Raw genomic sequence first — 57,671 nt, 5'->3', positions numbered from 1 at the left:
GCCGAGTGCAACGCATGGAGCGCGCGCTGGGGGCAAGTCTTTTCAACCGCGTGGGGCGCAGGCTGGTGCTCAATACCCGCGGTGAGGCATTCGTAGTGCACGCACGGAAGATGCTCGCCGCCGAGCGCGCCGGGCGGGATATGGTGGCCCGGCTCATGGACCCGGAACGCGGCACGGTTCGCTTAGATTTCATGCATTCGCTGGGCACCTGGATGGTCCCTGACCTGGTCAAGGCTTATCGCGCACAGCATCCGAACGTGGATATTCGTCTGCATCAAGGCGCCGCGCAAGAGCTGGTTGGCCGCGTGCTCGCGGGCGAGTCTGACCTAGCGCTGGTGGGCCCGCGGCCTACTTTGCCCGAAGCGGCGGAGCCGGCAACTAGCGCACAGGTAGGTTGGCATCAGATCGAGAGGCAGCGGCTGGGGCTCGCCGTGCCCGAGGGGCACTGGGCCGCAGGCCGCGCGGAGGTAGGAATCGCCGAGTTCCGCGAGGAACCCTTCATCGGCATGCTTCCCGGGTATGGCACGCGCATGCTTCTCGACGCCCTGGCAGACAGTGCAGGCTTTAGCCCACGGTTGGTCTTTGAGTCGATGGAGCTAACCACTGTAGCAGGACTCGTTGCCGCCGGCCTGGGTAGCGCGCTTCTGCCCCTCGACGACCCCTACCTGCAGGTGGGGAACCTCGTTCCGCTGCAGCCGCCCGCCTACCGCGAGCTTGGCCTCGTCTGGCGGCAAGGAGATGAGGCTCCGCCGGTCGCGCAGTTCCGCGACTTCATCGTGGAAGGGGCCTGGGCTAAAGGCAGGGGCTAACAAGGGCTCGAGAAGTAGGTGAAAACAAAAAGAAAGCCGGCCTTCCTGCCAATCAAAGGCGGGTAAAGGCCGGCTCTAAGAGCGTGAATTAACGCTTACTTGGAAGCTGCAGCGAAGCGCTCAGCAACGTCATCCCAGTTGAATACGTTCCAGACTGCCTTGACGTAGTCAGCCTTCACGTTCTTGTACTGGAGGTAGAAAGCGTGCTCCCACATATCCAGCATGAGCAGCGGGGTGAAGTTGATGGAGGTGTTGCCCTGCTGATCGGTCAGCTGCTGAACGAGCAGGCGGCCAGCGATGTGGTCGTAACCAAGCACTGCCCAGCCGGAGCCCTGCAGGCCAAGAGCCGCAGCGTTGAAGGCCTTCTGGAAAGCCTCGAAGGAACCGAAGTCACGGTTGATAGCCTCTGCCAGCTCGCCGGTTGGCTCGCCGCCACCGTTAGGGCCAAGGTTCTTCCAGAAGATGGAGTGGTTGGTGTGGCCACCCAGGTTGAAAGCAAGGTTCTTGTACAGAGCGCGCAGGCGGTCAGCGTTGCCCTCACCCTTGATCTCAGCGTCGATAGCCTCGAGAGCAGCGTTTGCGCCAGCAACGTAGTTAGCGTGGTGCTTGGTGTGGTGCAGCTCCATGATCTCTGCGGAGATGTGTGGCTCGAGTGCGTCGTATGCGTAGTCGAGTTCTGGAAGTTCGTAGACAGCCATTGTTAATTCCTTTCTTTGGGTACGGTGCCCAATGATAGGAGCGCTGAAAGTATTCCGCCACAATTTTTCCACCCCGCGCTACACTCGTCCGCATCGAAGAGCAGGCCTTGGCCCTAAACGGTGGCCAAACGGCCCGAAGAAAATTCGTGAAAACCATCAAATAACCATCAAATTCAAAGTGAAACGAGGAAGAAAACATGTCGTGGTTGTTTAAACCAGAACCGAAAATCGTTAGCCGGGAAGATGCTCTGCCGGGGCGCGCGGAACCGATCTTGGAGCCGCAGCCGCACGCTGTGTTGGGCACGCCGATTACCGGCCCCTGGAAGGAGGGGCAGAAGTCTCTCGTGATCGGCATCGGCTGTTTCTGGGGTGCGGAGAAAATGTTCTGGGAAACCCCCGGTGTGGAGTCCACGTCCGTTGGCTATGCCGGCGGCACCACCCCAAACCCCACCTATTACGAGGTCTGCCGCGGGCTGACCAATCACGCGGAGGTCGTGCAGATTACCTATGACCCGCAGCAGGTAACCCTGAAAGAGCTCGTGGTCAAGGCCTTGGAGGCACACGATCCAACGCAGGGCTTCCGCCAGGGCAATGATGTGGGAACGCAGTACCGCTCGGCCTTTTATCCAGAGACCGAGGCCGAGCGCGTGGATATTCAGGGCATCGTTGGCTCTTACGCGGGCAAGCTTGCCGACGCCGGCTTTGGTGACACCACCACCGAAGTAGTCGTGCTATCTGAGACCGACGCAGGCGAGTATTACCTCGCCGAAGACGAGCACCAGCAGTACCTGCACAAAAACCCGCACGGCTACTGCCCGCATCATTCCACTGGCGTGAAGTGTGGCTAAGACCCAGCCATGCCGGGATAGAGCGAGAAGCGTTTCTTAGCTAAAAACGCTTTTTTACCTGGTGCCGGAAATCGGAAGGCTTGTTGAGCTGGTCGCGCTCGACGAAGGCGCGCATGCGCTCTGCCAGTTCTGGCGTTAGCTGCGTACGCGCCTGTGAGCCGAGCACGCTATCCCAGTACCAGAAGGTTTCCTCGAAGTAGTTATGCCCGTGCCCGCCGGGAACGTTGAGGGAGTTGAGCTGGTCCAAAGCAACCTGCCAGAAGGTGATAAACGGCACCCATGGCAGGCGCCTGAAGGTATCTGCGTACAGCGTCCTTGGGGTGGGTTCCTGGATCCAGTCAGGGCGCATGAAGATAAGGCGGCGATCCCACCATACGATGGCGTCCGAGGCGTGTTGGCCAAAGACCACGCGGGGGCGCTGCCAGCGTTGATAGTCGTTGCCGAAGGCATCGTGCTCCATATGAGCAGGTACGGAGGCAAACCTGACGTGCCGCCCGGCGTCGATAAGCGGTAGCCGCTCCAATGAACCGCGGTCGCGGGCGCGGGCCAAACGGCGGGTAAAAGCCGTCATCCGCGGCGGGCCGGTAAAGACCGCGCCGTCGCAAGCCGCCAGCAATTCCTCCAAGTCCCGATAGTTTTCAACGATGCCGTAGCAGCCCAAAGACTCCCCGGCGAAGTAAAGCTTCGGCCGGTTATCCTCCGGCATATCGTTGATGCGTGATTGCACCGCGGCGATGAGTTCGCGTGCAGCATTGATTGGTGCTTTGCGGTCCACGACGTAGCAAAAGACCGAAGGAAGATAGGAAAACTGCAGCGTCACGGTGGCGCAGTCGCCATGGGTTAAAAACTCATAGGCGGATACCGAATAGTTGTTGATCCAACCGGAACCTGCTGGCATCTCAATCACAATGGTGTCGCGGCGGAAGGCACCGGTGCGTTCCAGCTCGGCGAGCGCCTGTTGAGCGGCAGCGATGGGGCCGCGGCCTTGGACCAATCCAATGAAAATGCGGATCGGTTCGTGCGCATCAGAGCAGAGCATGACGTCCTTGATGTCGTGCGCGCGGGGGCCGCGATCCAAAAAGGCGCGGCCTTGTGAGCCCACGGCAGTCCATGGCTCCAGGGACCACGGGCTGCCGGAGCGCTCAGGCTCCCACGGCATCACAGAGCCGGGATAGACCAGCTTATTAAGCTGCAGCGCCTGCATCGAGGCGTCGTGGATGAAGCGCCGCCACAGCATGCGGTCACTAAACAAAGTCATGAGATAACCCACGGTTGATCCGGCCAACGGCCACGCCAGCCAGCGTGGCAGCCAGCGTTGGGCCTGGCGGGAGAGCTGGGTGACAGTGAGCTGAGCGGCCTCGCCGATGACGAGCAGGCTGCCATAACCTAGGATTCCGATGGCGATGCCGAGTGCTGCCGACTGGGGGCCGCGTTCGTTGTACTTGTTGACCAGCTTGGCCTGCTCGCTCTGATTACGCAGAGAGCGCACGCCCATCAAAAGAGTGACTGCGCCCAGTGCGAGGTGGGTGCGGCTGCGGGTGGTGGGGCCAACCCTGTCTTGCGGGCGCTTACCGATGTAGCGCAGCCCGCGTTTAGTGATAAACGCAGCGGTGGTTGCCGTGAAATGTCCGGCTGCCTGCCCGATGGCGACGTTGGCGGCCGTGACCCACCACGGGCGAGGAAGGAGCGAGGGTGAGACCGCCGCCCAGGTGGCAATCTCGGCGGCGAAGATGCCGGGCGCCATATTTTGTGGCAAACGTCTCCTGCCCGTCATGCGTACTCCAGGGGTAAGATCGCTTAGCACTTCCAGGCCGAAAACCGCAGCTGAAAGGGTATGTATGGCTGCGGTGCGGGCGAATTTGCGGGCGATATCACGCATGCGAACCATTCAACCAGCATCCTCACCCTCGTGCAGGGGATGTTTGATCGGGCATAAATGATGTGAAATCGGACAGTCCCTTGTGTGAGATCGGGCGTACAACAGGCGAAGTTGGGGGACTCGGGGCACAATAGGGCTCATGGGAAATCATGTAGGAAACAAAGTCGTACTCATCGGCGCAGGTGATGTTGGAGTTGCCTACGCATTCGCACTCGTTAACCAAGGAACCGTCGACCACCTGGCCATCATCGACATCGACGAGAAGAAGCTCGCCGGCAACGTGATGGACTTGAACCACGGCGTGGTCTGGGCGCCTTCGCGCACCCGCGTCACCAAGGGCACCTACGCGGATTGCGCTGATGCCGCAATGGTGGTCATTTGCGCCGGCGCCGCGCAGAAGCCGGGCGAAACCCGCCTGCAGCTGGTGGATAAGAACGTCAACATCATGAACTCGATCGTCTCCGACGTCATGGCCAACGGCTTCGATGGCATCTTCCTGGTTGCTTCCAATCCAGTGGACCTTTTGACCTACGCAGTGTGGAAGGCTTCCGGCCTGCCGCATGAGCGCGTCATCGGCTCCGGCACCATCCTGGACTCCGCGCGTTATCGCTACATGCTCTCGGAGATGGATGACATCGCTCCGACCTCCGTCCACGCCTACATCATCGGCGAGCACGGCGACTCTGAGCTCCCGGTTGTCTCTTCGGCCAATATCGGCGGTGTGTCCTTGTCCCACCGCTCCGAGGAGGACCCGGGCTACAACGAGCGCATCGAGAAGATCTTCGAAGATACTCGCGACGCTGCCTACACCATCATCGACGCCAAGGGTTCCACCTCTTACGGCATCGGCATGGGCCTGGCACGCATCACTCGTGCAGTCATCCAGAACCAGGCAGTTGTGCTTCCGGTTTCTGCGTACCTGCAGGGCCAGTACGGCGTTGAGGATGCCTACATCGGCACCCCAGCGGTGATCGACCGTTCCGGTATCAACAAGGTTGTTGAGCTGGCGCTCGACGAGCACGAGAAGGAGCGCTTCCGCGCTTCCTATGAAACGCTCAACAAGATCAAGACTGAGATCTTCGGATAGTGAAAATCGTCGCGCACAGGGGATACTCCGGTAAATATCCGGAATTGTCCCCTCTTGCATTTGCTAAGGCGCTGGAGCTGCCGATTCACGGCCTCGAGTGCGATATCCGCCTGTCCCGGGACGGCAAGGTGGTGGTCAACCATGACGCCACCCTTGACCGCACCGCGGGCCGCCCAGGCCGCATCGCGCAGATGGATTGGCAGGAGTTGCGCCAAGTCGGAATCGGCGGCGGCCAGCGCATGATGCTGCTCGATGAACTGCTGGAGATGCTGGGCGATAACCCGCATCACCTTTACATCGAAACCAAGCATCCCTCCGGCCAGGGCGATGTCCTTGAAGAACAGCTGGTGCTGCGCTTGCGCTACGCCGGGCTTCTCGACGATCCCCGCATCCACATGATTTCCTTTTCCCACAAAGCAGTCCGGCGCATGCAGTCTCTTGCCCCGCAGGTCGATCGCTTCTATCTACGTCGCGACTGGGAGCGGCACTTCCCTGATGTTTTGCTTTCCCGCCCAACGGGCCTGGGCATGTCGTTGTTGCGTGCCAAATTGCGCCCCGATGACATCGGGGCCTTTGGGCTTCCCACCTATCTGTGGACGGTGGATAAACCGGATGACATGAAATGGGCGTGGTCCAACGGAATAGACATTTTGGCCACGAATCAACCAGAAGTGGCCCTACACGCCATAGAGCTCTAGCCAGCAGGTAGATTGGTGAACATGGCCAAGAAGAAAAAGAACAAGGAACAGCTGCCTGAGGGAATGTCTCGCCGTCAGGCCAAGCTAGCTGCTCGCGCCGCAGAGCGCGCGGCCCTAGAAAAGGATGCCCGTCCATTCGGCGGCTTGAGCGCTGAGGCTTCCCTCGTTGCGATGCAGGAATTCGTTCCTTCCGCGACTGCAAAGCTCTCCCTCAAGGGCTTTGACAAGGACGTTTATGTCGCCACCGTTCTGCCGGGCGCTTCTGCCGCACTCATCCGTGACGATGAGTTCGGCGGCGACGCATTCGTGGGCTTGCAAGTACAGTCCCACACCCACAATCCGGGCCGCGACCTCGCATTCGCCCTGAACTGGGTAAAGAATAATGAGCCGGGCTCTACCCTTGAGTCCACCGCGGCAGACGGCTCTGAGCCGGCTCTTAGCGAGCTGCTTGAGGAATCTGCAGACTTGGACATTAACGTCTACCAGGATTTCTCCTGGTGGATGCCAGAGGGCGCTCAGATCACCCCGCAGGTGGCGCAGTCTATGCAGATGGCAAACGACTCCGTCATCGAGTCCCACCAGGTAGGCAACGACATCGAGGGCATCGCCTTCTGGGCAAACGCCGGCGGCGGCAAGGCGCACATCCGTTGGGTACGCCCGAACGATGATGAGAACGCCTTCTTAAACGCCCTGGCCCGCGTTGCAGCACGCGGCGAGCTGAACCTTGGTGAAAACACCAAGTTCGCCGGCGTCTTCCGCACCCACGGCCTCATCGCGCCGGTCTTTGACCTGCAGCCAGAGGTAGCATTCGACTCCTACGAGGCAGAGCTTGCTCGTGTCGACAAGGCGCTCGCCGCAGAGATCGACAACGACGAGAACCTGAACTCCGACGAGCGCAAGCAGCTCGAGAACATCAAGTCCCGCCAGGTCACCCTGCGCTAGAAAGTAGCTGTTTAGTACTTTCCGCGCGTACGATGCGCCTACAAAAGACACAAAGAAGGGGAGGCACCTCCGATGAGGTGCCTCCCCTTTTATGATCGCTGCTTTACCGGGAGCGGTCTTACTTCAGCGAATCCCACAGCTGCTGGGTTGCTTCTTCATCCCAGAGCACCACGTTGCCCACCGTGGTGTCCTCGAAGCCGCCGATTGGCACGGTCTCGGTCTCCACGCCGCTGGCCATGGCCAGCGCCACGCGGGCCAGGTGCCAGACGTGGTCTTTTTCGCCCACGATGAAGGAGCTGGCGGTGTGGTTGACCAGGGAGATGGTCCTAAACGGATTGATCAGCGTGCCCGGCGAGGTGATCTTATCCAGCAGCGCTGCGAAGAACTCGCGCTGGCGCTGGACACGGTCAAGGTCGCCCATCGCGGTAGCGCGCGTACGCACATAGCCCAGCGCCTCCGGTCCGCGCAGCTCCTGGCAGCCCGGCTGCAGGTTGATGCCGGCGAGCGGATCATCAATCGCTTCCTTGACGCAGATATCTACGCCGCCAACAGAATCGACCACGTTGGCCAGGCCGCCCATGCCGATTTCGGCATAGTGGTCGATGTGCAGGCCAGTGGATTGCTCCACGGTTTCCGTCAGCAGCTGCGGGCCACCATAGGTAAAGGCAGCATTGATCTTGTCCATGCCGAAGCCGGGTACCTCGACGTAGCTATCGCGGGGAATGGAGACCAGCTTGGCCTTGCCGGAGGTCGGAATATGAAGGACCATGATGGTATCGGTACGGCCAACGCCCACGTCACCGCCGGTGCCGAGCTCTGCCTGCTGTTCCTCCGTCAGCCCCTGGCGGGAATCGGAGCCCACCAACAGCCAGTTGGTGCCCGCCGTATTGGAGACCTGCTGTTCCGGCATCGCCTCGATGCGGGTCAGGCGCGAATCCGTCCACAAGGTAAAGACCAAAGTCAGCACGAGCATGATCGCCACGAACCAGCCCAGGCAGCCCAAAGACTTCTTAATCGGGTTTACCTTCTTGCGGCGGCGATGCGGACGCTGCGGCTTTACGCCCCTTGTGCCTTCAGGTGAGCGATAGCTGCGCGGTACATCCGGCGTTGCGCGCCGAGGCGCGCGCTGTGGCATAGGCTGTTGCTCGAGCCGGGGCGGCGTGCGCCGTGGCGCGCCCTGATTGCGCTCCATGTATGCGCCCACATCAAAACGGGTTTCTTCCGGGCGGGGAGAGGCTGGGCGGGAGCTAGGGTTACTCGCTGCAGATCCTGCCCGCGGTGGGCGCGGCGCTGCTTGGCGACGCCGCACTGGGCGCCCAAATCGGTCCCTTATAGGTTTGCCGTCAGCACCGAGCACGTAGTCTGCGGCCGAGCCTGCGCCGGAATCTGCTCCGGAGGCGGGCACAGGGCTATCACCTGCGCGGCGTGCCTCGCGATGCGGGTCTCGTCCAGATTCAGTCATGCGCTCAACTCTACATCGAATTCACTCCTGTCCCATATGTGTACATGCGTTTGTCCACATGCGTGTGTCCCGAACTGGGCCGTGAATAAACAGAATACGCAATCTAGAAAAGCAGGGCATATCCCACGAAAGCCACGGCGTCGATGAGAAAGTGCGCGATGATAAGCGGCCAGACCTTGCCGGTCTTGGCATAGAAGTATCCGTAGACCAGCCCCATCACGATGTTGCCGAAACCTGCCGATACACCCTGGTAGAGATGATAAGAACCGCGCAGGATTGATGACGCCGCGAGGGTGGCCGGCAGCGCCCAGCCTGATTGGCGCAGGCGGGTCATAAACCAGTAGACCACCACGACTTCCTCGGCAAAGGCGTTCGCGGCTGACTTCAAAAGCAGCACTGGCATTTCCACCCAGGCATTATCGAAGGAGGTTGGGACGACTTCCTTGGTCCAACCAAAGTGCAGCGCAGAGTAGTACAGTGCGAGCCCCGGCAACCCGATGAGCGCGGCCAGGCCTGCGCCCTGCAGCCAATCCCTTACACGCGGGAAACGCTCAAGCATCGCCGCGGGTTTGTTTCGGACCGAAAGCAAATAGAGCGCCAGCGCGCCCCAGGAAAACAGCACGGCGGCGGAGCAGAGCTGCAGGCCCAGGTCCAGCCACGGGGAGACAGATTGGCTCGAGTTGATGGTCACCGATTGCGCGTTTAGTGGTGCTGGATTGAGCAGGTCATCGATGAGCCGCAGCACCGAGCGCACGCCCGAAATGCCAAAACTCAAGGCCAAGACGATGAGGATTTCCGTCAGCCTCGTCCGGTTCTTTTGGTTTCCGGCCTCTTTAAGATGCCCGCGCGTCATGGGTGCAGCACCTTCGCTAAGCCGAGCAGCTCGGCGTCGTCAAGCGTTATGCCTCCCAAATGCACGCCCACCGGCGGGTGGTCTGGCACCTTCCAGGGAATCGAAACCGCGGGCAGCATCGCGACGTTGAACAGCGAGCCCCACGGCGACCACCGCGTTTGTTCGTCGAAATTCTCCTGGTGCGGGAGGGAGGTAAACGCGCCGCGCCTGGGCGGATCATAGGCCAGCATTGGCGTGAGAATGGCGTCTACCTGCCAGTACTCCGCCAACAACGCCGGCAGCTGCGCCGCGTGCTCGCGCGCCGCCGCGTGCTCGGCGTTGCTTACCTGCATCCCCAGTTGGCGGATCCACTCGGCGTAGCCGGTGGTCTCCGGGAGCTTGGCCAGCTTGCGCATGAATAGGCGCTGGAAAGCTTGGAATGTCTCGCCTGCCTGCGGATAGGGCGAAATCGCCACCGTTTCGAAGCCCTGCCCCTCTAGTACCTGCGCTGCTTCTTTGACCGCCTGCAGCATGTGCGGGGCAACGGCCGTGGAAGCAAAGAGCGGATCGACCAGCACGCCTACCCGTGCGCGTGGCGTCCGTGGGCACAGTTCGTGGAGAAAAGCGGCGTCGTCAAGAGTGCGCGCAATAAAGCCCTGCACCGCCAGCTCCTCGCCGGAGGGCTTGAAGCCCACCACGCCACAAGCTGCAGCGGGCACCCGGATGGAGCCGCCGCCGTCCGAAGCATGGGCCGCACGCAGCAACCCTCGGGCCACCTGCACGGCCGCACCGCCCGAGGAACCACCCGGCGTCTTTCCTGGATAGAGCGGGTTATCCGGATGCGGCAGGTCCACCGGCTCCGTATCTACCCGCAGGCCCAGCTCCGGTGCCGCGGACTTACCCACGATGCGCGCTCCCTGCTGCTCCAAGCGCTCGATGAAAGGATCGCTGAACTCTGGGAGATAGGTGCGCTGCACATGCCCCATGGTGGTAGGCATGCCCGCTACATCGTTGAGATCCTTGGCGGAGAGTATCCACCCGCTTAACCGGCCTTCCGCCTGCGGTGCGCGCTCCAAGTCGAGGTGGGTAAATCCATGCTCTTCGGCGCTTAAATGCGCAAGCGATTCGCGGAGAGCCGCCAAGCTGAAATCCGGGGAAAACTCCATGGCGCCACAGTCTAGTGGGCTAGGGTTGCCAGCATGAGCACCGCAACAAAAATTGCTTTCCTTGGCCCCGCCGGTACCTTCACCGAGGCTGCCCTGCAGCAGATGGCCAGTGAATTCGCCGCCGTGGAGCCGCTGCCAGTGGACTCGCCTGCGGCGGCTCTTAACGCAGTGCGCGCAGGTAAAGCGGATTATGCCTGCGTTGCTCTGGAAAATTCGGTCGACGGTGCGGTGACCGCCACCTCCGACGCCCTGGTCGATGGCGACGCAGTGCAGATCTATCGCGAAGTCGACCTGCCCGTTGCGTTTAGCATCATGGTCCGGCCCGGCACTAAGCCCACTGACGTGCGTACCTTCTCCACCCATCCGGTGGCCTTGCAGCAGGTCCGTGGCTGGTTGGCAGAGAATCTTCCCGCTGCCACGTTTGTTGCTGCCAGCTCCAATGGTGCCGCAGCTCAGGCGGTAGCTGCGGGGGAAGTCGATGCGGCAGCAGCGCCGACCCGCGCCGCGGAACTCTTTGAGCTGGACACGCTTGCCGATGCCGTGGCCGACGTCCAGGGCGCCACCACCCGCTTCGTCCTCGCGGGGCTGCCCGGAAAACCAACGACCCGCACCGGTCGTGACAAGACCGCAGTGGTCTTTACCCTGCCCAACGAACCAGGTTCGTTGGTCGGCGCACTGGAGGAATTCGCCCACCGCGGTGTGGATCTTTCCCGTATCGAATCGCGGCCTACCCGCACCGGACTCGGCACGTATAGGTTCCACGTGGAACTAGTAGGCCACATCGATGACGAACCCGTGGCCGCAGCGCTGCGCGCATTGTGGTTGCGCGCGGAAGAACTCGTCTTCTTGGGTTCGTGGCCCTCCTATTCGGATAAGGGCACGCAGCCGCGTGATCTATCGCGCTTGAAAGCGGCAGATGAATGGGTAGCGCGGGCACGGAAGGGCCAATAGTGTAGGAAACTATGAGCGGAAGAATCTTTCTCGTGCGCCATGGCCAGACCTACTCCAACGTCGAGCACCTGCTTGATACACGCCCGCCGGGAGCCGAGCTTACCGAGCGTGGCCGTGGTCAGGCCACGGACGTGGGCCAAGAGCTTGCGGAGCTAACCGCAGGCCGCAAGGTGCGCTTTTATTGCTCTATTGCGTTGCGCGCCCAGCAAACCGCGATGCTGGCGGCGGAGTCTTTTGCCAAGGCCACCGGCCAAATCCGTGTGCCTGTGGAGGTGAAGACGGGCATCCACGAAGTTTTCGCCGGCGACTTCGAGATGGACGGCAGCGAGGACGCCCACCGCTCCTACATGGTGGCGCTGCGCGGCTGGCTCGACGGCGACGAGAACGCCTGCATGGAAGGCGGCGAGACCTACCGCAACGTTTTGGAGCGCTATCAGCCGGTGATTGAAGAAGTTGCCGCTAACTTAGGCGAGGACGAGGACGCGGTCGTTGTCAGCCATGGCGCTGCCATTCGTGTGGTCAGCCGTCACGCCACCGGAGTCGACGCGGACTTCGCCTACACCGGGTACATGGCAAACGGACGTTTTACGGTGATGGAACCCAACGGCCAGCCCTTTGGCAAGTGGACACTGAAGCGCTGGGCAGATACCGATATGGAAGAATCCAGCAGCATCTAGCCGAGGGCGCTAACCCCAGCCCAGATGGTGTAGCTCGTGTTCTTCTAGCCCGAAGTAGTGGCCTAGCTCGTGGAAGACAGTCACCTCGACTTGGTGCGCCAGCTCTTCTTCCGTGTTGCACCATTCCTGCAGCGCACCGCGGTAGATGAAGATGGTGTCGGGGAGAAAGCCCGTGTGGTCGAAAGTGCGATCTGGAAGGGCCACGCCCACGTAGAGGCCCAACAGGTGGGGATTTTCTGCGTTGAAATCCTCCACCAAGATGGCCAGGTTGCGCATCCGCTGGACGAACTCGTCCGGGAGTTTATCGAGCGCATCGTTGACCATCTCATCGAAGCGCTCTTCGCTTACTAAATACACCTGCTGCTCGTTATCGCCTTTTGTATTACCGATTTGCTCGGCTTATTACTGCGCGGCAGGTGCCGGAGCGTTAGCCGCCGAGCTATTGTCTGCTGGGGCGCCTTGTGCGTTAGGCGCTGTGGTGGGCGCTGCGGAAGGGTTGCGCACCGGATTGCGCTCTGGCTGGACTGCTGGTGGCGCGCCGTCGATAGTCAGAGCGTTACGGCCGCCGGTGGCAGAGCCGGTGATGGTGGAGAAGTGGCCATCGTTCGGGTGCATCAAAGAGCAGTTCACGGAGCGGCTGCCACCGTTCCATGCGGCCTCGCTGACCGAGCCCCAGAAGGGCTGCAAGGTGGACTGATAAAGGTTTTCTTCCTCGCCCAGGTACTCGATGGCGGCGGCCGTACAAGTTTCGTTGAGGTAGGAGTTTAGTTCCTCACCGTTGGGGTAGCCACCGGTGAAGTGTTCGCCTAGGTTCACGATGGATACGGTCTCCAGCTGGTGCGGCTGCGCACAGTCCACGGTGCGCACGATCTGCTTGTCATCAATGCTGCGGCATTCGCCAGGCTTGGCGACGACCGACTGATCTACCGCTTCCACGTTGCCGGTATTTAGCTGTGGAACGCCTGCCTCATCGGTGGTCTGTAGGCCACAGAGTAGGGTGCGATCTCCTTGCTGCCATGCTGCCTGTGGCGGCAGGACGGATGCAATGTCGAACTTGCCGTTTGGATCCCATTTGCCGTGCAGGTAGCCCAGGGTGCTGGACTCGCACAGCTCATCGCGCAGCGCGTTCTGGCGGGTGACGTCGGGCCGCTCAGCGTCGGGGCCGAACTCACTGGTGGGGTAGGTGCTGAGATCCTCGCGAGCAGCAACCTCAAAGCGGTGCGGCTTATCGCAGGAAATCTCGGCGAAGTTGGAGATTTCTCCCTTGCCGTCGATGTCCCAGGATAAGCAGGTGCCGGACTCGGCCGAGGTAAATGCAACTACCTCCGGCTCGGCGGAGGGCTGCTCTGCTTTATTGGGAGCGGACTGGTTGCCAGTATTCGGGCTAAGCAGCCCGTATGCACCGAGAAACGCGGCGGCTGCGAGGGTGGCCACCAAGAATAAGCGGACGGCAAACGATGAGCGCCAAGGAGAATTCTTACTCATAAGGCCTCCCATAGTACCCGCCTGCCTGGGATTCTTCTTATCTCTTAGGTGTCGAGAGCGCGGCTTACCCGCGTGGTAAGCCGGTAGCGGTCGGTGCGATAGACCGAAGAACACCACTCAACTGGGCGATCGCCCGAGCGGGACTTGCGGATGATGTGCAGCAGTGGGGTGCCGGGCTCGACGTCGAGAAGCTGCGCTATCTCCGCATCCGCCGCAATCGCCGTGACCGTCTGATCTGCCTCCGTGATTGGCAGATCGAAGTTGGAGTCCAGGATGGCGTAGACCGAGTTGTAGATGTCATTTTCCAGAAGGTTGGGAACAAAGGCAGAGTTATACCAACCGTCATCGATGGAATAGGGCTCCCCATCGCCCAAGCGAAGGCGGCGCAGGTGGGTATGCGTCACGGAAGGATCGGCGCCGAAGAACTCGGACACCTCATCCGGGGCTGACGCGCGGCCGCCCAAGAGGATTTTGCTGGAGGCCTGGACACGTTGGGCACCCATTTCATCGGAGAATGAGGCCAAATGCAGACGAGATACTAGGGGATTAGGGGCGACGAAGGTGCCTTTGCCGCGCACGCGCCGCAGGCGTCCGGCGGCAACCAAATCACCGATGGCGCGGCGCACCGTGATGCGAGAGACGCCATAAGTCTCTTCCAGAATACGCTCACCTGGGAGGATGTCCCCTGGTTTCAAAGTGGTGTTGCACAGCTCGGTGAGGATGTCACGCAGCTGGGCATGCTTTGGGACGGGTCCATCGGTGATTATTTGTGCGGTCATAAACACATAATAATTCGCTGGTTATTACCACTGCAAGGGCAGCTTAGTGCGCTAAACTTTTAAGCGTGATTGATCTAAAGTTCCTCCGCGAAAACCCAGACGTTGTCCGTGCCTCCCAGGTAACCCGTGGTGAGGATCCAGCTCTTGTTGACGAGCTTCTGGCCGCCGACGAAGCTCGCCGTTCTGCCATCCTGGCAGCCGACGAGCTACGTTCCGAGCAGAAGGCCTTTGGCAAGAAGATTGGCCAGGCCTCCCCAGAAGAGCGCCCAGCCTTGCTGGAGGGTTCTAATGAGCTGAAGGAAAAGGTCAAGAAGGCCGAGGCGGAACTGGCTGCTGCTGAAGAAAAGGTAAACGAGCTGCAGTTCCAGCTCTCCAACGTCGTGGAGGGCGCGCCGGCTGGCGGCGAGGATGACTTCATCGTCCTCGAAGAGGTTGGCACGATCCCAGAGTTCGACTTCGAGCCGAAGGATCACTTGGAACTCGGCGAGTCCCTTGGGCTTATCGACGTAAAGCGTGGCGCCAAGGTGGGCGGCGCCCGCTTCTACTACCTGACCGGTGACGGTGCCTTCCTGCAGCTGGGCATGCTCATGCTCGCGGCACAGAAGGCGCGCGAGGCTGGCTTCCAACTGATGATCCCGCCAGTTCTGGTTCGCCCAGACATCATGGCTGGCACCGGCTTCTTGGGCCAGCACTCCGATGAGATCTACTACCTGCCGGCAGATGATCTCTACCTCGTCGGTACCTCCGAGGTTGCGCTCGCGGGCTACCACAAGGATGAAATCCTGGATCTCAGCGACGGCCCAATCAAGTACACCGGTTGGTCCTCCTGCTTCCGCCGCGAGGCTGGCTCCCACGGCAAGGACACCCGCGGTATCCTGCGTGTTCACCAGTTCGACAAGCTGGAAATGTTTGTCTTCTGCAAGCCGGAAGAAGCAGAGCAGATGCACCAGATGCTACTGCAGATGGAAAAGGACATGCTCGCTGCGATGGAGCTGCCTTATCGCACCATCGACATCGCTGGTGGCGACCTTGGCTCGTCTGCGGCCCGCAAGTTCGACAACGAGGCATGGGTTCCAACCCAGGGCTGCTACCGCGAGCTGACCTCCACCTCGAACTGCACCACCTTCCAAGCGCGTCGTCTGCAGACCCGTTACCGCGACGAAAACGGCAAGACCCAGTACGCCGCAACCCTCAACGGCACCCTGGCCACTACCCGCTGGCTCGTTGCCATCTTGGAAAACCACCAGCAGGCCGACGGCTCCGTGGTTGTCCCAGAAGCGCTGCGCCCATTCGTGGGCAAGGATGTTCTGCGTCCGCGCTAAAGCAGATTAGTTAACAGTTATATATACGTCCCCCGGGTTTTCCTGACCCGGGGGACTTGTCGTGCTTAACTAGTAGTTGTTTTGTCCGAGCTACCTTTAGCCTTCACAAAGTCCCGCATATTTTAACCAGGGGGAAGAACTATGAACGCCGTTAAAGACTTCTTTTATCAACGCATTGTCACCCTGGCACGGGGCGTTACTATTGCGCAGGGGCTTAAGTTTCGCACCTGGGGCGAGGAGAATATCCCGGACAAGGGCGGCGCGGTGCTCGTGGTCAATCACACCGGTTACATGGACTTTGTCTTCGGAGGTTTTCTACCGCATAAGAAGAAGCGCCTGGTGCGCTTTCTGACCAAGGCCGGCGTCTTCAAGACCCCAGTCGTGGGCCCACTGCTGAAGATGATGGGCCACATCCCGGTAGACCGTATCGATGGTGGAGCTTCCATCCGCCAAGGCATCGAGCTGGCCAAGGCCGGCGAGCTGGTCGGCGTCTTCGCCGAGGGTACGATTTCCCGCAGCTTCGAAATCCGCAGCATGCGTGGCGGCGCAGCCCGCATCGCTTATGAAGCCGGCGTGCCGATTATCCCGACGGTCACCTTCGGCTCCCAACGGTTGTGGACCAAGGGACAGAAGAAGAACCTGGGCCGCAGCAATACCCCGCTGCTTATCCGTGCCCTCGAGCCTTTTAAACCGACTGGCGACGTCGAGGCAGACACCGCCGAGATTCGTCGCCGCATGCAGGAAGGCCTCGAGATGCTCTGGAAGGACTACGAGGCGGAGTTTGGTCCAATGCCGAAGGGCGCTTTCTGGGTTCCAGCCCGCATGGGCGGCGGAGCGCCGAGCCTGGAGGAAGCAGAGCGCGAGGATAAGGCGGTCGAGTCGGAGCGCTACCGCGTGCGCCGCCTGCGCGATGACCTGATGGGGCTCAAGACTCGCATCTCCGAAGCCACCTCTGAGCTGGTCAAGGACCGTCTGGCCATTACCGCAAAGCCGGCCAGCGGCGAGGTGGAGGAGCTCAAGCGCACCACCCCGGAGACACTCGAGTGGATCAAGGAAAACCTCAACATCGTCATCGAGGAGGCCACTCGTGGCTTGGGTGAGGGCCGCGACAAAGTCACCGAAATCATGGGACAGCTCAAGGTTGATGTGGCTGAGACGCAGGCCAACATCGCCACCAGTAGCAAGGAAGTCTTCGCGGGCTCCAAGGTGGAGCAGGGCTTGTTGAGCGCTGCAACTCAGTCGCGCCTTATCGTCTCCCGCCTGCCGCACCGCATGAAGGCGCACTTCACGCAGATCCCGCGCATCGTTGTGGCAGATGAATCCACCTTGAATTATGAGGATGGTTCCGTGACCAAGCGCCTGCACGATGCATTCGCCGGCGTTTATCCGGAGTCGCAGATGCTGGTGCTGATGTCCCCGCAGGCGGCAGCTCACCCAGACTCCACCTTTGCCAATATCCAGCAGGAACTGTGGAGGATTGAGCATCAGGGCGGCGTCGTCAAGCATGGCTCCGAGGTTATTGCCATGCACCCGCTTTCCGACGCCGCCGTTGCTGCCATCGAAGCACACAGCGACATTGTCGTCGAATGGGCCTACGAAGGTGGGGAAGTGGTCTCTGGTCATATCAAGCGCGAGCTGCGTGAGGTGAAGGACGTCCTGGGTGAAGTACCCGGTGCCCGTTTCGTGGACACCCCAACGGGGCTAATCGTGGTTGCAGATGAGGCATGTCGTTGGGTTGCTACTGAGCAGATTCTTGAGCTAGTGGGGGCGGCCCCGCGTGAGGTGACCGTCTTTGCTGGTGAGGCAGGAGACGAGGTTTTCTTGGACCACACGCAGGTGGTCGCGCTGGAGACTGCGCCCATTGAGCTGGTCAAAGAAGCAGGTTCCGTGACCTACTCGGCAGAGCGCGCTGGCGTCTCCGAGGTGCTGGAGGCGATGACGAAGTTGAATAAGAAGAAGTAGACCTTAAAAAGGTTAGGGAAACCGCAAGGAGCGTCTGGATATGACCAGACGTTCCTTTTTATTTGTCTGTCTACACCCCCCTATAGGGGTGTAATAAGTTTCTTTCCTTTATAAAAACTCATGGAAAATGCTGGTTACGGTGGCGAAACTTACGAGTGAGTAGTGCAACAGCGCGCTTTCTGTCGTGACCCCTAACATAAGATTTAGGAGAAAAGATCTTCAAGGCCCGAGGCGGGGAATGGACCACTTTGGGCGACCATGAGGCTCCACCTGTCACCGTAGCGCGCGCCGTGCGAGAGCACGGCGACTGTATTGCGATGGCATAAGGGGCAAGTTAAGGAGATGAGTTTAGTAATGACAAAGCTAAGCAATCAGAGTTTCAACCCGGAATACTTTGAAAAGGCATGGGAGAACTACTCCGATGAGGAATATGACGTCGTCATCATCGGCGGTGGCTCCGTTGGCGCAGGCGCAGCAGTCGACGCCGCTACCCGTGGCCTGAAGACCGCAGTTGTCGAGTCCCGCGACTTCGCGGCAGGTACCTCTTCCCGCTCCTCCAAGATGTTCCACGGTGGCCTGCGCTACCTGGCGATGTTCGACTTCCGCCTGGTCGCCGAGTCTCTCCATGAGCGCGAGCTCAACATGTCCACCCTGGCTCCGCACCTGGTCAAGCCGCTGAAATTCATCTTCCCGCTGACCCACCCAGTCTGGGAGCGCGTGATGATGTTCGGCGGCTTTACTTTGTATGACCTCATGGGCGGCGCAAAGAGCGTTCCGATGCAAAAGCACCTGACCCGCAAGGGCGTGCTGAATGTTGCCCCGGGCCTGAAGGATCACGCAGTGGTTGGTGGCGTGCGCTACTACGACACGCTTGTCGACGACGCTCGCCACACCATGACCGTCCTGCGTACCGCCGCCGAGTTCGGCGCCAGCGTCCGTACCGGCACCGAGGTCGTGGGCTTTGAAAAGGACCGCGGCGGCCGCATTACCGGCGCGCATGTCCGTGACGTTGCAACCGGCCGCGAGACCACCATCAAGGGCCGCGTCTTCATCAACGCCACCGGCGTGTGGAATGACAAGATCCAGGAGATGGCCGGCGTGGAGGGCAAGTTCACCGTCCACGCTTCCAAGGGCGTGCACATCGTCGTGCCGAAGGACGCCCTCGACGCCGATGCTGCACTGTGCTTCGTCACCGAGAAGTCCGTACTCTTCGTTATTCCATGGGGCGAATACTGGATCATCGGTACCACCGACACGGACTGGGAAAAGGGTCTATCTCTGCCGGATCCGGCACCAACCAAGGCCGACATCGACTACATCCTGGATCAGGTTAACCAGCGCGTTTCCCGCACCATTACCCGCTCCGACATCGTCGGCGTTTACTCCGGCTTGCGCCCGCTTTTGACCGGTAAGTCCGACACCACCACCAAGCTGTCCCGCAACCACGCCGTGGCCAAGGTTGCTCCGGGCCTCGTCTCCGTTGCCGGTGGCAAGTACACCACCTACCGCGTCATTGGTAAGGATGCCGTTGACCTGGCCGTCAAGGAGCTGACTTTCGACGCTCCAGAGTCCGTCACCGAACGCACCCCAATCCTGGGTGCCGAGGGCTACCACGCTCTGGCTAACCAGGTACCGACCTTGGCTAAGCGCTACGGAGTGCACCAGGACGTCATCGAGCACCTGCTTGGCCGCTACGGCTCCCTGCTGGGCGAGGTCCTCGCTCCGGCAGAAGAAGACGCTGAGCTGCTGAAGCCGGTTCCAGGCGCAGAGCAGTACCTGTGGGCTGAGGTGCGCTACGCCGTCACCCACGAGGGTGCACTGCACCTGGATGACATCCTTTCGCGCCGCCTGCGCATCGCCATTGAGTACGCACACCGCGGCGTCGATTGCGCCGATGCGGTGGCCAACTTCGTCGCTCCGCTGTTGGGCTGGGACGATGCTACCAAGCAGGCAGAAATCGCCGCATTCAAGCAGCACACCGAAGCCGAGCTGCAGGCAGAAGCAGCACTGACCGACCAAGAAGCAAACGACATCCTCGTGCGCGCGGCAGGCAAGCCGCAGGTATAAGGACCATTCAAGAGAAAGACTAAAAGCATGACCGCAATGGATGCTTTCCTCTGGGAGTTCATCGGAACTGCCCTGCTCCTCCTGCTGGGTAACGGCGTGTGCGCCTTGGTTACCCTGCGCACCTCCGGTGCCAAAGGATCTGACTGGATTGTCATTGCCCTGGGCTGGGGCATGGCAGTTTTCGTGGGCGCCAGCGTGGCGGACCCTTCCGGCGGCCACCTCAACCCGGCCGTGACCTTGATGGTTGCCATCAACGGCGGCCTTGAGTGGAACCTCGTTCCTGCTTACATCGCAGGCCAGCTTTTGGGCGCAATGCTCGGCGCATTGCTTGCTTGGGCGGCCTTCAAGCAGCTTTTCGACGCCAATAACCTCGACGAAGCTGGCAATGAAACCGGTGCGAACGCCTCCACCGGTGGCATCTTCTTCACTGGCCCTGCTCACCCGAATAACTTCTGGAATGCGGTCACTGAGTTCATCGGTACCTGCGTACTGTTGATGTTCATTGCCTTTGGTCCTTCCGGCGGTGAGATTGGTGCACTGAAGTATTTCGCAGTCGCATTCGTCGTCGTTTCGGTCGGCCTTTCCCTGGGTACCCCAACCGGCTACGCCATCAACCCGGTCCGTGACCTGGGCCCGCGCTTGATGTACGCATTCGTCCTTCCCATCAAGGACAAGGGAAGCGCCAACTGGGGCTATGCCTGGGTGCCAATCGTCGCCCCGCTGCTTGCTGCAGTAGCCATCGGTTTCCTTTCCATGGCTTTGGCTTAAATACGCATCTCACCGCATTTTTGAAAATACGCAAGGAGTAAATCCATGAGCGAAAACAAGTTCGTAGCAGCAATCGACCAGGGCACTACGTCCACCCGCTGCATCATCTTCAACCACGACGGCGAGCAGGTCTCCGTCGGCCAGTTCGAGCACGAGCAGATCTTCCCGGAAAAGGGTTGGGTTGAACACGACCCGAAGGAAATCTGGGACAACCCCCGCCGCGCCGTCGGCGAGGCTTTGGCCAACGGCGACGTCTCCGTCGAGTCAATCGTTGCGCTGGGCATCACCAACCAGCGCGAGACCACCGTCGTGTGGGATAAAAACACTGGTGAACCGGTCTACAACGCAATTGTTTGGCAGGACACCCGTACCACCCAGATCTGCAAGGAGCTGGCGGGGGAGGAAGGCCCGGACAAGTGGCGTCGCCGCACCGGCTTGGTCATCAACTCCTACCCGGCAGGCCCGAAGGTCAAGTGGATCCTCGATAACGTCGAGGGCGCTCGCGAGCGTGCCGAGGCTGGTGACCTGCTCTTCGGCACCATCGATACTTGGCTGCTGTGGAACCTGACCGGTGGCGCCGAGGGCGACGGCGACCAGCCGCCAGTTCACGCAACCGACGTCACCAACGCATCCCGCACCTTGCTCATGGACATCGAAAAGCTCGAGTGGGATGAGGAACTGTGCAAGGAGATGGGCATTCCTACCTCCATGCTGCCGGAGATTCGTCCTTCCCTCAGCGACTTCCGCACTGTGCGTGCCCGCGGCTCCCTGGCTGGTGTGCCGATTCGCGCCATCCTTGGCGACCAGCAGGCAGCAATGTTCGGCCAGGGCTGCTTCCGCCCGGGTTCTGCAAAGAACACCTACGGCACCGGCCTATTCTTGCTGCTGAACACCGGTACCACCCCGAAGTTCTCCGAGAACGGTCTGCTGACCACGGTGTGCTTCCAGCGCGAGGGTGAACGCCCTGTCTACGCGCTCGAGGGCTCGGTCTCCATGGGCGGTTCCCTGGTGCAGTGGCTGCGCGATAACCTGCAGATGATTCCGAACGCGGCCTCCATCGAGAACATGGCCCGCTCCGTCAAAGACAACGGCGGTGTTTACTTCGTGCCGGCCTTCTCCGGACTCTTTGCGCCGTACTGGCGCCCGGATGCCCGCGGCGTCATCGTTGGTCTTACCCGCTTTGCTAACCGTAATCACATCGCCCGTGCGGTTCTGGAGGCAACTGCCTACCAGACTCGCGACGTCGCCGATGCCATGGTTGCCGATTCCGGTGTGGAGATCACCGAGCTGCGCGTCGACGGCGGCATGACCCACAACGAGCTGCTCATGCAGTTCCAGGCGGACATCCTGAACGTCGAGGTGCACCGCCCGAAGAACGTGGAGACCACCGCAACCGGTGCTGCCTTCGCCGCTGGCCTGCAGGTCGGCTACTTCGAGGATCTGAAGAGTCTGGACACCGGCAGCGGTGAGTTCAAGGTCTGGAGCCCGAAGATGGATGAGGAGGAGCGTTCCAACCTCTACAGCGAGTGGAAGCGCGCCATCAAGCGTTCCCTGGCTTGGGAAGACTCTGAAGATGACGACGTCGCTCAGTAGGCAACCCTCCCGCTAGCTCCCGATTAGCTAGCGCGTTCTAGGTCCCGCATCTTTTTGGTGCGGGACTTTATTTCTTACAGGAGGTGCAAATTGCCTGCGGGCGCGAAGTAGACTGTGGGACATGGTTGATTCCTTATGGGCGCCGCGCCTTATTGCCAGTGACATCGACGGCACTTTGTTAGATAAGAACCATCGCGTCACCAAGCGTAACCGTGAAGTAATAGCCCGAGCCGTGGCTTCGGGTGCGTACTTTGCGCTTTCCACCGGGCGCCCGTTCCGCTGGATTGCGCCCGTGCTCGAGCAGCTGCCCGTCCGCCCGGTATGCGTGACGTCGAATGGCGCCGTCATCTACGATTCCGCGGAAGATAAGCTCCTCAATGTTCACGCGCTCTCGCCCGCCGCCATCACAGAAGTTATCGCCGTGGCGCAGGAGGTGCTCGACCCGCTTGGGGGAGCAGGCTTCGGCGCGGAACGCGGCGGGACCTCGCTTGCCGACCCCGTCGAAGAGCTTTTTGTGGTGGAGCCCCGCTATTCCGAGAACGCGCTTTTCGACGGCTTTGGGGTCGTTTCCATCGATGAATTAGCGGCTGAGCCCGCGGTGAAATTGCTTATCCGTAACACGCAATTTAGCGCCCCTGAACTCTACGATCTGATTGCTCCGCGGGTGGACCCAACGGTTGCTCACGTTACCTATTCGATGACGGAGGGCATCCTCGAAGTCGCTGCCCCCAACGTGACCAAGCGCAAGGGCGTGTCCTGGCTGGCGGAGAACTTCGGCATCGAACGTAGCGACATAATCGCTTTTGGGGACATGCCCAATGACATCGAAATGCTGTCGTGGGTGGGGCGCGGCGTCGCCATGGGCAATGCGCATCCTGCCGTGAAGGAGGCCGCTGACGAAGTCACCATGGCCAACCATCAATCGGGCGTGGCAAAGGTGCTAGAACAATGGTTCTAGCATCTTAATCCTGCAGGGGCTGACACCCCCTGCCAACTAGTCGGTGAAGACGTTAATCTTCTCGGTTGCTGGGTCGTACTGGATGTAGCCACCCTGGAAGTCCACGCGGATTTCGCGGCCGTTGCCGGTGGAGACCTCGTCGGAGGTCGGCAGGCCGAGTTTGGTGGAGTTGTCGCCCTCGGACCAAGCCTCAGCGACCTTGCCCGTCAGGGCGTGGGTGCCCGTTTCCTTGGAAGAGAGAACAACGCCGTTTTCAAAGAGCTGGGAGACAATGCCCGCCTTGAAGTCCGGGCCGCCTACTGCGAGGCCGAGAACCGGGCCGAAGGCGTTCAGGATTGCCGTCCAGGACTGCTGCAGGCTCGGGTTGCCGGAGATCTGGACGACCTTGGAGACAATGTTTGGAATCTCCGAGGTGGTCAGGCCACCGACGACGGTCTTATTGCCGTCGACCTTCTGGCCCGAGCGAGACAGGAAGATGCCGACCAAAGTCGCGGCGATACCGGCAACCGCCTGGACTACTGCAACCGGCACCTGGACGCCGCCCAGGGAGGAGGTAGCGCCGTTCGTACCGGTGTTTCCGCCTGGGTTTCCGCCGGTGTTTCCACCCGGATTATTGGTACCCGGCGTCGTGGTGCCGGTATTCGTCCCAGTGTTCGTGTTGGTGCCATCGTTGGATGGCAGCTGCGCACCGGAGCCGGCAGTGCCGTTCTTGATGGACTGGTATTTGCGGTAGGTCGCATTGCGGATATCGCCCCAACGTGCCACGGTGTACTTGCCTGGGCAGGCGGTGTAGTGCAGGTCATTGTGGCCGTGGAAGGTCGGAACGTGAGCAACCGTTCCTGCTGGGAAACGGGAGCCGTTGAAGCCGCCGGAGACCAGGTCGGTGGAGCCCTTCGGGTTGATGTTGGAGATCGCGGCCTTCCAGCCAGCGATTTCCGCCACGGAATTCAGCATGGCTTCCGTCGGTGCTGTGGTTTCGTAGTTACCAATCATGGAGATACCCCACGTGTTGGTGTTAAAGCCGCCAACGTGTGCGCCCTGCACGGCCTTATCGAGGCCGCCGTAACGGCCCTCATAGATGGTGCCGTACTTATCCACCAGTGCGTTGTATCCGATATCGCACCAGCCCAGGTTCTGCGCGTGGTAGTGGTAGATTCCGCGCACCTGCGCTGCAGCATCAGCCTTGGTGTAGTTGTTGCTGCCCGCGGTGTGGTGCAGGGTCAGTGCCTTAACGCCGTCGTCGTAGTCTGGCCCCATGCAGCGCTTAGACTCGTCCGCACCCCAGCCCGCGCGGGAGACGACCCTTGGCATGCCGTCGGTGACGGCGGTCTGCTCGATAGCCTCGCCAGCCTGCGCATTGCCGTCAATGAAGACAGCCTCCATGCCCTCGGTGCTGGTGTTGTTTGCCGACGCGCCAGATTCCTGTGCGCCAGATTCCTGTGCGCCGGAATCCTTAGTGTCCATCTCCTGCACGTCAGCCACCGGCGCAATGTCACCGACGTTGTACGGCAGCGGCGCCGGGTGCGGGTTGGCTGCTGCTTCCGCGGCCTGTTCAATCACGGACTGATTGGAGTCCTCCGCCGGTGCGGAAGCAGGCGACTGGCTTGCCGACGCCGCCGGTGTCGAGGTTTCCTGTGCCGCGGACCCCGGGGCCTGTGCACCATCTTCTTCCACGGGGGTTTCCTCGAAGCTCTTGTCCAGGTTGGTGCCCGAGACAAGATCTACGTTGTTGATGGAAACCTGCACGTCGTTGGTGGTGCCGGTGTAAATCAGCTCGGTGCCGTTAGTGGCGTTCGGATCGTCGTTGGTATAACCCGAGTTGTCCATGCCGTACCACTGCGACCACGAACCGTCAGCCTGCTTCGCGCGCACGAAAGCGGCGACGTCACGAGCGCCCTTCCAGGTCACAGCGAACATGGAGAAAGGCTCGTCGCGGTGGAATTGCTTGACGGCGCGGGGGCCGTCGCCTTCGCCCTGGGCAGAGATAGCAGCGTCATCGACAACGACGGTTTCGCCGTCGCCAAAGCTCGTCGAGGCGGAAGCTACTTCGATGGGGCCGGAGCCGTTTTCTTGGGTGCGCAGCACTTGGTGGCCACCGAAGGCGGCAGCCGCAACCATCGAGACAGAGGTGACAGCAGCGATGATCGGAGTGGACCACTTCGACTTGGTAGGAACGAGACGGCGTCGTAGTTGCACGTTATCTCCCTTGAGGTTTTGCGTAACGCGTGCGGGTGGTTTAGACAGCTCAAACCGAATTACGAAAGTTAACAGTTGCGCAAAATGTTACTTATGTTGTTTCTGTTAATTCTGTTCCGACACGCGTCAAAAGTGCATTCTTGATGAAGTTCTTTGTGGGTGTCATCCCCGGCGACAAGGGCGATCTCCAATAAGGTGGGGTACATGACTTCTTATGACCTCATCGTTGTTGGATCCGGATTCTTCGGCCTGACCGTTGCAGAACGTGCGGCCTCTCAAATGGGCAAGAAGGTGCTCATTGTCGAGCGCCGTAACCACCTGGGCGGCAACGCCTACTCCGAGGCGGAGCCGGAGACCGGCATCGAGGTGCACAAGTACGGAGCGCACCTGTTCCACACCTCTAACGAGCGCGTGTGGAACTACGTCAATCAGTTCACTGATTTCACCGACTATCAGCACCGCGTCTTTGCCATGCACAACGGCACCGCGTATCAGTTCCCAATGGGTCTGGGCCTTATCAATCAGTTCTTCGGCAAGTACTACTCGCCGGATGAGGCACGCCAGCTCATCAAGGATCAGGCCGGCGAGTTCGACGTTGATGAGGCGCAGAACCTGGAAGAGAAGGCCATCGCTCTTATTGGTCGTCCGCTCTACGAAGCATTCATCCGCGATTACACCGCAAAGCAGTGGCAGACCGACCCGAAGGAGCTGCCGGCGGGCAACATCACCCGTCTGCCGGTTCGCTACACCTTCAACAACCGCTACTTCAACGACACTTACGAGGGCCTGCCGGTAGACGGTTACGCGGCATGGCTGGAGAACATGGCGAAGCACGAGCTTATCGACGTCCAGCTGGACACCGATTGGTTCGAGGTTCGCGAACAAGTTCGCGAAGAGAATCCGGATGCGCCGGTTGTTTACACCGGCCCGTTGGATCGCTACTTCGACTTCTCTGAGGGTGAGTTGGGCTGGCGCACCCTGGACTTTGAACTTGAGGTCTTGCCGACCGGCGACTTCCAGGGCGCCCCGGTGATGAACTATAACGATGCTGACGTTGACTACACCCGCATCCACGAGTTCCGCCACTTCCACCCAGAACGGCAGGATAAGTACCCGAAAGATAAGACTGTCATCATGAAGGAATACTCGCGCTTCGCCGAGTCTGGCGACGAGCCGTACTACCCAATCAACACTCCAGAGGACCGCACCAAGCTCGAGGCTTATCGATGCCGCGCTGCCGCCGAGGCACGCGAGAACAACGTTCTTTTCGGCGGCCGCCTGGGTACCTACCAGTACCTCGACATGCACATGGCCATTGCCTCCGCGCTGAGCATGTTCGACAACAAGCTGGCCCCGTTCTGGAACGAGGGCAAGGCCCTCGAACAGGAGCGCGGCCACTAAGCCGAACTCCGTCAACATAACACTTAACACTCAACACTCCACCCAACACTCCACACTGTGGAGTGTTGGGTGGAGTGTTGTATGTAGTGTTGCGCAGGCCGGGAAAGCTATGATTGACCTGCGAAATCAACCCTTACTTTGAGGATTTTGGACGAGGAACACGTGCGAACACTACACAACACACCACAGTGTGTGTAGTGTTGTGTGTAGTGTTTGAGGGTGTTCAGGAGCGTTGAGCGCTGATAGGGGTGAGTGATTGTGGTCTGGGACGATGACCAGGCGGAGATCGCCGAGATCATTGGGAGCCTGCGATCTCAGGGCACCGATACGCGCGCCGTAGAGGTCAAGGCAGCTGCGGGAGGTTTTCCCAAGAAGCTTGTTCGCTCTATCTCTGCCTTTGCTAACGGAACCGGTGGAATCATCATCTTGGGGCTGGATGAAGACAACGGGTTCGTTCCGGTACCAGGCTTTGATGCTACCGCCATGGCGGATGCCCTGGCTGGCGCATGTGCAGACCTCGTGACCCCGTCGGTTCGCGCCCAGATCGACATTGTTGAGTGGGAGGGCGCGAGCATTGTCGTTGGCACCATTCCCGAATGTGCTCCTTTTGAGAAGCCTTGCTGGGTCGTTTCTCAGTCGAAGTATCACGGCAGCTATATCCGGGTCCATGATGGGGACCGCGTACTAAAGCCATACGAGATCGACAGGCTGGAGGAAAACAAGACCCAGCCGGAATGGGATCTGGAGCCGGTTCCGGCTGCTGACATCGACGATCTGGATCCTGACATTGTGGCCGAGATCTTGGCCCGCGAGTGCTCCATCCATGAACGCATTTTTGGACGGTTGAGCGATGAAGAGGCGATGTTAGCGCTCCACCTGATTACCCGGAATGACAACGGAAAACTAGTGCCAACTCTGGGCGGACTTATGGCAGCGGGCACTTACCCGCAACAGTTTTTCCCGCGGCTCAACGTGACCTTTGCAGCATATCCCGGCACCGATAAATCGGCCGGAATAGGCAAGCAGCGCTTCCTCGACAACGAAAGTCTGGTGGGGCCCATTCCGGTGCTGGTCGCGGATGCCGTGCGGGCAGTCCGACGCAATATGCGCGTCGGAGGCGTAATCGAGGGAGTCTTCCGTAAGGACTTGCCGGACTACCCTCCGGAGGCTGTGCGTGAGGCAGTCGCTAATGCGCTTATGCACCGTGATTATTCGCCGCAGGCGCGGGGCACGCAGGTACAAGTGAACCTGTATGTCGACCGGCTGGAGATCCTTAACCCCGGTGGTCTTTATGGAACGGTCACCGTTGATCGATTGGGCACTGCGGGTATGTCTAGCGCGCGCAATCAGCATTTGTCTGCGTTGCTGGAGGTGACTCCTGCCGGTGACGGAGACGGGTACATTGCGGAAAATCGTGGTACCGGATATATCGAGATTCTCGACCAACTGGAGCGGCAGCTGCTGCCGCCGCCGGTACCACGGGATTCATTAACCGAATTTGAGCTCACCTTTGCGCGGCGAAATCCGACTACCCCGGAGCGCACCGCGGCGTTGGGTGGCGGAACCCGCGGGCGCGTGCTCGACTATCTGCGCGAACACAGGACAGCGTCCAGCCGCGAATTGGCAGCGGCTGCAGGGCTGTCCCTCAACGGCGTGCGCAGGACCATTAACGAACTTGTTGAGGAAGGCGTCATCGTGCGCACTGAGCCGCTGAAGAGCCCGAAGCAGCGCTATCGGCTGCAGGGCTAACCACGGCGTTCAACGTCACCTTGTTCGTGCGCCGCCGCTGAATACCTCGGCGCGAATTTCTCCATCTGTTCAAGCACGAGCTTGATGGCCTCCGGTGCCTTGTCCGGTGGATACTTGTAGTCGCGAAGCAACCTGCGGACCGAGCGGCGTAGTTTCGCACGTACGTCATCGCGTACTGTTCAGTCGGTCTTTGCATCGCGACGCAGCATGGAAACGAGCTGGCGTGCGATTTCAGCAAGAACTTCGTCCATGAGCTCGGTTGCGGATTCGTTTGTCGACACCGCGTCGAAGAAGGTGAGCTCGTCATTGCCTAGTGGCGGGGTGAATTGTTCACCGCGATTGCTTGTCCTTGACAATCGCTTTGGACGGGCGGATGAGTTCGGCGATGGCATGCACATGGCGATCGCTTCTGCGCTGAGCATGTTCGACAACAAGCTGGCCCCGTTCTGGAATGAAGGCAAGGCGCTTGAACAGGAGCGCGGCCACTAAAACAGCTTGCCTGCTTAAATCCCCGCCGACGAGGAGCTTTGAATCTTCTTCGGCGGGCTTTTTGTATCTGTACGCCGGCGCTTTGCCGGTTTACGTGTGCCGCGGGTCGGTGTTGAATGCGGGGGTGAAACTCCGTAAAGTTAACACTAGGTTAACAAACAGAGAACAGAAAGTAATTGGGTGAGTACCATGACGCATCTCAATGATCACCGCCTCGCGACCCTGCGCCAGGACCTCCACGACCTGTACGGCAACACTCACGCTGCCGCTGAAATCGACGCCGAGGTAGACGCGGCAATCGCGCGCCATACTGCCGGTGCAACGGTCGAAGAATTCATCCCTGTTCTGGTTGAACGTGAGGTAAAAGAATACTTCGGCGGGCACCGCATCCATGTTCGTTTCTCTGCTGGCACCAACCACGCCCTTGCGGAGAAGGTTGTTGAATTGACCAAGGAACAGGCCGGTGACGCCTTGTTTGTCGACGCCGCCCATTTTCACACCGAGGTTGACCCCAACAACCGCATGGTCAGCATGCCTGACTTCATCGTATACCTAGGCCGCGACATCCCGCGCGACGAAGCTGGCAAGGACATCAAGATTTGGGATATCGCTGCGGCCAATACGCCAGAGGAAGAGCGCGAACTTATCGACGACCTCGGCGCACGCGTGCTTTATATGTTGGGCAAGCTGGGCATCGAGCCAGCGGGCGATAAGGCCCCTGTCAAAGCCTAATCTCACAACTAGAAGCGATAGGCTGGCGGCAGTTTTTCATCAATAGCGCTGTTGGCTACCCAGAACTCGGCGTAGTTATAGGGCATGTAGTGCGTGCCCATGCCTGGATGCCAATCCTGCTCGCCTAGTTGCGGCGGAACTGAGCGCTGTTGATTGAGTTCGCCGTGGGCATAAAGCCGCTCGGGCAGCGCGCCGATGATGGGCCGGTAGTCGGCGAGAAGGCGCGCGAACTGCGCCGAGAAATCCGCGCGAGAAAGATCCTTTTCCAAGATCTCAATGCGCTCGAGAAGGGCGCTGATCGCGCTCGTCGCCGGAAGGTCTCCGCTTTTTGCCACTGCAGAAGCTTTCTGCATATCTGCTTTCAACCATGCCAACTCAGTTGACCGCGTGAGTTTTTCGCCCTTAGCCATGCGCTGGAGATCATCCAGCTGCGCCTTCGCAGTGCTGAGTCGGCGCAACTGGCGGTAACCCTGCGTAATCGACCTGCTGTGTTGGAAAAGTAGGGAAGTGCTAGCCGAAGGATCCATCGAATCCAGTGCCACAATATTCGGCTTTACCCGGCGATAGTCAGCCTTGATCTGTTCCCATTGAGCCTTGAAGGCTTCGTTAATCAGCGGGGTATTAAGTCCCGCGACGATTTTGTCGCCCTCGATGATGAACTTTGTGGCAGCCGGGAGGGTACCACGGTTGAAATCCAGCTGTTCGAGGAGTCGACGGGCGGTTACCCTGCGCGAATACAGAAATGAAGCCACGAGCATCGTGACCGCCAGCACTGATATCGCGATGAAGATGCTCCAGCCCGGAAGCCCCGTGGTCGATTCGCGGGAGATAGAGGGATCGCCCGCAGCCTTGGCCGCTAAAAGCAGGCCGACGGTGTAGTTGCCGCCGCGCACCGGCGCTTCCATCTGGTCCAGAATACCGTCCAGGCGCCCCGGCTTCTCGATGGAAATCGCCTCGCACACATCATTACTGCAACGGGCAGTCGATGACATTGGATCCAAACCAACGCCGATGAGCAGCGTTCCTTCCCTAAGGCTGCGTCCATCCGTGTTCAGCAGGCCGCGGGCGTTGTCTCGCAGGTATTCCAATGCATCAGTCGATACATCCTTGTGGTTGTGCTCATAGGTGAAGTACAGAATCCGGCTTACCTCAGGAGGTAGGTCGAGTGCCTCCGATTCCTGGCGCAGAGCTGATTCATCCGAGGGCGAAAGCAGATTACCTTCATCAAAAATCTCCACCGTGGGCGTAGCGGCGTGTGCCGTTGCTGGCAGCGTCACCAGCAAGAAAGCTACGGCAAGTAGCTGGAAAAGATATTTCATTAGATAAATAGAGTCCGCTCTTAAAGAGATAGAGAATGCGAGCGCATTTATGGCTCTTTAGGCTCGGATTAATCGTAGTGCTCACGGCCGGGTTGTGTTAAATATGCGTCACTGCAGCCCTGAATCCGTGTGGGAGCGAGGTTATCGGCCACAAACCACTAGGCTGTTTGACTGAATATTGTCATAAAACCGTTTGGAGAATCGAAGTAATCGTGACTGCCAACAATCCCTCCGCCAGCGCCGCTGGCAGCGAAACCCGCGTTTTCGAACCTGTTCAGCGAATCTTGCTGCCCAAGCGCGGCGAGCCTTTTGACGTCCGGATGCTCTATCTCATCGAGTCCGAGCAAAACCGCGAGCGCCTGAGCTGGACCAACCGCACTGCGGTGACGATTCCAGCGGGTGAAGAGGCTTCTTTCGAGACCTACTTCAACGCTTTCCCTGCTTCCTACTGGCGCCGCTGGTCCCAGCTGAAGTCCATCGTGCTCTCCCTCGAGCTCGAAGGCCAAGCCAACGTGTCCATTTACCGCTCCAAGCAGGACGGTCAGCGCATCTCCGTGGCCAACCACCTGGTCGGCAGCGGTCACCATGACTTCGAACTGCCGCTGAAGAACTTCGAAGACGGCGGCTGGCTGTGGTTCGACATCACCGCAGAGAAGGAAACCGTCCTTTCTAATGCGGCATGGTGCGCACCGCATGCCCCACAGGCACAGATCCTGCCCGATGGCACCGAACTGCCGGCTTCGGAAAAGCGCGTTGCCGTGGGCATTCCTACCTTCAACCGCCCAACCGACGCCGTCGCAGCGCTGCAGGCTCTCGCCGAGGACCCAGTGGTTGACGGCATCATCGACTACGTCCTTATGCCGGACCAGGGCAACCAGCACCCAGCAGACGAGCCAGGCTACGAGCAGGCCGTCGAGCACTTCGGCCCGCGTTTCCGCGAGTTCCGTCAGGGCAACCTGGGCGGATCCGGCGGCTACTCCCGCATCATGTACGAGGCGTTGGAGAACACCGATTCCCCGTTCATCCTCTACATGGATGATGACATCGCCATCGAGCCTGACTCCATCCTGCGCGCAGTTCAGGCCGCGCGATACGCCGCAAAGCCGATCATCGTTGGCGGACAGATGCTGAACCTGCAGGAGCGCTCCCAGCTGCGCACCACCGGCGAGCAGGTCAACAAGCACGACTTCATGTGGGGCGGGGCGCCGCACGCGGTCTACGACCACGACTTCGCCAAGTACCCATTGCGCGCTATTGGCGACGCCCAGTCGCACCTCGACCCACGCAAGTACGACTCCCGCGCTTTGCACCGCCGCGTCGATGTCGAATACAATGGCTGGTGGATGTGCCTCTTCCCGCGCGTCGTAGCTGAGACCAACGGCCAGCCGCTGCCGCTGTTTATTAAGTGGGATGACACCGAGTACTCCCTGCGCGCAGCCGCTAACGGCTTCCCAACCGTGACTTGGCCAGGCGCTGCCATCTGGCACATGGCGTGGGCGGACAAGGACGACGCCATCGATTGGCAGGCGTACTTCCACCTGCGCAACCGTCTCATCGTCGCTGCGATGTACCACGACGGCGACGTCAAGGGCATTACGAAGTCCATCTTCAAGTCCACCCTCAAGCACACGATGTGCATGGAATACTCCACCATGGCTATCCAGCTGGAAGCTATGAAGGACTTCTTGGCCGGCCCAGATCACCTCTTCGACATCCTGGAATCCTCCCTGCCGCGCATCGCGGAAATCCGCAAGAACTACTCCGATGCCGTCATCATCGAGTCTGCCGACCAACTGCCAGCTCCGACCGGCGCGCCGGGCGTACCGACCCGCAACATCGGCGGCCGCCTCGGCAAGGTCAAGAAGCTGCCATGGCTGCTGAAGTCCGCAAAGCACCTGGTCACCAAGGAAGACCGCGCGCACCACGAGGCGCCGCAGCTCAACCTCACCCCAGACGAAGCGCGCTGGTTCACCCTGTCCCGCGTGGACTCCGCAACAGTTTCCACCGCAGGTGGCACCGGCGTGGCCTTCCGCAAACGCGACCGCGATCTGGCCACCGACCTCGTCAAGCAGACCCGCGGCCTGCTCAAGGAGATCGAGGAGAACTTCGACGATCTGAAGGCGCAGTATCGCGCCGCGATGCCGGAGCTGACCTCCCGCGAATCCTGGAAGAAGGTATTCGATGCCCAGTAAGCTTTCTGTAGCGGAATCACACGTTCTGGAAAGCATCCAGAACGCAGCTTTCGACGTCCCTGGAGTTGTACCTGCCGCCCGCGGCCTTAGCCACTTGGGTGAGCATGCCCTGGGCTGGATGGGAACTTCCGCTCTCATGTACGTGGTCAATCGCGCGGACAAAGCGAAGGCTCGCCAGTGGGCATACGTCGGCGCGAGTGCTTTTACCGCCCATGCGGCCAGCGTTGTGTTAAAGCGCATCGTTCGCCGCAAGCGTCCCGATTACCCGTACGTGCGTGTGGGCGTGGCAACGCCGTCTAAGCTGTCGTTTCCTTCTTCCCACTCGACGTCGACAACCGCGTTCCTCGTCGCCGTCGCGCATCTTTTGTCCACCCCAGCGCCGCTTGTCGGCGTGCCCGTGATGATGGCTTCGCGTATGGTGCTCGGAGTGCATTATCCAACGGATACCGCGGTTGGAGCTGCGATCGGCGCAGTCACCGCAGAGGCATTAACCCGCTACGAAAGGAAGACCGCGTGAGCGATTCCCACCACGACGACGGTACGCAGCGCGTGTTCCACTCTGAACCGCATACTTCAGGCATCGACACTGGCCGCAAGCGTAAGCCGCCGAAGAACCTCGCCGACGGAATGGTAAAGGCCCTCCGCCCAAAGCAGTGGGTCAAAAATGTCCTCGTCCTCGCTGCTCCAGCAGCAGCGGGTGCGGACGCACTGTTCCATTCGCGCGTGCTTCTCGACGTCCTCCTTGCCTTCATCGTCTTCTGCATGGGCGCGTCCTCGATTTACCTCATCAATGACGCACGCGACGTCGAAGCTGACCGCGCGCACCCGACCAAGCGTTTCCGCCCGATTGCCGCCGGCGTCCTACCGGTTGGCCTGGCCTACGCCATGGCGGCAGTGCTCATCGTTGGCTCCATTGCTTTGTCCTTCCTGGCCACCGCTGGCCCACAGCTGGCAATCGTGATGGCTGTGTACATCGCTTTGCAGCTGGGCTACTGCTTTGGCTGGAAGCACATGCCGGTTATCGACATCGCGCTGGTTTCCTCTGGCTTCATGCTGCGCACAATGGCCGGTGGCGTTGCCGCGGGCATCGTCTTGTCGCAGTGGTTCCTGTTGGTTGCGGCATTCGGCTCGCTGTTTATGGCTTCCGGTAAGCGCTATTCCGAGATTCTTCTTGCGGAGCGCACCGGCGCCAAGATTCGCAAGTCCCTCGAGGGCTACACGCCGACCTACCTCCGCTTCGTCTGGACCCTTGCGGCTACCGCTTTGGTCATGTCCTACTCGCTGTGGGGCTTCCAGCTTTCCAACGCCGCCGATGGCCCAGCTGGCGTCTGGTACCAGGTTTCGATGGTCCCGTTTACCATCGCTGTGCTGCGCTATGCCGCTGACGTCGACCGCGGCAATGGCGGCGCTCCCGACGAAATCGCCCTGGAAGACCGAGCACTGCAAGTCCTTGCGCTCGCGTGGCTGGCCTGCATCGCTATGGCGGTCTACATCATGCCGATGCTGTAGAGAACAGGGTTCTCTACAGGGGCAGAGCGCTCTACAGGAACGGAATATGACACCATAAGGAATGTATTCTGGCAGCACAAAGCCAGGAATATAACCAAATAAGATGGGTAATGTTAAACTTTTACCCCGTGAATAACACTAATAACAAGAATCTGGTCCGGCTCAGTGCCGTGGCATCGGTGATTGTTATTAGTGTTTTTTCTTTTTGGGGAGGCTTTGTCCGCCGCTGGATTTCCGACGACGGCCTCATCGTCCTGCGCACCGTACGCAACCTCGAAGCCGGAAATGGCCCCGTGTTCAACATGGGCGAGCGCGTCGAGGCTAACACCTCCACGCTCTGGCAGTACCTGATCCTGCTGCTGCGCTGGATCACTAGCGCCGACCTCGCAGGCATTGCCATCTACTTAGGGCTTTTCCTTTCTGTCTGTGCGATGGCGCTCGGCACATTTGCCACCGCTGGTCTTGTTTCGCGGGGCAAGAGCGCAACCCTCGTCGCTCCTGCCGGCGCACTGGTCTACCTCGCGTTGCCACCAGCTCGCGACTTTTTCACCTCCGGCCTCGAATGGGGCCTAGCCATCTTCTATCTGGCTGTGCTGTGGTGGATGCTGCTGAAGTGGGCTCGGGGCGTCGATAAGCATGCGGCGAATGCCAGCGACTCCATGCCATATTGGCTGGCTGTCTGGGCTGGTCTGTCCTGGCTCGTGCGCCCGGAGCTCGCTCTCTATGGCGGGCTGGTTGGTGTGCTGCTGCTGGCTGCCCACCGTAATTGGAAAGCATGGCTCGGCATTCTCGCTGCGGCGCTGCCATTGCCACTGGGCTACCAGATTTTCCGCATGGGCTACTACGGCCTACTTACCCCGCACACTGCGGTGGCGAAGTCCGCATCCGGCGCAGCGTGGAGCCACGGTTTTAACTATTTGGGCGACTTCGCTCTGCCGTATGCGCTCTACTTACCGCTCATTGTCCTCGCCGCGTGGGCGCTGTGGAGCCTGCGTCGTGAACTGCGTCCCAGTGGGTTTCGTACTCCGGCCACCGCAGCCTACCTTTTGCTCGCGGCCGGTCTTTTGCATCTGATTTATGTCCTGCGCGTCGGCGGTGACTTCATGCACGGCCGAATGCTTTTGCTGCCGCTCTTCGCGCTGCTGCTGCCCGTCTTCGTCCTTCCACTGCGCTCCATCCTTGGCGCTGTCACCACCTCCATCTGTGCAATCTGGGCATGCGTGATTGTTCTGCGTGGGCATTCCGTTGACTGGGATGATTTTTCTCGCCCGCTCAACATCGTCGACGAGCGTGAGTTCTGGACGCATGCCACCAAGCACCAAACCGGCCACCCGCCGCGCTCGGTGGAAGACTTCGACCACATGCGCTTTATTGAGCACTACCAAGAGGGCATGGATGAGCTCGAAGCCGGCGACGCCCTTGCCGTTCTTTATGCCAAGAAGGGTGAGGAGAATGCCTATGGCTGGATGGGCATCGAACGAGACCCCAGCATTGATGAATTACCCACGGTCTACTTCATCAACATGGGCATGACTTCTATGAACGCACCGCTCGAGGTGCGCGTGCTCGATGACATCGGCTTGGCGACGCCGCTCGCCGCCCGCCAACCACGCATCGCCGACGGCCGCATCGGTCACGACAAGAGCCTGCCGACATATTGGCAGGCGGCGCAGACCGCGGTGGACATTGACGAGCTGCCATCCTGGTACGACAAGGAAGAAACCCGGAAGGCGCGCAAAGCCTTGCAGACTGAGGACTTCCAGAAGCTGTTTGCCACCTACAAAGATCCGCTTGATGCGAAGAGATTTTTCGAAAACATCAAATTCGCGCTAACCGACGGCCGCACCCTGACTTTTTCCGAAGATCCTGGCGATTACCTTGGGAAATGATAGGGGTTTAATCTCCGTTACGGCGTGGCAGCTTCCCTAAACTGCCCTGCGCCTACTCAGCGAACGTGGTTCTGGATGGGACTTTGCTGGCTAAGTGGGTTAAGCTGCTAGAGATTCCTCGTTATATTTCTGTGACGTTAACGTTTCCAGATGTGGCGACGATATGTGTCAGTAGCACTAAATTTTTCTATCTAGCTCTTGTTGAGAAGTACATAAAGGAGAGACATGACTTCACTGAGCTCGGGTCTCAAGGCGCGTGTTCTCACAGCCGTAATGACCGTTGCGGTTGCGCTTGGACTCGCTGTTGCCGCCGGTAGCCAGGAAGCGTCCGCTGCAAACCGCGACTTTTTGCGTGCTGATGCCACGGGCACCTGTGACTGGGATGCCGTCGGTTGGTGGGTGCAGCGCTGTGACGTTTGGTCCCCAGCAATGGGCCGCAACATTCCGGTGCAGATTCAGCCGGCTAAGAACGGCGGCAACGCTGGTCTGTACTTGCTGGATGGCCTGCGCGCGACGAACCGCACCAACGCTTGGATCAACGACGTAAATGCTGCCCGCACCTACGAGCCGCACAACATCACCCTCGTAATGCCGGTTGGCGGAGAGGCCTCCTTCTACGCTGACTGGGAGGGCCCGGCTACCTACAACGCTGTTTCCCCGATCAACTACAAGTGGGAAACCTTCCTGACCTCCGAGCTGCCTGGCTACCTGGAGCGCAACTTCGGCGTTGCTCGTAACAACAACTCTATCGCTGGTCTGTCCATGGGCGGCACCGCAGCCATCACCCTGGCCGGTAAGCACCCAGACCAGTTCCGCCAGGTTCTGTCCTACTCCGGCTACCTGACCACCACCTTGCCGGGTGCGCAGACCTTTATGCGCCTCGCGCTTCTCGACGCCGGCGGATTCAACATCAACGCAATGTACGGTTCTCTGGTTAGCCCGCGCCGTTTCGAGAACGATCCGTTCCGCGTCATGGGCGGTCTGCGCAACACTGACATCTACATCTCTGCAGCTTCCGGTATCCCAGGTGCAGGCGATGCAGGTTACTTGCCGCAGCATCAGCTGTCTGGCGCCGTTTTGGAGATGTTCGCTGGCGCTACCACCCGTATCTGGGAGGCAAAGGCTCGTGCAACTGGTCTGCGCGTGACTTCCAACTACCCAATGCAGGGTCTGCACAACTGGGCACAGTTTGGCTACCAGCTGGAGCACTCTAAGCCACAGGTTCTCAATGTGATGAACGCTTGGTAAGCATCTAGGGAATTCGTTAGGAATCGCTCCGGCGAATTGTCCTAGATGGGTTCTTAACCGGCCGCAGGTTTTCCTGCGGCCGGTTTTGTGTTTTGGGCGTGTTCCTCTATGAAAAGTCTCAAGTTCAACTTAAACTTGAGCACACAATAGACAGCACTTCGCGGCCTAGATGAGGAAAGTCCGGAGGAGGGGAACCTTCGGAAACCACGCCTAGTCCGCTACCTCGACATTAAAACCTCGACTTCATACAAGGACTCATCTATGCGTAAAAATGCGTCTGCATCCAGCCTGCGCTCTCCAGGTTCCCCGACCAAGGCTCGTAAGGGTCTGGCCATCGCAGCTTTGCCTACTGCTGTAGCGGTGGGCCTGTCTCTCCTGCCGAATGCAACGGCTCAGTCCTCCCTTGGTTCTTTGACACAGAACCTGGGTAGCTCCAACCTATCCGATGCTTTCGCTCCTGGCACCCCGCCGGAGCGTACTCCGATTCAGACCGAGTACCCAGAGGTTGAGGGTCTTCCGGAAGGCGTCGATATTTCCCGCGTGGAATACCTGACCAACCGCAACCTGCGCGTCTACATCAAGTCCGCAGCGATGCCGGACAAGGAGCAGGTTGTCCAGATCCAGCTTGCTCGTGACTGGTACTCCAGCCCGGATAAGAAGTTCCCAGAGGTATGGGCACTCGACGGCCTGCGCGCACGCGATGACGAGTCCGGCTGGACCATCGAGACCGACATCGAGACTCAGTTCGCTGAGCGCAACGTCAACCTCATCATGCCGGTGGGCGGCGAGTCCTCTTTCTACTCTGACTGGCAGAAGCCGGACAATGGCCGCAACTACAAGTGGGAGACCTTCCTGACTAGGGAGCTCGTCCCGATTCTCGATAAGGCTTATCGTTCCAACCAGAAGCGCGCCGTTACCGGCATCTCCATGGGCGGTACCGCGGCTATGAACTTGGCGGAGCGAAACCCGCACCTGTTCCAGTTCGTTGGTTCCTTCTCTGGCTACCTGGACACCACCACGCAGGGCATGCCTGAGGCTATCGCCGCAGCCCAGATGGACGCCGGCGGATACACCTCTACCAACATGTGGGGTCCGCACTACTCTCAGGATTGGATCGACCATGATCCGAAGCTGGGCATCGAAGCACTCAAGGACATGAAGGTCTACGTCTCCGCCGGCTCCGGTAAGGACGACTACGGCAATCTGAGCTCCGTGGCAAAGGGCCCTGCAAATGCTGCTGGCGTTGGCCTCGAGGTCATCTCCCGTATGTCTACCCAGACCTTCGTCGATTACGCGAAGCGCGCCGGTGTGCCAGTTGTTTCCCGCTTCCGCCCATCTGGCGTTCACAGCTGGGAATACTGGCAGTTCGAAATGCGCGAGGCTTGGCCAGTCATGGCCGACGCCCTCGGCATCGCTAAGGAAGACCGCGGCGCAGATTGCACCCCGGTTGGAGCTATCGCAGAGGCAACCAAGTCCGGCATCCTAGGCTCCTGCCTGAACAATGAGTACGACGTCGCCGGCGGTAAGGCCGAGGATTTCCAGGCGGGTACCGCTTACTGGTCCCCAGAGACTGGTGCACACGCCATCTTCGGTCGCATCGGCGCACGTTACGCAGAAAGCGGCGGCCCGACCTCCTGGCTGGGCTTCCCAACCACCGGCGAGACCAAGACCCCAGACGGCAAGGGTCGCTTCGTTCACTTCCAGCACGGCTCCATCTACTGGACCGCAGAAACCGGCGCTTGGGCTATTCCAGGTGACATGGTTGAGGCATGGGGCAAGAACGGCTTCGAAGGCGGCGACCTGAAGTACCCAACCGGTCCGGTCACTAAGGTCGGCGAGGGCTTCGCACAGGACTTCCAGAATGGCGTTCTGACCCGTAACCCGGATGAGTCCCACTCCATCGTCCACGGTGCCATCGGCGCCAAGTACAAGGAGCTGGGCGGCCCGTCCTCCTCGCTGGGCTTCCCGAAGGGTGGCGAAAAGCCAATCAAGGGCGGCTTCTTCCAAGAATTCGAGCACGGCAACATCTACTGGTCCGCTGAATCCGGTGCGCACTACATTCTGTACGGCGCAATCATGGACGAGTGGGGCAAGCGCGGTTTCGAGCAGGGCGAGTTCGGCTGGCCAACCAGTGACTACAACCAGATCGCAGCCGGCGGCATCTCCCAGACATTCCAGCACGGTGAGATCCGCGAAATCATGGGCAGCGTTCAGGCGGAAAAGAAGTAATCATGCGTACCTCCTTCCGGGTTCCTGTAATGTGCGCAGCCTTCATGGCTGCTGCACTCGGCATAAGCGCCTGTGGTTCCGCAACGGTTGAAAGCGAGAATTCTCCCGAGCAGACGAAAGTCGCCCCGCTCGAGCGTTCTCCGCAGCCTGCAAGTGCTTCTGAAAGCGCCTCTGAAGCTAGCTCGCAGTCGGCGGATTCTTCGGACGAAAAGTCCTCTTCAGAATCCAGCGCTGCTTCGGCAAGCGATGAGCCTGAAGACCGTGGCGCCCGGGAAATCTCCGCTATCCCTTCGCCTAGCCGGACTCAGGGACCTGAGCAAGATTTCCTAGCTGCAGTTCAGAAAGCTGGAGTAAAAACAGAAGGTGCAGAAGATCAAATCATCGGTGCAGGCCAAGCTGCGTGCAACGAAGGCGATGCCGTAACCATCCCCGCTGTTGCAGGTCAGCTCATCGAGCAGGGCCGCGCACCTTTGTCACATGAGGAGCTAACCGCTGTCCTCACGGACCAAGCGCGCGGCACCCTGTGTGCTAAATAAGGTAGAAATTTATGCGAAAAACACTCACGGTTGTTGCCGTCCTCGTCGTATTAGCTGTCATCGGCGCGGGAGCGGTTCACTTCTTAAACGCCAACAAGGCAGGAGAATCCAACAACCTGAGTGAGCCGGTGCCCACCGAGCAGGGCGGGGGAGTCGAGGCCCCTGCCCAGCCGGATTGGTGCCCGCGCTTCGAAGTGATTTCTGCCCCTGGCACTTGGGAATCCAAGGCCGATGATGACCCCATCAACCCGACCGCCAACCCCAAGTCCTTCATGCTTTCCATCAGCAACCCGCTGAAGGAGGCCTACGTTCCTGAAGACGTAAAGGTCTGGACGCTGCCTTATACCGCGCAGTTTAAAAACATCAACGCTCAACAGGAGATGAGCTACGACGAATCCCGTGATGAGGGTACCTCTCGCCTCGAGGGCGAGCTGACCACCATGCACGAGAACTGCCCAGCCACCAAGTTCATCATCGCCGGTTTCTCTCAGGGTGCTGTCATTGCGGGCGACGTCGCAGACCGCATCGGTGGTGGCAATGGCCCAATCCCAGCCGAGGCTGTTTCGGGCGTTGCGTTGGTGGCAGATGGGCGTCGCCAAGCAGGCGTAGGCCAGAACCCCGGTGTGCCCGTTGCTGGTGTCGGTGCAGAGATTGCTCTGCAGCCGGTTGGCATGCTCATCCAAGGCATCGTTCCTGGAGCATCCATGCGCGGGCCGCGTGCAAATGGCTTCGGCTCCTTGGCAGATCGCACCTTCCAGATTTGTGCACCTGATGACTCTATCTGTGATGCCCCACTCGATGGCCCAAACGGCCTTGAGCGCGCACGCGGGCTCATTGAAGCAAACGGTGTGCACGCGATGTATGCCACTAACTCGAACGTGATTCCGGGTACCACTGCCAACCAATGGGTCGTCGGCTGGGCGCGGGAAATTATCGACCGCACCTAACTCCGTTCAAACTTAAAATGGCCACGTTATGTAACGCTCTGCGTCTCCGAGATGATATTTTTAATGTCAAAAGTAAACAATCTAAGCCCAAAAGGAGATTAGATGGACCTCCAAGCATTGATTGGCCAGTTCTTTGACGGGAATGGTCGCATTGTTCTGCCGCCTCACTTGACCCTGCCGGGGCTTTGTGAGCACGTCTTTGAAATGGAACAACAATCAGGAGTTCCTGATCGCCCGGTTTTGCGCCAGTGGCTCTTTGATGATGACCCAGCTGGTGCCCCGCGCGATTTCACGCGCTCAGAAGTAAACAAGCGAATCAAGGTCGTGGCCGCGCGCCTGCAGCAGGTCGGCGCAGTAGGGGACCGCGTGGCTATTCTTGCCGGAAACTCTCCGGAGTACCTGTTTGGCTTTATGGGCGCGATGTATGCGGGAATGACGCCGCTGCCACTCTATGATCCGAACGAGCCGGGGCACTCCGAGCACCTGCGCGCAGTCTTTGGAGATTCGAATCCTTCGATTGTTCTGACCAACAATGTTTCTGCAGCCGCAGTTCGCCGCTACTTCGCAGACTTGCCGTCGGCGCAGCGCCCACGCGTGATTTCCATCGATTCTCTGCCGGATTCGCTCGCGGCTTCGTGGAAGAATCCAGTTGAACAAGGCGCCGGTGAGGGAGCAGCAGCGCCCGTCGACGCTCCCGCTTTCCTCCAGTACACCTCCGGCTCTACCCGCACTCCAGCGGGCGTGTTGCTGACTAACCGCTCGATTTTGACGAATGTGCTGCAGATTTTTGCTGCGGTACACATCAAGACGCCGCCGCGCATCGTTTCCTGGCTGCCGTTGCACCACGATATGGGCATTATTTTGGCTTCTTTCGCCACCATTTTGGGCTTGAACTTTGAGATGATGTCACCGCGTGACTTCGTGCAGCAGCCGAAGCGTTGGGTGCGCCAGATTAGCCGTCAGCCGGGTGATGAGAACTTTGCGGGAATTTATGCCGTGGTTCCGAACTTTGCGCTCGAGCTGGCTGCTCGTTATGGCGCACCGGTTGCGGGTGAGGATATTGATCTGTCGCATGTCGATGGCATTGTCATCGGCTCCGAACCTGTAACAGAGACTGCAGTGGACAATTTCTGGGAGGTCTTTAGCGAATACGGGCTCAAGCGCGAGGCTATGCGTCCTTCCTATGGTTTGGCAGAGGCAGCGTTGATGGTGGCTACTCCGCAGGAAGGCGAGCGCCCGCTCATCACGCACTTCAACCGTGAGCAGTTGACGGCAGGCAAGGCCGTTGTGGAGGCTAAGTCCGATCAGACGGTGGCTTTTGCATCAAATGGTCAGGGCATGCCTGCTCAGTATCTGACGATCGTGGACCCAGAAACCAAGGCTGAGCTTGCCGACGCCCAGATCGGCGAGCTGTGGCTGCACGGCGACAACATGGCAGCCGGTTACCTAGGCCGCGAGGACGAGACAGCTTCTACTTTCCGGAATACTTTGGCCACGCGCCTGCCGGAGGGTTCCCGCGTTGTTGGGGCGCCGGAAGATGACAAGTGGATGGCCACGGGCGACCTTGCCACCATCGTGGATGGTCACCTCTACATCACGGGCCGTTTGAAGGACTTGATCGTGGTTGCGGGACGAAACCACTACCCGCAAGATATCGAGGCGACCGTCCAGGAGGCCTCGGCGCATGTGCGACCAGATTCCATCGCTGCCTTCTCTGTGGAAGGTGGCAGTACCGAGCAGCTAGTGCTGCTGATCGAACGTGCTGATGATGCAGATTCTGCAGGCGATGAAGCAGCGACTGAGGTTATTCGTACCGCCGTCTCGAAGGCACACGGTATTACACCGGAGGTCATTCGCTGGTTTAGCGCGCATGAAATCAATCGCACTTCTTCTGGGAAGATTGCACGCCGTGTAGCGAAGAAGCACTTCCTCGCGAGCTAACGCGGCGCTCTAATCGCTTTTACACCTCTGCTGTATTGCACTGCCATATAGCAGAGGTGAGTTGTTATCGTGACAGAAGTTAACAAAATGAGACAATAAAGCGATAAAGATTGCAGGCATGCGGCAACCAGTGCTGTGCAGAATTGTGCGGAAACTCCCCATTTATAGAAAGCTAATTTAGATGACTGTTGAAGAACTACGAGGCTGGCTACGCAATTGGGTCGCGCAAACCACCGGCCTATCCGCTGAGGAAATTACTGATAGCAAGCCTCTAGAAAATTTCGGGTTGTCCTCCCGCGATGCAGTAGTTCTCTCCGGTGAGCTGGAGAACCTACTCGGGATGAAGTTAGAACCGACTGTCGCTTATGAATACCCGACTATCGCACAGCTCGCTGACCGTCTGGTCAACGGCGTAGCATCCTCGAGCAACTCCGCGGTCGATTCCAGCAGCGGTGCCGCCTCCACGCGCAATGCCGGCATCATTGGCGGCGATATCGCGATTATCGGTGAAGCTGGCCGTTTCCCCGGAGCACAGAACGTCAAAGAGTTCTGGGACATGTTGGTCGAAGGCCGTGCCGGAACCGGCCCGCTACCTATGGGCCGCTGGTCGGAGTACGCCGCAGAGCCGACGGTCTCGGAAAAGATTGCTAACCAGAACACCGATGGTGGTTACCTCGAAGACATTGCTAGCTTCGATGCGGAGTTCTTTGGGCTTTCTCCCCTCGAAGCCGCGAACATGGACCCTCAGCAGCGCATTCTTCTTGAACTAGCTTGGGAAGCGCTCGAGGACGCAGGGCTTCCAGCCAACCAGCTGCGCGGCACTGCAACGGGCGTGTACATGGGTTCGACTAACAATGACTACGGCATGCTCATCGTCGCTGACCCTGCAGAGATGCACCCTTATGCCATGACCGGCACCTCTTCTGCAGTGGTGGCCAACCGCATCTCCTACGCACTGGACCTGCGTGGCCCTTCCATCAACGTGGACACTGCATGCTCTTCCTCGCTGGTCGCTGTTAGCCAAGCCGTCAATGACCTGCGCACAGGTGCCTCTGACGTAGCTTTGGCCGGCGGCGTTAATATCCTCGCTGCTCCGCATGCCTCGACTGGTTTTAGCGAACTTGGAGTTATCTCCCCGACCAGCGCTATCCACGCTTTCTCCGACGACGCCGACGGTATCGTCCGCTCTGATGCCGCCGGCGTTTTGGTGCTCAAGCGTCTCGCCGATGCTGAGCGCGATGGCGATAACATCCTCGCCGTCATCAAGGGCACTGCCGTTAACTCCGACGGCCACTCCAACGGACTAACCGCCCCGAACCCAGACGCGCAGGTTGACGTCCTCGAGCGCGCCTACGCCGACGCTGGTATTGACCCGCAGCTAGTCGACTACGTCGAAGCACACGGCACCGGCACCATCCTCGGAGACCCAATCGAGGCCACCGCCCTTGGCCGTGTTCTCGGTTCCGGGCGCGAAATGGCAGCGCCGATGCTTCTCGGTTCTGCGAAGTCGAACATCGGTCACTCTGAATCCGCTGCCGGCGTAGTTGGCCTCATTAAGGTCATCGAGTCGATGCGCCACGGCGTCATCCCGCCAAGCATCAACTTCTCCGCCCCAAACCGCTACATCGATTTCGACAACGAGCACCTCGAAGTCGTCGAGGATCCCCGCGAGTGGCCGGAATACTCGGGCCAAAAGGTCGCCGGTGTCTCTGGCTTCGGCTTCGGCGGCACCAACGCACACATCGTTCTTACCGACTACCGCGGCCTGACTGCCGAGACCGCAGCGCAGGTCAACATCGACGAGGGCGCTCCAGTCTCCCTGCCGATTTCCGGTCTTCTTCCATCTCGTCGCGAGGCTGCTGCAGGCCAGATCGCTGACTACATTGAGCAAGAACATCCTGACCTGCTTTCTCTCGCGCGCACTCTTGCGCGCCGAAACCATGCACGCTCCCGTGCAGTGGTGACGGGCGTCAGTGAAGAGGACGTCGTCAAGCGTCTGCGTCAGGTAGCCGACGGCAAGGTCTCCATGGGCATCGCCTCCGCAGATTCCCCGTCTGTACCAGGCCCCGTCTTTATCTACTCCGGCTTCGGTTCCCAGCACCGCAAGATGGTTAAGGATGTGCTCGAGATTTCTCCAGCGTTTAAGGAACGCTTGGAAGAACTCGACCGAATCGTCGAATTCGAGTCCGGGTGGTCCATCCTTGACATCGTTGCCGACGACGCCCAAACCTATAACACTGAAACCGCCCAGGTAGCGATTACCGCAATCCAGATTGCTTTGACGGACCTTCTTGCATCCTTCGGCGTTCGTCCGGCGGGTGTTATCGGTATGTCCATGGGCGAAATCGCCGCTGCCTACGCTTCCGGCGGTATCACTGCAGAAGACGCCATGCTTATCGCCGCTCACCGTTCCCGCTTGATGGGCGAAGGTGAAAACTCGCTCGGTGAGGAAGAACAAGGCGCAATGGCTGTTGTCGAGCTTACTGCTGCTGAAATCGAAGCTCTGGACGGCAACATTGAACCTGCCGTCTACACCGGCCCTGGTATGACAACTGTTGGCGGTCCGCGCCCTGAGGTCCTCGCTTTGGTGGAAAAGCTGGATGCAGAAGGAAAGTTCGCACGCGCTCTTAACGTGAAAGGTGCAGGACATACCTCGGCTGTGGACCCAATTCTGGGCGAGTTGTATGCAGATATCGCTGGTATCGAACCACGGCCGCTGCACACGACGCTGTACAGCTCTGTTGATCGCGGTGAAATCTACCGCCCAGGTGCCCTTGTCCACGATGAGGATTACTGGATTCGTATGACTCGCCAGCCGGTCATGCTGCAGGATGCTACGGAAGCTGCTTTTGCCTCTGGACATACGCAGATTGTGGAAATATCACCGAACCCAATTGCGTTGATGGGGCTAATGTCGACTGCCTTTGCAGTTGGTAAGTCTGACGCACAGTTGCTGTTTAGCTTGAAGCGGAAAGTTGATCCGACGGAGTCTTTGTTAGACCTTCTGGCGAAGCTGTATGTGGCTGGTGCGCCGGTGGACTACACCGCGGTCTTTGGTTCGGGCGCGCTTGTCGACGCCCCGCATACCCAGTTCAAGCGCCAACGCTTCTGGACGAATGCCCGTCCTTCCTCTGGCATCTCTGGTTTGCCAGGTGCGCGAGTTAACCTGCCGGAGGGCAAGGTTGCGTTCTCGACGAATGCAGACCAAGCTCCTTCTGCTCTGGCAATTTTGGAGGCTGCTGCTGAGGCGGTTACTCCGGGGGCACAGATTGTGGCTTCGGAGGAGCACGGTGACTTGCCACCGCAGGGTGAGGTAACCACTGTGGTGTCGAAGTCATTGGGCGGCCTGTCGATTGCGGTTTACTTTGTGAACGGTCCGGCTACGCAGCTGGTTGCAGAGGGTTTCGCTTCCGCATTGAACTTGGCTGAAACCGGCATTCCGGGTGTGGCTGCGATTGCCGAACCTGCCGCACCGAGTGCACCGGCATCCTTTACTGACGTCAGCGACGTAGAAGCTGTGCGTTGGGACCCATCGAAGGAGACGGTGGAGGAGCGGCTTTCGCTGATCGTCTCTGAGTCAATGGGCTACGACGTTTCTGACCTGCCGCGTGAGTTGCCGCTGATCGACCTAGGCCTGGACTCGTTGATGGGCATGCGTATTAAGAATCGCGTGGAAAATGACTTCCAGATTCCACCGATGCAGGTGCAAGCGCTTCGCGACGCCTCTCTCGCCGATGTCATCACCATGGTCGAGGATGCCGTCGCCGGTAAGTCTGTTGCTGGTGCTGCCGAGACCAGCGCCGTGGACGTCGGCGCTGGAGAAGTCGGCGCCGTGGACGCCGGCAATGCAGGAGCCAACTCTGCAGAATCTAGCGCTGCGGAGGTTGGCGCTGTAGAAGCCGACGCTGAAAAGGACGGCGTCGACAAGCACGATGCAGAAAACAGCGCTGAAGGCGTGGGTGTTGCCCCTCGTGATGCCTCTGAGCGCATGGTCTTTGGCACCTGGGCAACTTTTACCGGCAAGGCAGCAGCGGGCGTGACCTCTCAGCTTCCGCAGATTGATGAATCTGTAGCGGCGGATATCGCGCAGCGCCTGAGCGAGCGTGCTGGCATTGAAGTCACAACTCAGCAAGTCCTCGATGCCGAGACCCTCGAACCTTTGGCGGACCTTGTTCGCGAGGGGCTGGAGACCGAAGTCGAAGGCAACATCCGCGTTCTCCGCGAAGCCGAGGGACCCGCTGTCTTTATGTTCCACCCTGCCGGCGGAACGACGGTTGTCTACCAACCACTGGCGCGTCGTCTGCCAAGTGATGTCGCAGTCTACGGCGTCGAAAGGATCGAAGGCTCCTTGGAGGAGCGCGCTACTGCCTATATCGATGACATCATCAAGTACGCCCGCGGCCGCAAGGTAGTTCTCGGCGGCTGGTCCTTCGGTGGTGCTTTAGCCTATGAGGTTGCCTACCAGCTAGCGGACCGCACAAAGCGCGGTGAGGAAAGCGCAGAGGTTGCTTTCATCGCGTTGCTCGATACCACTCAGCCTTCAGATCCTGCTCCGGATACTCTCGAGGAGACTAAGGCGCGGTGGGGTCGTTACGCTGCCTTCGCAAAGAAAACTTATGGCCTAGACTTCGAGCCGCCATACGAGATGCTCGAGACCATGGGCGAGGATGCCTTGATGACCATGCTCGCAGAGTTCCTGTCTAACACCGATGCATCTGAGCACGGCTTGGCTGCTGGTGTCTTGGAGCATCAGCGCGCGTCCTTCGTGGACAATCAGATTCTGGGCAAGTTGGATATGCAGCGTTGGGCTGATGTTGACGTCCCGGTGATTTTGTTCCGCTCGGAGCGCATGCATGAAGGTGCCATTGAACTCGAACCGCGGTATGCCGAGATTGACCCGGATGGTGGCTGGGGCGCTATCGTTGAGGATCTGGAAATCGTGCAGCTGCAGGGCGATCACCTAGCAGTTCCTGATGAGCCGGCTATCGGTATCGTGGGCAAGCACATGAATGATTGGATCGAGGAGAAGATTCGGTAGTGACTACTACTGCTCATAAGCTGGAAGACCTGCGCCAGCGCTTGGAGCGCGCGCAGGACCCAGGCAGCGAGCGCTCCCGCAAGCGCCGCGATGACGCCGGCCGCTCAACCCCGCGTCAGCGTATTAATGCGCTGCTCGACGAAGGTTCTTTCGTTGAAACGGGTGCCTTGGCAAAGACCCCGGGTGACCCGGACGCGATTTACTCGGACGGCGTTGTCACCGGTTATGGCCGCGTGAATGGCCGCCCAGTGTGCATCTATGCGCACGATAAGACGGTTTATGGCGGCTCGGTTGGCGTTATCTTCGGTAAGAAGGTTACCGAGATTATGGACATGGCCATCAAGATCGGCTGCCCAGTAATCGGTATTCAGGACTCCGGCGGCGCGCGTATTCAGGATGCGGTGACTTCGCTGGCGATGTATTCGGAAATTGCGCGTCGCCAGCTGCCACTTAGTGGTCGTAGCCCGCAGATTTCCATCATGATGGGTAAGTCTGCTGGCGGTGCTGTGTACGCCCCGGTTACTACTGACTTCGTTATCGCAGTCGATGGTGAGGCCGAGATGTATGTGACCGGCCCTAACGTCATCAAGGAGGTCACGGGTGAGGAGATTACTTCCCATGACCTTGGTTCTGCGCGCCAGCAGGAGCTAAACGGAAACGTTAGCGCTGTGGTTGCCTCGGAAGACGATGCTTTCGATTTGGTACGAGACTTGCTGGACCATCTGCCGCTGACTTGTTTCGATGAGGCGCCGGAGTTTGCAGCTCCCGAGGATTCGGAGCTCGAAGATCCAGAGCTCAATGAGTTCATGCCTGACGACACGAACGCGGGCTATGACATGTTGGAGCTTTTGGCGCAGCTAGGTGATGACGAAGAAATCATCGAGCTACAAGAAAACTACGCGCCGAACATGATTACCGCCTTTGGCCGAATTGATGGCAAGGCTGTCGGTTTTGTTGCCAATAACCCGATGCATCTGGCCGGTTGTATCGATGCCGATGCTGCGGATAAGGGCGCGCGCTTTATCCGTATTTGCGATGCTTATAACATTCCGCTCGTCTTCGTCGTTGATACTCCGGGCTACCTGCCGGGCGTTGAGCAGGAAAAGGCGGGGCTCATCCACCGCGGCGCTAAGTTCGCATTCGCGGTGGTGGAGGCAACGGTGCCTAAGGTATCGCTGATTGTGCGAAAGGCTTATGGCGGCGCTTATGCGGTTATGGGTTCAAAGAACCTGACCGGTGATATTAACCTGGCCTGGCCGACTGCGCAGATCGCTGTGATGGGCTCTGCGGCCGCAGTCGTGATGATTGCAGGCAAGCAGCTCGAAGCTGCAGAGACCCCGGAGCAGCGTGCAATGACGAAGAAGATGTTTATGGACTTCTACGACGAGACCATGACCGCTCCTTATGTCGCTGCAGAGCGCGGCTACTTGGATGCAATGGTGGAGCCGAGCCAGTCGCGTTTGGCTTTGCGTCAGGCTTTGCGACAGCTGGCCACGAAGACCGAAAGTGACTTGCCTAAGAAGCACACCATCGCGCCGATGTAACGCCCTAAAGGGGAGCGGACGATAAAGGTGGATGAAACGACCTCAGAAATGAAGGAGAAAGTAAATGTTGCTGTCTAGCGCACTCGATATTGTCGGTGAAATCATCAACTACGTCGTTATGATTTTCAACTATGGCGCAGCAATGTCCAGCTAAGAACTTTTGCCAGAAGCCTTTCTGGCAGCCGAAAGCAGTCTTCCCACAGGGCAACTTGTGGGAAGACTCTTTTTGTATAGCGGGGTTTATATTGCAGGGCTGGGAACTACGACTGGTCTGCCACCGCCGGGAGGCAACCAACATATTCGACCTCTCAAGCGGGCCATTCTTCCGCGGCCGGTGGGTTTATCGGGTGAATCATCGTTGATGGCGTTGTGGTAGTGGCATAACGGAACCAAATTGTCGATGTTTGTCATTCCGCCGTCTTCCCATCTATCCAGGTGATGGAATTGGCATTCGTTGGCTGGGCGCCGGCAGCCCAGCCATGCGCAGGTGGGATGCTCAGCCGCCAACATGGTGCGCTGTTTTGCCGACGCAAAACGCCGCGTGCGGTACAAGTTAACCGGGCCAATTTCTGGATGAACGAGGGTAACGAAGCCGATGTCTGCGAAACGCTTCTGGATGAACTCTGCGCCGCTTAGCGTTCCGCCATCTGTGGCCAGAAGCTGGATATCGTCGCCGTCACCGCGGGCGATTTTATCTAGCTGTTCCAAGCGCACAATCACGTGCGCATGCAGCTGTGGCGAGCTGGAGCCAGCGCCGCTAAATACTTGGCGGACTGCTCCGAGCAAGTCGAGGCCGGCTGCAGCTTCTTCAGCCGCAGTTGCGGCGGCAGTGGGGTCTTTAGCAGTGGCTTTGATGGTGCCGAATAAATCAGCAATAGCGCGCGGGGAGTCAGTAATGACGAGACTGTGCGGGCCATTATCGCGCCGTAGCACCTTTACCCCGCGGGCAACCTGCGGTGGCTTCCTTAGCTCTTTCAGGCGGGCGACAGCCACCTTGGCAATATCGCGCTCCCTGGTGGCACACAGTTCTTCTCGTAGGCGCCAAGCTTTGCGCTTATCCCTAACGCGGCCGACGTACTTTTCAATCTCTCGCAGCGATTCCAAAGAGTGCGAAGTATTTCGCGCTGCGCGCTGCATGGCGCTGAAAGCAGTCTTTCCAAAATAGATTTCATGCAAGGACAACAAGGACTGCGCAAAAGACTCGGTGGCGCCCATCGCCACCAACTCGCTGCGGTTGTGGCCCGCACATAACGAGACCACGTGCATACCGCGCGCAAGTACCCCGAGTAAGTCCCCCAACTTCATGCCCAAACCATAAACGGCGTGGGGTGGCCCCGCAACTGGAACTAGTGGCGGCGGGAAGCGAGTGCGGCGATACCGCGCCAGCCGAAGAAGAACAGTGCCGACATCGTGGTTGCAACGATAAGGAAGCTGTAGTGCGGAAGGCGGCCGTTCACCAGCATCCATAGAGCCATTCCGCCAATTACAGCAGAAAGCCAAACTACGAGGCCTTCCTTCCAACGACCACCGATTTTTGCAGCGAGGATGATAACCCATCCGAGAAGAGCGCCGACGGTCCACGGCCAGAATGCATCAACCCAGCTACTGAAGGAGAGCCCTCCATGCGCAATGCGGGCGAGAACTGCGAAGATGGCGAGGGCGATGATGTCGATAATCGGTGCTGTGCGCATGAGTGTTTAAGTGTCCTTTCGATTCAGCGCTTGGTAGGTCAGCCCCTTGCTGGCGTAATGCACAAAGTAGATGACCCAGCCAATGATAGTGACCAGAGCAAAGGAAATAAGGCGGTAGATAATCGCTGCGGAGGTGGCATGTGCGGCAGTCAGGCCCGTAGCCACCAGCGGCGCAATGAGGGCGGCCTCCACCGTTCCAAGACCGCCCGGCGTAACCTGCGCCGAGCCCGCCAGCTTTGCGGCGAGGAAAGCGAGGGCGATGCCGGCCATCGTTGTGTGGTCTTCAGCAGCGCGTAGCCAAGGAATTTCTCCAGTAATGGCCCACACGCTGGCCCACAAAGCGAGCATGTCGCACAGGCGGTGCAAGAGCGAGGAGATACAAATGACCGCAAACGGGCCGCGGCTCAAGTGCACCTCGTCAAGGTTGTTTACTTCCTTGCGGACGCGCGCTAGCTTCGCACCCTTGAGAACTCGCTGGTGGTTTAGCCAGCGCTGAATGGTTGCCGGGTGGGATGTAATCCAGAAGATAGCGCCCATTGCCGCCAGCATCAGGACGATGGTGGTCAGCAACGACCCCAATGCCATATCCGCGTTCAAGAAAAACACACCGGCGACGCCGATGAGAGCCAGGAACATCGAGGAAATGATCGATGACAGGAACAGGAAATAGCTGCACAATGCCACCGATGCGCCCCACCCGCGCTGTACCTGGAATGTCAGGATCGCAGCGAAGGCCGGTCCTGCGGGAAGGGTGGTGGACCAGGAATTGGAGGCCAGCGTAATTGCATAAGTTTCCCGCAGCGGGACCTCAATCTTGCCGGCCTTGATGAGCAGACGCATGACCTCTGCCATGCCGGCAATAGACCCGAATGCGAAGAGTACAACCAGCACGACTGGTAGCGGCTCCGCATGCCGAAGGCGTGTTAGGCCCTCGGCGATAAAACTCAGGTGGCCACGAAAGAACCATCCGAGTGCGATCAGGATGAGCAGCGAAACAATCCAGGTTAACCAGTTCTTCTTCATCGCTCTCCCGTGCGCTTATCGGCTTGGAGGCGCTGCATGAGCTCGCTGAATGGGATGAGGGAAGAGTCTTCCGCGAGGGAACGGCCACTGCGCTCGGGGCCTTCGTCCTCGTCTTTAGATGGCATCGCGGCAGCGGTTGGTTGGGCAGCAGACGGTGCAGAGACCGAAGCTGGCTGGCTGGAAGCTGGGGCGGGTTCGCGGCCGTGACCCAACTTGTCGTAAGCGCGATGGATGAAGCGGGGCGCCCACCAGTTGTCTTCCCGCAGCAAGTGCATGACGGCGGGGACGAGCAGCATGCGGACGATGGTGGCGTCGATAAGCAGTGCAAAAATCATGCCGAAAGCGATGTATTTCATCATCACGATGTCGGAAAAGCCGAAAGCGCCTGCCACTACAATCATGATGAGAGCCGCAGCCGTAATAATGCCACCGGTGTGCGCAGTGCCGATGGCGATGGCTTCATCTGTATCGGCACCGTCCGTACGACGCCTTGCCTCCACCATGCGGGAGACTAGAAAGACCTCGTAATCGGTGGAAAGACCGAAGACGATGGCAATGATAAGCACCAGAATTGGACTCATCAGCGGGCCGGCAGTAAAGCTCAAAGCGCTCGCTCCCAAGCCGTCGACGAACATCAGGGTCAAAATGCCGAGCGTTGCGCCGAGGGAGAGCAGCGTCATCAAAATGGCCTTAATCGGCAAGATGAAAGAGCCGAAAACTAGAGACATCAGCACGAATGTTGCCAGGACGACGTAGAGTGCCATCCACGGCAGCTTGTGGAAGAGGGCATCCAAAGACTCAACCTCCATGGCCGGAGTGCCTCCCACATAGAGCTCAACGCCCTCCGGTGCTTCCACCTGCTCGAGTTCGTGGACGATACGGGCGTAGTCATCACGATCCTTGATACCCGCAGCAAGGACGGTGGTGCCGTCCTTCGTTGGAGTAACAGGGCCCATCGGCTTGGTGAGGCCTTCGAGCTGGCGTACTTGCATGACGACGTCGACAAGCTGCTGATTGGTGGCGTTAGTTACCACTAGCTTTACCGGTTCAGTGCGGAAGGACGGGAACTGCTCGTTGAACTCGTCCTGAGCCATGCGGGTTTCATGTTGTGGCGGCAGGTAGGTCTCGTTGATGCCACCGAACTTAACGCCAAGAACCGGCAAGGTAAGGGCAATGAGCAGGCCGCAGATGGCCACGGTCATGAGCTTGGCATGGCGCATGGCCCAACGAGGAAGCTTGTACCACACTGTGTCTTCTAAACGGCGGGCTTTTCGAGAAGTCTTGCGCACGGAGAACTTGTCGATGCGCTTGCCCAGCAGGCCGAAAAGCGCCGGCAAGACGGTCACAGACAACAGCGCTGCTAGGCCTACTGCAGAAATCGAGCCATAAGCCACGGACTTCAGGAAGGCCTGCGGGAATAGGAAAAGACCAGACAACGCCACGGTCACCATGCCCGCGGAAAAGACCACGGTTTGGCCGGCTGTGGCGGTAGTGGTGGCAACGGCATCGGGGGTCGAGCGGCCTTTATCCAGCTCCTCGCGGAAGCGAGAGACCATGAACAAGCCGTAGTCGATAGCAAGGCCCAAACCGAGCAGCGTTACGACGGCCTGGGCAAAGACGTTGACCTGCTGGAAGCCAGCGAGCACAGACAAAATACCCAGCGAGCCCAAGATAGAAAGGCCACCTACAACAAGCGGCATGCAGGCAGCGACAACCGAGCCGAAGACAATCAGCAGTAGGAGACCAACCAAAGGAAGGGCTGCTTTTTCAGCGCGGGAGATGTCGTGCGCCATGCCCTCATCGAGGCTGTCAGCGACGGCAGTAGCGCCAGCGACTTTGACCGGGATGTCGGTGGCGGTGAGGTCGCTTTCAATCGCGCGGAAGTCCTTCAGCGTCTGTTCGCCGTCGCCTTTGAGACTGATAGCGGCAAAGGCAGTGCTGTGGTCACGATTGACCAAGTTTGGGTTCTTGGTATCAAAGTAGCTGGTGATGCCATCGATTTCCTGCGGGTGCTGTTCTTTTAGCGTTGCGAGGTGGTCCTTTGCTGCGGCAAAGTTCTGATCGGGATCAGAAAACAGCAGGATGACGTCGCCGGAGTTATCGCGCCCGAAGGTTTCCTGTTCGATGCGGGCTGCGCTTGTCGACGCCGCGCCGGGATCCTCCCAGCCTTCCTGGCTCATGCGCTCGCCTAAGCGAGTACCGAAGCCGATGAAAAGCAGCAGGATGATGCCAACAATGACGAGCGGGACGACTTTGCGATGCGCATAGGAAAAGCGGCCCCAAGCGTAGAACATGGTCCTCCTAACGCTGCTTGAGTAGGGCGGTGAGCGGGCGGAAGGGTTGCAACCAGGCGCCGCCTTCTGGCAGGTTGTCGAGGTTGATGCGCGGCAGTGGCTCGCGGAAGACGCCTTCGATGTCCTCGAGGTCGACGAATTCGATGTCATCGTGTGTCACGGCCCAAGAGGCATGCTCGTGGAAGCCGAGAACGCAGACGGGCTTGCCCTCGGCTGCGATTTCTTCGAGGAGGGACTGGAAATTCTGGCCGTCGGCGGAGGCGACGATGACGCCTTCGAGTTTGTCGCGGTTGGCCTGGATGTAATCCACCATGTCTGGATCGACATCGTCGTCCTCGTGCAGCTTCGGCTTGGCAAAGACTGCGAAGCCGACGTTACGGATCGCCTCGACCCACGGGCGGATGACGTCAGCGCCGCCGGGGGTGACGTTGGTGAAGACGGCAGCTTCTGGCTGGGCGTCGTTCTGCAGAGCGATATCGACGAGCCAGCGGCCGATGGCATCAAAACGTGGGCGGTGCGCTGCAGTTGGGCGGCCACCGAGGATCGCGCCTAGCCCCATGTCCATGTTGGGGGCGTCCCAGATGAGTAGGTAGGAACCTTGCATTAGATTTTCTCCCACAGGTACTCGGTGATGACGTGGTCTTTGTCGAGGCCCTTGCCCTCGAACTTGGTGATGAGCTGGCGATCAGTCAGCTGCGGGCACTCGGGCCATGGCCAGCCTTTGTAGCGGAGGGCGGGCTCGACGTCGACAAGCTCGTTTATCCACTCGGCGTAACCTGCGTGGTCAGTAGCGACGTGCAGAACACCGCCCTTTTTCAGGCGGGAGGCAAAAAGGTTGAGGGTGCCGGATTGGATGATGCGGCGCTTGTGGTGGCGGGCCTTCGGCCATGGGTCAGGGAAGAAGACACGGATGCCGTCCAAGGATTCTGGCGCAAACATGCGGACCATCACCTCGATGCCGTCGCCGCGGATCATGCGGATGTTGTCGATGTCGTTGCGAACGACAGAGCCTAGGAGCTTGGCTAGGCCCGGCTTGTAGAGCTCGACGGCGATGATGTTGGTGTCCTGCTCGAGCGGTGCCATAGCGGCGGTGGAAGTGCCGGTGCCGGACCCGATTTCGACGATGGTCTTGGCGCCGGTGCGGCCGAACCAGGAATCGATGTCGAGGCGTTCGTCGGCAAGCATTGCTCCTAGGCGTGGCCAGTGCTCTTCGAAGAGGGCATTCTGGTTGTCCGTGAGTGTGCCGCGACGGAAGGTGACGTTGCCGAGGCGTGGGTAATCGAGGTCGTTGCCGAATTCAGCGTTGAAGTCGGTCTGCAGCGGGCGGCCGTGAGGCATTTCGCCGGCTGGGGAGTTTTGAGGATTATCTGCAGTATTCATTGCTCTTTATTGTTCCCTGTGCTTATGCCTCTAACAAAGTGCCGCGCCGCTTTTCGCTGGGTGGTGGAGGGAACTTTACGCGGTGGATATAACCGGGTTGAGTCTCGAGGGGGTGGATTATTCCAGACAAAGCTGCGCCCACTTCTGAACATTTCAGCCCCGTATTGGGGTGGAGTGAGGGGCTGTATGCTGTATGTCACAACGGCATACGCTTGGTTAAGTTGTGGTGAACGGCATGGTTATAACCATATTGGCTTTGAATGCCTAATTTTGACCCTAATTCGCGGCGACGTGGGGTTAATCTTGTGGTGAAAGACCCGTGGGGGACGTGTGCTCCGGCCAAGAACCCGGTAGATGTTCCTCGGCGGTAAAAATCCTCACGAACCGGACCACTAGGAGATTCTTAGATGACCGCCACCATTAAAGGCCTCGTCGGCGAGTTGCCAACGAGCAACGAAAAGCTCATTTCTTGGATTAGCGAAAGTGTTGAACTCTTCCAACCGGAGCGCGTGGTCTTCGTAGACGGCTCCCAGGAAGAAGCAGATCGTCTGGCAGGCGAGCTCGTCGAAAAGGGCACGCTCATCAAGCTGAACGAGGAAAAGCGCCCGAACTCCTACTTGGCTCGCTCTAACCCTTCCGACGTCGCGCGTGTAGAGTCCCGCACTTTCATCTGCACTGAGTCTGAGGAAGATGCGGGCCCTACGAACAACTGGGCACCGCCAGCGGCGATGAAGGAGGAGATGGCAGAGGCATTCCGCGGCTCCATGAAGGGCCGCACCATGTACGTCGTTCCTTTCTGCATGGGGCCAATCAGCGACCCAGAGCCAAAGCTGGGTGTGCAGCTGACTGACTCCGAGTACGTCGTTTTGTCCATGCGCATCATGACCCGCATGGGAGCACAGGCACTGGAGAAGATCGGTGCGGACGGCGACTTCGTGCACGCTCTGCACTCTGTCGGCGCTCCTTTGGAGGAGGGCCAGGAGGATGTGGCTTGGCCGTGCAACGAGACCAAGTACATCACCCAGTTCCCAGAGACCAAGGAAATCTGGTCCTATGGTTCCGGTTACGGCGGAAACGCCATCTTGGCCAAGAAGTGCTACGCGCTGCGCATCGCTTCTGTTATGGCCAAAGAAGAGGGCTGGATGGCTGAGCACATGCTCATCCTGAAGCTGACGAACCCAGAGGGCAAGAACTACCACGTTGCGGCGGCTTTCCCGTCTGCTTGTGGCAAGACCAACCTCGCGATGATTACCCCGACCATCCCGGGCTGGTCCGCAGAGGTTGTCGGTGACGACATTGCTTGGATGCACCTGCGCGAGGACGGCCTGTACGCCGTCAACC

The 57,671-nt window shown here is 59.4% G+C and carries 44 protein-coding genes and 1 pseudogene (2 of these 45 cut by a window edge); 28 read left to right on the top strand and 17 right to left on the bottom strand.

The genetic code is table 11. The features are described 5' to 3' along the window. Positions 1-809, top strand: the 3' portion of a protein-coding gene (locus tag HMPREF2692_RS08200; protein ID WP_070433104.1) for a LysR family transcriptional regulator. It extends 100 nt beyond the left edge of the window; 809 of the gene's 909 nt are visible here — the last part of the coding sequence; its start codon lies off the left edge, out of view; its stop codon occupies positions 807-809. Between the two features lie 95 nt (positions 810-904). On the opposite strand, the gene HMPREF2692_RS08195 is transcribed toward HMPREF2692_RS08200, so the two are convergent. Further along, a complete protein-coding gene (locus HMPREF2692_RS08195) occupies positions 905-1,507 on the bottom strand; it encodes a superoxide dismutase (RefSeq protein ID WP_061925107.1) in 603 nt (200 codons plus the stop codon). Between the two features lie 197 nt (positions 1,508-1,704). Here HMPREF2692_RS08195 and msrA point away from each other — a divergent pair, with 197 nt between their 5' ends. After that, entirely contained in the window at positions 1,705-2,355 is a 651-nt protein-coding gene (gene msrA, locus HMPREF2692_RS08190; RefSeq protein ID WP_070433105.1) for a peptide-methionine (S)-S-oxide reductase MsrA, read from the top strand. 40 nt (positions 2,356-2,395) lie between these two features. On the opposite strand, the gene HMPREF2692_RS08185 is transcribed toward msrA, so the two are convergent. After that, positions 2,396-4,243 (bottom strand): alpha/beta-hydrolase family protein, encoded by a 1,848-nt coding sequence (locus HMPREF2692_RS08185; protein ID WP_082778662.1) that lies wholly within the window; start codon positions 4,241-4,243, stop codon positions 2,396-2,398. A gap of 130 nt (positions 4,244-4,373) precedes the next feature. Between HMPREF2692_RS08185 and HMPREF2692_RS08180 the strand changes: the two genes are divergently transcribed. The 3 genes from HMPREF2692_RS08180 to HMPREF2692_RS08170 are packed head-to-tail and all read left to right on the top strand — an operon-like array spanning position 4,374 to position 6,961. Then, entirely contained in the window at positions 4,374-5,321 is a 948-nt protein-coding gene (locus HMPREF2692_RS08180) for an L-lactate dehydrogenase (protein ID WP_061925105.1), read from the top strand. Further along, positions 5,321-6,019 carry a glycerophosphodiester phosphodiesterase family protein gene (locus tag HMPREF2692_RS08175; protein ID WP_062043054.1) on the top strand — a complete coding sequence of 233 codons (699 nt, stop codon included), beginning with the start codon at positions 5,321-5,323 and terminating at the stop codon, positions 6,017-6,019. The genes HMPREF2692_RS08180 and HMPREF2692_RS08175 overlap by 1 nt, the downstream gene beginning before the upstream one ends. 21 nt (positions 6,020-6,040) lie before the next feature. Continuing rightward, positions 6,041-6,961, top strand: coding sequence for a DUF5926 family protein (locus tag HMPREF2692_RS08170; RefSeq protein ID WP_062036768.1), 921 nt, complete (start codon positions 6,041-6,043; stop codon positions 6,959-6,961). Positions 6,962-7,079: 118 nt separating this feature from the next. Here HMPREF2692_RS08170 and HMPREF2692_RS08165 read toward each other — a convergent pair whose 3' ends face one another. The 3 genes from HMPREF2692_RS08165 to HMPREF2692_RS08155 all read right to left on the bottom strand — a co-directional run bounded on the left by HMPREF2692_RS08165 (position 7,080) and on the right by HMPREF2692_RS08155 (position 10,421). Then, positions 7,080-8,423, bottom strand: a complete 1,344-nt coding sequence (locus HMPREF2692_RS08165) for an LCP family protein (protein ID WP_070455308.1) — start codon at positions 8,421-8,423, stop codon at positions 7,080-7,082. Positions 8,424-8,526: 103 nt separating this feature from the next. After that, positions 8,527-9,276 carry a CPBP family intramembrane glutamic endopeptidase gene (locus HMPREF2692_RS08160; RefSeq protein ID WP_070455310.1) on the bottom strand — a complete coding sequence of 250 codons (750 nt, stop codon included), beginning with the start codon at positions 9,274-9,276 and terminating at the stop codon, positions 8,527-8,529. Then, entirely contained in the window at positions 9,273-10,421 is a 1,149-nt protein-coding gene (locus HMPREF2692_RS08155; RefSeq protein ID WP_070823338.1) for an amidase, read from the bottom strand. Before HMPREF2692_RS08155 ends, HMPREF2692_RS08160 begins: the two co-directional genes overlap by 4 nt. A 33-nt stretch (positions 10,422-10,454) precedes the next feature. On the opposite strand from HMPREF2692_RS08155, the gene pheA reads away from it, so the two are divergent. Both pheA and HMPREF2692_RS08145 read left to right on the top strand, forming a co-directional pair. Beyond that, positions 10,455-11,372 carry a prephenate dehydratase gene (pheA, locus tag HMPREF2692_RS08150; protein ID WP_070823336.1) on the top strand — a complete coding sequence of 306 codons (918 nt, stop codon included), beginning with the start codon at positions 10,455-10,457 and terminating at the stop codon, positions 11,370-11,372. An 11-nt stretch (positions 11,373-11,383) separates the two neighbouring features. Continuing rightward, complete coding sequence (locus tag HMPREF2692_RS08145) at positions 11,384-12,049, top strand: histidine phosphatase family protein (RefSeq protein ID WP_061925090.1); 666 nt, start codon at positions 11,384-11,386, stop codon at positions 12,047-12,049. 9 nt (positions 12,050-12,058) lie between these two features. Here HMPREF2692_RS08145 and HMPREF2692_RS08140 read toward each other — a convergent pair whose 3' ends face one another. Genes HMPREF2692_RS08140 through HMPREF2692_RS08130 form a run of 3 tightly spaced genes read right to left on the bottom strand, consistent with a single transcriptional unit; the run spans position 12,059 to position 14,313 of the window. Further along, positions 12,059-12,406, bottom strand: a complete 348-nt coding sequence (locus tag HMPREF2692_RS08140) for a metallopeptidase family protein (RefSeq protein ID WP_096337089.1) — start codon at positions 12,404-12,406, stop codon at positions 12,059-12,061. 45 nt (positions 12,407-12,451) lie between these two features. Continuing rightward, positions 12,452-13,534 carry a septum formation family protein gene (locus HMPREF2692_RS08135; protein ID WP_061925087.1) on the bottom strand — a complete coding sequence of 361 codons (1,083 nt, stop codon included), beginning with the start codon at positions 13,532-13,534 and terminating at the stop codon, positions 12,452-12,454. Positions 13,535-13,578: 44 nt separating this feature from the next. Next, complete coding sequence (locus tag HMPREF2692_RS08130; RefSeq protein ID WP_061925084.1) at positions 13,579-14,313, bottom strand: GntR family transcriptional regulator; 735 nt, start codon at positions 14,311-14,313, stop codon at positions 13,579-13,581. Positions 14,314-14,378: 65 nt separating this feature from the next. On the opposite strand from HMPREF2692_RS08130, the gene serS reads away from it, so the two are divergent. The 6 genes from serS (at position 14,379) to HMPREF2692_RS08100 (ending at position 22,983) form a co-directional block, all read left to right on the top strand. Further along, on the top strand, positions 14,379-15,635 hold the full coding sequence (serS, locus tag HMPREF2692_RS08125; RefSeq protein WP_061925081.1) for a serine--tRNA ligase: 1,257 nt from the start codon (positions 14,379-14,381) through the stop codon (positions 15,633-15,635). A gap of 141 nt (positions 15,636-15,776) precedes the next feature. Next, the gene (locus tag HMPREF2692_RS08120) at positions 15,777-17,597 is read left to right on the top strand and encodes a lysophospholipid acyltransferase family protein (RefSeq protein WP_070823334.1); all 1,821 of its coding nucleotides are present in this window, start codon (positions 15,777-15,779) and stop codon (positions 17,595-17,597) included. A 354-nt stretch (positions 17,598-17,951) separates the two neighbouring features. Continuing rightward, on the top strand, positions 17,952-19,664 hold the full coding sequence (locus tag HMPREF2692_RS08115) for a glycerol-3-phosphate dehydrogenase/oxidase (RefSeq protein WP_061925075.1): 1,713 nt from the start codon (positions 17,952-17,954) through the stop codon (positions 19,662-19,664). A 27-nt stretch (positions 19,665-19,691) separates the two neighbouring features. Then, positions 19,692-20,432 (top strand): MIP/aquaporin family protein, encoded by a 741-nt coding sequence (locus HMPREF2692_RS08110; protein WP_061925072.1) that lies wholly within the window; start codon positions 19,692-19,694, stop codon positions 20,430-20,432. A gap of 45 nt (positions 20,433-20,477) precedes the next feature. Further along, a complete protein-coding gene (glpK, locus tag HMPREF2692_RS08105) occupies positions 20,478-22,025 on the top strand; it encodes a glycerol kinase GlpK (RefSeq protein WP_070823332.1) in 1,548 nt (515 codons plus the stop codon). A gap of 121 nt (positions 22,026-22,146) precedes the next feature. Beyond that, on the top strand, positions 22,147-22,983 hold the full coding sequence (locus HMPREF2692_RS08100; protein WP_061925066.1) for a Cof-type HAD-IIB family hydrolase: 837 nt from the start codon (positions 22,147-22,149) through the stop codon (positions 22,981-22,983). 36 nt (positions 22,984-23,019) lie between these two features. Here HMPREF2692_RS08100 and HMPREF2692_RS08095 read toward each other — a convergent pair whose 3' ends face one another. Then, positions 23,020-25,179 (bottom strand): N-acetylmuramoyl-L-alanine amidase, encoded by a 2,160-nt coding sequence (locus HMPREF2692_RS08095; RefSeq protein ID WP_061925063.1) that lies wholly within the window; start codon positions 25,177-25,179, stop codon positions 23,020-23,022. A 204-nt stretch (positions 25,180-25,383) separates the two neighbouring features. On the opposite strand from HMPREF2692_RS08095, the gene glf reads away from it, so the two are divergent. Beyond that, positions 25,384-26,580, top strand: coding sequence for a UDP-galactopyranose mutase (glf, locus tag HMPREF2692_RS08090; RefSeq protein ID WP_070455318.1), 1,197 nt, complete (start codon positions 25,384-25,386; stop codon positions 26,578-26,580). Between the two features lie 252 nt (positions 26,581-26,832). Further along, positions 26,833-28,329: an ATP-binding protein gene (locus HMPREF2692_RS08085; RefSeq protein ID WP_246815048.1), complete on the top strand. Its 1,497-nt coding sequence runs from the start codon at positions 26,833-26,835 to the stop codon at positions 28,327-28,329. Here HMPREF2692_RS08085 and HMPREF2692_RS12725 read toward each other — a convergent pair. Continuing rightward, positions 28,326-28,716, bottom strand: a pseudogene (locus tag HMPREF2692_RS12725) (type I restriction enzyme endonuclease domain-containing protein); the annotation flags it as partial. The gene HMPREF2692_RS08085 and the pseudogene HMPREF2692_RS12725 overlap by 4 nt on opposite strands. 291 nt (positions 28,717-29,007) lie before the next feature. Here HMPREF2692_RS12725 and HMPREF2692_RS13260 point away from each other — a divergent pair. Continuing rightward, positions 29,008-29,550, top strand: coding sequence for a three-helix bundle dimerization domain-containing protein (locus HMPREF2692_RS13260; protein WP_061925057.1), 543 nt, complete (start codon positions 29,008-29,010; stop codon positions 29,548-29,550). An 8-nt stretch (positions 29,551-29,558) separates the two neighbouring features. Here the strand turns inward: HMPREF2692_RS13260 and HMPREF2692_RS08075 are convergent, their stop codons facing one another. Further along, positions 29,559-30,869 (bottom strand): hypothetical protein, encoded by a 1,311-nt coding sequence (locus tag HMPREF2692_RS08075; protein ID WP_070455320.1) that lies wholly within the window; start codon positions 30,867-30,869, stop codon positions 29,559-29,561. 212 nt (positions 30,870-31,081) lie between these two features. Here HMPREF2692_RS08075 and HMPREF2692_RS08070 point away from each other — a divergent pair, with 212 nt between their 5' ends. The 11 genes from HMPREF2692_RS08070 to HMPREF2692_RS08020 all read left to right on the top strand — a co-directional run bounded on the left by HMPREF2692_RS08070 (position 31,082) and on the right by HMPREF2692_RS08020 (position 49,942). Then, entirely contained in the window at positions 31,082-33,061 is a 1,980-nt protein-coding gene (locus tag HMPREF2692_RS08070) for a glycosyltransferase (protein ID WP_061925052.1), read from the top strand. After that, positions 33,051-33,578: a phosphatase PAP2 family protein gene (locus HMPREF2692_RS08065; protein ID WP_061925049.1), complete on the top strand. Its 528-nt coding sequence runs from the start codon at positions 33,051-33,053 to the stop codon at positions 33,576-33,578. The genes HMPREF2692_RS08070 and HMPREF2692_RS08065 overlap by 11 nt, the downstream gene beginning before the upstream one ends. Continuing rightward, positions 33,575-34,570, top strand: a complete 996-nt coding sequence (locus tag HMPREF2692_RS08060) for a decaprenyl-phosphate phosphoribosyltransferase (RefSeq protein ID WP_061925046.1) — start codon at positions 33,575-33,577, stop codon at positions 34,568-34,570. Before HMPREF2692_RS08065 ends, HMPREF2692_RS08060 begins: the two co-directional genes overlap by 4 nt. A 110-nt stretch (positions 34,571-34,680) precedes the next feature. Then, complete coding sequence (gene zomB, locus HMPREF2692_RS08055) at positions 34,681-36,459, top strand: arabinofuranosyltransferase AftB family protein (protein ID WP_061925044.1); 1,779 nt, start codon at positions 34,681-34,683, stop codon at positions 36,457-36,459. Between the two features lie 225 nt (positions 36,460-36,684). Then, entirely contained in the window at positions 36,685-37,707 is a 1,023-nt protein-coding gene (locus HMPREF2692_RS08050) for an alpha/beta hydrolase (protein ID WP_061925041.1), read from the top strand. Between the two features lie 261 nt (positions 37,708-37,968). Further along, complete coding sequence (locus HMPREF2692_RS08045; RefSeq protein WP_070823330.1) at positions 37,969-39,936, top strand: alpha/beta hydrolase-fold protein; 1,968 nt, start codon at positions 37,969-37,971, stop codon at positions 39,934-39,936. A gap of 44 nt (positions 39,937-39,980) precedes the next feature. Next, on the top strand, positions 39,981-40,472 hold the full coding sequence (locus HMPREF2692_RS08040; RefSeq protein ID WP_246818252.1) for a DUF732 domain-containing protein: 492 nt from the start codon (positions 39,981-39,983) through the stop codon (positions 40,470-40,472). Between the two features lie 11 nt (positions 40,473-40,483). Further along, complete coding sequence (locus tag HMPREF2692_RS08035) at positions 40,484-41,419, top strand: cutinase family protein (RefSeq protein WP_062043126.1); 936 nt, start codon at positions 40,484-40,486, stop codon at positions 41,417-41,419. A gap of 102 nt (positions 41,420-41,521) precedes the next feature. Further along, positions 41,522-43,360: a FadD32-like long-chain-fatty-acid--AMP ligase gene (locus tag HMPREF2692_RS08030; RefSeq protein ID WP_070823328.1), complete on the top strand. Its 1,839-nt coding sequence runs from the start codon at positions 41,522-41,524 to the stop codon at positions 43,358-43,360. Positions 43,361-43,541: 181 nt separating this feature from the next. Continuing rightward, a complete protein-coding gene (locus HMPREF2692_RS08025; protein WP_070823326.1) occupies positions 43,542-48,398 on the top strand; it encodes a type I polyketide synthase in 4,857 nt (1,618 codons plus the stop codon). Then, positions 48,398-49,942: an acyl-CoA carboxylase subunit beta gene (locus HMPREF2692_RS08020; RefSeq protein ID WP_062043135.1), complete on the top strand. Its 1,545-nt coding sequence runs from the start codon at positions 48,398-48,400 to the stop codon at positions 49,940-49,942. The genes HMPREF2692_RS08025 and HMPREF2692_RS08020 overlap by 1 nt, the downstream gene beginning before the upstream one ends. A 240-nt stretch (positions 49,943-50,182) precedes the next feature. On the opposite strand, the gene HMPREF2692_RS08015 is transcribed toward HMPREF2692_RS08020, so the two are convergent. Genes HMPREF2692_RS08015 through trmB form a run of 6 tightly spaced genes read right to left on the bottom strand, consistent with a single transcriptional unit; the run spans position 50,183 to position 56,330 of the window. After that, positions 50,183-51,247 carry an HNH endonuclease signature motif containing protein gene (locus HMPREF2692_RS08015; RefSeq protein WP_061925021.1) on the bottom strand — a complete coding sequence of 355 codons (1,065 nt, stop codon included), beginning with the start codon at positions 51,245-51,247 and terminating at the stop codon, positions 50,183-50,185. Positions 51,248-51,288: 41 nt separating this feature from the next. Beyond that, entirely contained in the window at positions 51,289-51,633 is a 345-nt protein-coding gene (locus HMPREF2692_RS08010) for a DUF3054 domain-containing protein (RefSeq protein WP_061925014.1), read from the bottom strand. A gap of 6 nt (positions 51,634-51,639) precedes the next feature. After that, positions 51,640-52,656, bottom strand: a complete 1,017-nt coding sequence (locus HMPREF2692_RS08005; RefSeq protein WP_062043141.1) for a lysylphosphatidylglycerol synthase transmembrane domain-containing protein — start codon at positions 52,654-52,656, stop codon at positions 51,640-51,642. Beyond that, positions 52,653-54,950, bottom strand: coding sequence for an MMPL family transporter (locus tag HMPREF2692_RS08000; protein WP_070433125.1), 2,298 nt, complete (start codon positions 54,948-54,950; stop codon positions 52,653-52,655). The genes HMPREF2692_RS08005 and HMPREF2692_RS08000 overlap by 4 nt, the downstream gene beginning before the upstream one ends. Before the next feature lie 7 nt (positions 54,951-54,957). After that, the gene (locus HMPREF2692_RS07995) at positions 54,958-55,554 is read right to left on the bottom strand and encodes an NYN domain-containing protein (protein ID WP_062043147.1); all 597 of its coding nucleotides are present in this window, start codon (positions 55,552-55,554) and stop codon (positions 54,958-54,960) included. Beyond that, a complete protein-coding gene (gene trmB / locus HMPREF2692_RS07990; protein ID WP_061925002.1) occupies positions 55,554-56,330 on the bottom strand; it encodes a tRNA (guanosine(46)-N7)-methyltransferase TrmB in 777 nt (258 codons plus the stop codon). The genes HMPREF2692_RS07995 and trmB overlap by 1 nt, the downstream gene beginning before the upstream one ends. 407 nt (positions 56,331-56,737) lie before the next feature. Here trmB and HMPREF2692_RS07985 point away from each other — a divergent pair, with 407 nt between their 5' ends. Continuing rightward, positions 56,738-57,671, top strand: partial view of a phosphoenolpyruvate carboxykinase (GTP) gene (locus HMPREF2692_RS07985; RefSeq protein WP_070433126.1) — the 5' portion only. The gene runs 884 nt beyond the window's last position; only the first 934 of its 1,818 coding nucleotides appear in the window; its start codon is at positions 56,738-56,740; its stop codon lies off the right edge, out of view.

The organism is Corynebacterium sp. HMSC036D03, assembly GCF_001836185.1.
GTDB classification, from domain to species: domain Bacteria; phylum Actinomycetota; class Actinomycetes; order Mycobacteriales; family Mycobacteriaceae; genus Corynebacterium; species Corynebacterium simulans.
Note: the sequence above shows the minus strand (reverse complement) of the source record. Positions and strands in the feature narration are given on the sequence as shown.

Excerpts from the sequence above, each read along its gene's own strand:
- HMPREF2692_RS07995 (WP_062043147.1), bottom strand. The coding sequence starts at position 55,554 with ATGCAAGGTTCCTACCTACTCATCTGGGACGCCCCCAACATGGACATG.
- HMPREF2692_RS08045 (WP_070823330.1), top strand. The coding sequence starts at position 37,969 with ATGCGTAAAAATGCGTCTGCATCCAGCCTGCGCTCTCCAGGTTCCCCG.
- glpK (WP_070823332.1), top strand. The coding sequence starts at position 20,478 with ATGAGCGAAAACAAGTTCGTAGCAGCAATCGACCAGGGCACTACGTCC.
- HMPREF2692_RS08145 (WP_061925090.1), top strand. The coding sequence starts at position 11,384 with ATGAGCGGAAGAATCTTTCTCGTGCGCCATGGCCAGACCTACTCCAAC.
- HMPREF2692_RS08115 (WP_061925075.1), top strand. The coding sequence starts at position 17,952 with ATGACAAAGCTAAGCAATCAGAGTTTCAACCCGGAATACTTTGAAAAG.
- HMPREF2692_RS08195 (WP_061925107.1), bottom strand. The coding sequence starts at position 1,507 with ATGGCTGTCTACGAACTTCCAGAACTCGACTACGCATACGACGCACTC.
- HMPREF2692_RS08040 (WP_246818252.1), top strand. The coding sequence starts at position 39,981 with ATGGCTGCTGCACTCGGCATAAGCGCCTGTGGTTCCGCAACGGTTGAA.
- HMPREF2692_RS08185 (WP_082778662.1), bottom strand. The coding sequence starts at position 4,243 with ATGGTTCGCATGCGTGATATCGCCCGCAAATTCGCCCGCACCGCAGCC.
- HMPREF2692_RS08065 (WP_061925049.1), top strand. The coding sequence starts at position 33,051 with ATGCCCAGTAAGCTTTCTGTAGCGGAATCACACGTTCTGGAAAGCATC.
- HMPREF2692_RS08170 (WP_062036768.1), top strand. The coding sequence starts at position 6,041 with ATGGCCAAGAAGAAAAAGAACAAGGAACAGCTGCCTGAGGGAATGTCT.
- HMPREF2692_RS08015 (WP_061925021.1), bottom strand. The coding sequence starts at position 51,247 with ATGAAGTTGGGGGACTTACTCGGGGTACTTGCGCGCGGTATGCACGTG.
- HMPREF2692_RS08030 (WP_070823328.1), top strand. The coding sequence starts at position 41,522 with ATGGACCTCCAAGCATTGATTGGCCAGTTCTTTGACGGGAATGGTCGC.
- HMPREF2692_RS08100 (WP_061925066.1), top strand. The coding sequence starts at position 22,147 with ATGGTTGATTCCTTATGGGCGCCGCGCCTTATTGCCAGTGACATCGAC.
- HMPREF2692_RS08155 (WP_070823338.1), bottom strand. The coding sequence starts at position 10,421 with ATGGAGTTTTCCCCGGATTTCAGCTTGGCGGCTCTCCGCGAATCGCTT.
- HMPREF2692_RS13260 (WP_061925057.1), top strand. The coding sequence starts at position 29,008 with ATGACGCATCTCAATGATCACCGCCTCGCGACCCTGCGCCAGGACCTC.
- zomB (WP_061925044.1), top strand. The coding sequence starts at position 34,681 with ATGTTAAACTTTTACCCCGTGAATAACACTAATAACAAGAATCTGGTC.
- HMPREF2692_RS08075 (WP_070455320.1), bottom strand. The coding sequence starts at position 30,869 with ATGAAATATCTTTTCCAGCTACTTGCCGTAGCTTTCTTGCTGGTGACG.
- HMPREF2692_RS08025 (WP_070823326.1), top strand. The coding sequence starts at position 43,542 with ATGACTGTTGAAGAACTACGAGGCTGGCTACGCAATTGGGTCGCGCAA.
- HMPREF2692_RS08120 (WP_070823334.1), top strand. The coding sequence starts at position 15,777 with ATGAACGCCGTTAAAGACTTCTTTTATCAACGCATTGTCACCCTGGCA.
- HMPREF2692_RS08035 (WP_062043126.1), top strand. The coding sequence starts at position 40,484 with ATGCGAAAAACACTCACGGTTGTTGCCGTCCTCGTCGTATTAGCTGTC.
- HMPREF2692_RS08180 (WP_061925105.1), top strand. The coding sequence starts at position 4,374 with ATGGGAAATCATGTAGGAAACAAAGTCGTACTCATCGGCGCAGGTGAT.
- HMPREF2692_RS08010 (WP_061925014.1), bottom strand. The coding sequence starts at position 51,633 with ATGCGCACAGCACCGATTATCGACATCATCGCCCTCGCCATCTTCGCA.
- glf (WP_070455318.1), top strand. The coding sequence starts at position 25,384 with ATGACTTCTTATGACCTCATCGTTGTTGGATCCGGATTCTTCGGCCTG.
- HMPREF2692_RS08005 (WP_062043141.1), bottom strand. The coding sequence starts at position 52,656 with ATGAAGAAGAACTGGTTAACCTGGATTGTTTCGCTGCTCATCCTGATC.
- pheA (WP_070823336.1), top strand. The coding sequence starts at position 10,455 with ATGAGCACCGCAACAAAAATTGCTTTCCTTGGCCCCGCCGGTACCTTC.
- HMPREF2692_RS08110 (WP_061925072.1), top strand. The coding sequence starts at position 19,692 with ATGACCGCAATGGATGCTTTCCTCTGGGAGTTCATCGGAACTGCCCTG.
- HMPREF2692_RS08165 (WP_070455308.1), bottom strand. The coding sequence starts at position 8,423 with ATGACTGAATCTGGACGAGACCCGCATCGCGAGGCACGCCGCGCAGGT.
- HMPREF2692_RS08160 (WP_070455310.1), bottom strand. The coding sequence starts at position 9,276 with ATGACGCGCGGGCATCTTAAAGAGGCCGGAAACCAAAAGAACCGGACG.
- msrA (WP_070433105.1), top strand. The coding sequence starts at position 1,705 with ATGTCGTGGTTGTTTAAACCAGAACCGAAAATCGTTAGCCGGGAAGAT.
- trmB (WP_061925002.1), bottom strand. The coding sequence starts at position 56,330 with ATGAATACTGCAGATAATCCTCAAAACTCCCCAGCCGGCGAAATGCCT.
- HMPREF2692_RS08000 (WP_070433125.1), bottom strand. The coding sequence starts at position 54,950 with ATGTTCTACGCTTGGGGCCGCTTTTCCTATGCGCATCGCAAAGTCGTC.
- HMPREF2692_RS08130 (WP_061925084.1), bottom strand. The coding sequence starts at position 14,313 with ATGACCGCACAAATAATCACCGATGGACCCGTCCCAAAGCATGCCCAG.
- HMPREF2692_RS08135 (WP_061925087.1), bottom strand. The coding sequence starts at position 13,534 with ATGAGTAAGAATTCTCCTTGGCGCTCATCGTTTGCCGTCCGCTTATTC.
- HMPREF2692_RS08050 (WP_061925041.1), top strand. The coding sequence starts at position 36,685 with ATGACTTCACTGAGCTCGGGTCTCAAGGCGCGTGTTCTCACAGCCGTA.